Source organism: Agrococcus sp. GW821-FHT14H11 (assembly GCF_058803545.1).
On the sequence record NZ_JBXAPA010000006.1, the window covers coordinates 112,863 to 169,787 of the forward strand.

The 56,925-nt window shown below is 73.7% G+C and carries 50 protein-coding genes and 1 tRNA gene (2 of these 51 running past the window's edge); 37 read left to right on the top strand and 14 right to left on the bottom strand.

Going from position 1 to position 56,925, the window contains the following annotated elements; translation table 11 throughout:
- The 6 genes in view from AC1RNL_RS08280 to AC1RNL_RS08305 are tightly spaced (at most 40 nt apart) and all read left to right on the top strand, a layout consistent with a single transcriptional unit that may run on beyond the window.
- Window positions 1–292, top strand: the end of a protein-coding gene (locus tag AC1RNL_RS08280; protein ID WP_400529297.1) for a biotin--[acetyl-CoA-carboxylase] ligase. 434 nt of this gene lie to the left of the window's left edge; only the last 292 of its 726 coding nucleotides appear in the window; its start codon lies beyond the left edge, outside the window; the stop codon is at window positions 290–292.
- A gap of 17 nt (window positions 293–309) precedes the next feature.
- Window positions 310–792 carry a PH domain-containing protein gene (locus tag AC1RNL_RS08285; RefSeq protein WP_164877084.1) on the top strand — a complete coding sequence of 161 codons (483 nt, stop codon included), beginning with the start codon at window positions 310–312 and terminating at the stop codon, window positions 790–792.
- Between the two features lie 40 nt (window positions 793–832).
- Window positions 833–2,146, top strand: a complete 1,314-nt coding sequence (locus AC1RNL_RS08290; protein WP_364196454.1) for a UDP-glucose dehydrogenase family protein — start codon at window positions 833–835, stop codon at window positions 2,144–2,146.
- Window positions 2,143–3,264 (top strand): 5-(carboxyamino)imidazole ribonucleotide synthase, encoded by a 1,122-nt coding sequence (locus AC1RNL_RS08295; protein WP_492934960.1) that lies wholly within the window; start codon window positions 2,143–2,145, stop codon window positions 3,262–3,264. Before AC1RNL_RS08290 ends, AC1RNL_RS08295 begins: the two co-directional genes overlap by 4 nt.
- Window positions 3,265–3,304: 40 nt before the next feature.
- A complete protein-coding gene (gene purE, locus AC1RNL_RS08300; protein WP_128189119.1) occupies window positions 3,305–3,808 on the top strand; it encodes a 5-(carboxyamino)imidazole ribonucleotide mutase in 504 nt (167 codons plus the stop codon).
- Window positions 3,805–5,172, top strand: coding sequence for an LCP family protein (locus tag AC1RNL_RS08305; protein ID WP_492934961.1), 1,368 nt, complete (start codon window positions 3,805–3,807; stop codon window positions 5,170–5,172). Before purE ends, AC1RNL_RS08305 begins: the two co-directional genes overlap by 4 nt.
- Window positions 5,173–5,201: 29 nt before the next feature.
- Here AC1RNL_RS08305 and AC1RNL_RS08310 read toward each other — a convergent pair whose 3' ends face one another.
- Window positions 5,202–6,344 (bottom strand): glycosyltransferase, encoded by a 1,143-nt coding sequence (locus AC1RNL_RS08310; RefSeq protein ID WP_492934962.1) that lies wholly within the window; start codon window positions 6,342–6,344, stop codon window positions 5,202–5,204.
- Window positions 6,341–7,324: a dTDP-glucose 4,6-dehydratase gene (locus tag AC1RNL_RS08315; RefSeq protein WP_492934963.1), complete on the bottom strand. Its 984-nt coding sequence runs from the start codon at window positions 7,322–7,324 to the stop codon at window positions 6,341–6,343. The genes AC1RNL_RS08310 and AC1RNL_RS08315 overlap by 4 nt, the downstream gene beginning before the upstream one ends.
- Before the next feature lie 83 nt (window positions 7,325–7,407).
- Between AC1RNL_RS08315 and AC1RNL_RS08320 the strand changes: the two genes are divergently transcribed.
- Complete coding sequence (locus tag AC1RNL_RS08320) at window positions 7,408–8,367, top strand: hypothetical protein (RefSeq protein WP_492934964.1); 960 nt, start codon at window positions 7,408–7,410, stop codon at window positions 8,365–8,367.
- A 4-nt stretch (window positions 8,368–8,371) separates the two neighbouring features.
- Here AC1RNL_RS08320 and AC1RNL_RS08325 read toward each other — a convergent pair whose 3' ends face one another.
- Window positions 8,372–9,334 (bottom strand): glycosyltransferase, encoded by a 963-nt coding sequence (locus AC1RNL_RS08325; protein ID WP_492934965.1) that lies wholly within the window; start codon window positions 9,332–9,334, stop codon window positions 8,372–8,374.
- A 115-nt stretch (window positions 9,335–9,449) separates the two neighbouring features.
- On the opposite strand from AC1RNL_RS08325, the gene AC1RNL_RS08330 reads away from it, so the two are divergent.
- Entirely contained in the window at window positions 9,450–10,526 is a 1,077-nt protein-coding gene (locus AC1RNL_RS08330) for a glycosyltransferase family protein (protein ID WP_492934966.1), read from the top strand.
- Here the strand turns inward: AC1RNL_RS08330 and AC1RNL_RS08335 are convergent.
- From AC1RNL_RS08335 to AC1RNL_RS08345, 3 genes are read right to left on the bottom strand one after another with little or no spacing between them, the layout of a single operon-like run.
- The gene (locus AC1RNL_RS08335) at window positions 10,455–11,420 is read right to left on the bottom strand and encodes a hypothetical protein (protein WP_128189113.1); all 966 of its coding nucleotides are present in this window, start codon (window positions 11,418–11,420) and stop codon (window positions 10,455–10,457) included. The two genes, AC1RNL_RS08330 and AC1RNL_RS08335, sit on opposite strands and share 72 nt — an antisense overlap.
- Entirely contained in the window at window positions 11,417–12,412 is a 996-nt protein-coding gene (locus AC1RNL_RS08340) for a glycosyltransferase family 2 protein (RefSeq protein ID WP_364196429.1), read from the bottom strand. Before AC1RNL_RS08340 ends, AC1RNL_RS08335 begins: the two co-directional genes overlap by 4 nt.
- Before the next feature lie 34 nt (window positions 12,413–12,446).
- Complete coding sequence (locus AC1RNL_RS08345) at window positions 12,447–13,691, bottom strand: CAP domain-containing protein (RefSeq protein WP_492934967.1); 1,245 nt, start codon at window positions 13,689–13,691, stop codon at window positions 12,447–12,449.
- Between the two features lie 109 nt (window positions 13,692–13,800).
- On the opposite strand from AC1RNL_RS08345, the gene AC1RNL_RS08350 reads away from it, so the two are divergent.
- The 9 genes from AC1RNL_RS08350 (at window position 13,801) to AC1RNL_RS08390 (ending at window position 26,616) form a co-directional block, all read left to right on the top strand.
- Entirely contained in the window at window positions 13,801–15,237 is a 1,437-nt protein-coding gene (locus tag AC1RNL_RS08350; RefSeq protein WP_364197720.1) for a hypothetical protein, read from the top strand.
- A gap of 71 nt (window positions 15,238–15,308) precedes the next feature.
- On the top strand, window positions 15,309–16,181 hold the full coding sequence (gene rfbA / locus AC1RNL_RS08355) for a glucose-1-phosphate thymidylyltransferase RfbA (RefSeq protein ID WP_128189109.1): 873 nt from the start codon (window positions 15,309–15,311) through the stop codon (window positions 16,179–16,181).
- A 1-nt stretch (window position 16,182) separates the two neighbouring features.
- Entirely contained in the window at window positions 16,183–17,262 is a 1,080-nt protein-coding gene (locus tag AC1RNL_RS08360) for a glycosyltransferase family 2 protein (protein ID WP_128189108.1), read from the top strand.
- A 62-nt stretch (window positions 17,263–17,324) separates the two neighbouring features.
- Window positions 17,325–19,172, top strand: a complete 1,848-nt coding sequence (locus AC1RNL_RS08365) for a rhamnan synthesis F family protein (RefSeq protein WP_310126268.1) — start codon at window positions 17,325–17,327, stop codon at window positions 19,170–19,172.
- Complete coding sequence (locus AC1RNL_RS08370; RefSeq protein WP_492934968.1) at window positions 19,173–20,405, top strand: acyltransferase family protein; 1,233 nt, start codon at window positions 19,173–19,175, stop codon at window positions 20,403–20,405.
- Window positions 20,402–21,604 (top strand): alginate O-acetyltransferase AlgX-related protein, encoded by a 1,203-nt coding sequence (locus AC1RNL_RS08375; protein WP_310126263.1) that lies wholly within the window; start codon window positions 20,402–20,404, stop codon window positions 21,602–21,604. The genes AC1RNL_RS08370 and AC1RNL_RS08375 overlap by 4 nt, the downstream gene beginning before the upstream one ends.
- Window positions 21,605–21,674: 70 nt before the next feature.
- On the top strand, window positions 21,675–22,529 hold the full coding sequence (locus AC1RNL_RS08380; RefSeq protein ID WP_240671293.1) for an ABC transporter permease: 855 nt from the start codon (window positions 21,675–21,677) through the stop codon (window positions 22,527–22,529).
- Window positions 22,529–23,725, top strand: a complete 1,197-nt coding sequence (locus AC1RNL_RS08385) for an ABC transporter ATP-binding protein (RefSeq protein WP_492934969.1) — start codon at window positions 22,529–22,531, stop codon at window positions 23,723–23,725. The genes AC1RNL_RS08380 and AC1RNL_RS08385 overlap by 1 nt, the downstream gene beginning before the upstream one ends.
- 86 nt (window positions 23,726–23,811) lie before the next feature.
- A complete protein-coding gene (locus tag AC1RNL_RS08390; protein WP_492934970.1) occupies window positions 23,812–26,616 on the top strand; it encodes a hypothetical protein in 2,805 nt (934 codons plus the stop codon).
- A gap of 63 nt (window positions 26,617–26,679) precedes the next feature.
- On the opposite strand, the gene AC1RNL_RS08395 is transcribed toward AC1RNL_RS08390, so the two are convergent.
- Together AC1RNL_RS08395 and AC1RNL_RS08400 are read right to left on the bottom strand one after the other, a co-directional pair.
- Window positions 26,680–27,531, bottom strand: a complete 852-nt coding sequence (locus tag AC1RNL_RS08395; protein WP_492934971.1) for an NAD-dependent epimerase/dehydratase family protein — start codon at window positions 27,529–27,531, stop codon at window positions 26,680–26,682.
- Between the two features lie 64 nt (window positions 27,532–27,595).
- On the bottom strand, window positions 27,596–28,591 hold the full coding sequence (locus AC1RNL_RS08400) for an acyltransferase family protein (protein WP_492934972.1): 996 nt from the start codon (window positions 28,589–28,591) through the stop codon (window positions 27,596–27,598).
- Window positions 28,592–28,712: 121 nt separating this feature from the next.
- Between AC1RNL_RS08400 and AC1RNL_RS08405 the strand changes: the two genes are divergently transcribed.
- Complete coding sequence (locus tag AC1RNL_RS08405) at window positions 28,713–29,483, top strand: polyprenol monophosphomannose synthase (RefSeq protein ID WP_492934973.1); 771 nt, start codon at window positions 28,713–28,715, stop codon at window positions 29,481–29,483.
- Here AC1RNL_RS08405 and AC1RNL_RS08410 read toward each other — a convergent pair.
- The gene (locus AC1RNL_RS08410) at window positions 29,458–30,636 is read right to left on the bottom strand and encodes an acyl-CoA dehydrogenase family protein (RefSeq protein WP_146357779.1); all 1,179 of its coding nucleotides are present in this window, start codon (window positions 30,634–30,636) and stop codon (window positions 29,458–29,460) included. The genes AC1RNL_RS08405 and AC1RNL_RS08410 overlap by 26 nt on opposite strands.
- 115 nt (window positions 30,637–30,751) lie before the next feature.
- Here AC1RNL_RS08410 and manA point away from each other — a divergent pair, with 115 nt between their 5' ends.
- The 5 genes from manA (at window position 30,752) to AC1RNL_RS08435 (ending at window position 38,122) form a co-directional block, all read left to right on the top strand.
- Window positions 30,752–31,870 carry a mannose-6-phosphate isomerase, class I gene (gene manA / locus AC1RNL_RS08415; RefSeq protein ID WP_492934974.1) on the top strand — a complete coding sequence of 373 codons (1,119 nt, stop codon included), beginning with the start codon at window positions 30,752–30,754 and terminating at the stop codon, window positions 31,868–31,870.
- A 222-nt stretch (window positions 31,871–32,092) separates the two neighbouring features.
- Window positions 32,093–32,350: a WhiB family transcriptional regulator gene (locus AC1RNL_RS08420; protein WP_310126549.1), complete on the top strand. Its 258-nt coding sequence runs from the start codon at window positions 32,093–32,095 to the stop codon at window positions 32,348–32,350.
- Between the two features lie 59 nt (window positions 32,351–32,409).
- Window positions 32,410–33,687, top strand: coding sequence for an O-antigen ligase family protein (locus tag AC1RNL_RS08425; protein WP_492934975.1), 1,278 nt, complete (start codon window positions 32,410–32,412; stop codon window positions 33,685–33,687).
- Window positions 33,688–33,764: 77 nt separating this feature from the next.
- Complete coding sequence (locus AC1RNL_RS08430; protein ID WP_492934976.1) at window positions 33,765–36,539, top strand: glycosyltransferase; 2,775 nt, start codon at window positions 33,765–33,767, stop codon at window positions 36,537–36,539.
- The gene (locus tag AC1RNL_RS08435; RefSeq protein ID WP_492934977.1) at window positions 36,536–38,122 is read left to right on the top strand and encodes a DUF5719 family protein; all 1,587 of its coding nucleotides are present in this window, start codon (window positions 36,536–36,538) and stop codon (window positions 38,120–38,122) included. The genes AC1RNL_RS08430 and AC1RNL_RS08435 overlap by 4 nt, the downstream gene beginning before the upstream one ends.
- Window positions 38,123–38,128: 6 nt before the next feature.
- Here the strand turns inward: AC1RNL_RS08435 and AC1RNL_RS08440 are convergent, their stop codons facing one another.
- Complete coding sequence (locus AC1RNL_RS08440; RefSeq protein WP_128189270.1) at window positions 38,129–38,551, bottom strand: hypothetical protein; 423 nt, start codon at window positions 38,549–38,551, stop codon at window positions 38,129–38,131.
- Between the two features lie 56 nt (window positions 38,552–38,607).
- On the opposite strand from AC1RNL_RS08440, the gene AC1RNL_RS08445 reads away from it, so the two are divergent.
- From AC1RNL_RS08445 to AC1RNL_RS08470, 6 genes are read left to right on the top strand one after another with little or no spacing between them, the layout of a single operon-like run.
- Window positions 38,608–38,832 carry a DUF3499 family protein gene (locus AC1RNL_RS08445; protein WP_128189269.1) on the top strand — a complete coding sequence of 75 codons (225 nt, stop codon included), beginning with the start codon at window positions 38,608–38,610 and terminating at the stop codon, window positions 38,830–38,832.
- Between the two features lie 25 nt (window positions 38,833–38,857).
- Window positions 38,858–40,240: a phosphomannomutase/phosphoglucomutase gene (locus tag AC1RNL_RS08450; protein ID WP_492934978.1), complete on the top strand. Its 1,383-nt coding sequence runs from the start codon at window positions 38,858–38,860 to the stop codon at window positions 40,238–40,240.
- Window positions 40,241–40,280: 40 nt separating this feature from the next.
- A complete protein-coding gene (gene rfbB, locus AC1RNL_RS08455; RefSeq protein ID WP_146357004.1) occupies window positions 40,281–41,279 on the top strand; it encodes a dTDP-glucose 4,6-dehydratase in 999 nt (332 codons plus the stop codon).
- Between the two features lie 15 nt (window positions 41,280–41,294).
- Window positions 41,295–42,713 (top strand): sugar nucleotide-binding protein, encoded by a 1,419-nt coding sequence (locus tag AC1RNL_RS08460; protein ID WP_492934979.1) that lies wholly within the window; start codon window positions 41,295–41,297, stop codon window positions 42,711–42,713.
- 37 nt (window positions 42,714–42,750) lie between these two features.
- On the top strand, window positions 42,751–44,202 hold the full coding sequence (gene ahcY / locus AC1RNL_RS08465; RefSeq protein WP_492934980.1) for an adenosylhomocysteinase: 1,452 nt from the start codon (window positions 42,751–42,753) through the stop codon (window positions 44,200–44,202).
- 5 nt (window positions 44,203–44,207) lie between these two features.
- The gene (locus AC1RNL_RS08470) at window positions 44,208–44,744 is read left to right on the top strand and encodes a P-loop nucleotide/nucleoside kinase family protein (RefSeq protein ID WP_492934981.1); all 537 of its coding nucleotides are present in this window, start codon (window positions 44,208–44,210) and stop codon (window positions 44,742–44,744) included.
- Here the strand turns inward: AC1RNL_RS08470 and AC1RNL_RS08475 are convergent.
- Genes AC1RNL_RS08475 through AC1RNL_RS08485 form a run of 3 tightly spaced genes read right to left on the bottom strand, consistent with a single transcriptional unit; the run spans window position 44,741 to window position 47,384 of the window.
- Window positions 44,741–45,232: a MarR family winged helix-turn-helix transcriptional regulator gene (locus AC1RNL_RS08475; protein WP_492934982.1), complete on the bottom strand. Its 492-nt coding sequence runs from the start codon at window positions 45,230–45,232 to the stop codon at window positions 44,741–44,743. The genes AC1RNL_RS08470 and AC1RNL_RS08475 overlap by 4 nt on opposite strands.
- Window positions 45,233–45,251: 19 nt before the next feature.
- On the bottom strand, window positions 45,252–46,733 hold the full coding sequence (locus AC1RNL_RS08480; protein WP_492934983.1) for a glycosyltransferase family 39 protein: 1,482 nt from the start codon (window positions 46,731–46,733) through the stop codon (window positions 45,252–45,254).
- Window positions 46,734–46,781: 48 nt separating this feature from the next.
- Window positions 46,782–47,384: a hypothetical protein gene (locus AC1RNL_RS08485; protein ID WP_146357967.1), complete on the bottom strand. Its 603-nt coding sequence runs from the start codon at window positions 47,382–47,384 to the stop codon at window positions 46,782–46,784.
- A gap of 69 nt (window positions 47,385–47,453) precedes the next feature.
- Between AC1RNL_RS08485 and AC1RNL_RS08490 the strand changes: the two genes are divergently transcribed.
- From AC1RNL_RS08490 to AC1RNL_RS08520, 7 genes are all read left to right on the top strand, one after another.
- Window positions 47,454–47,524 (top strand) — tRNA-Gln (locus AC1RNL_RS08490).
- Between the two features lie 100 nt (window positions 47,525–47,624).
- Window positions 47,625–48,548: a glycosyltransferase family 2 protein gene (locus AC1RNL_RS08495; protein ID WP_492934984.1), complete on the top strand. Its 924-nt coding sequence runs from the start codon at window positions 47,625–47,627 to the stop codon at window positions 48,546–48,548.
- A gap of 36 nt (window positions 48,549–48,584) precedes the next feature.
- Window positions 48,585–50,015, top strand: coding sequence for a bifunctional UDP-N-acetylglucosamine diphosphorylase/glucosamine-1-phosphate N-acetyltransferase GlmU (glmU, locus tag AC1RNL_RS08500; protein ID WP_492934985.1), 1,431 nt, complete (start codon window positions 48,585–48,587; stop codon window positions 50,013–50,015).
- An 11-nt stretch (window positions 50,016–50,026) separates the two neighbouring features.
- The gene (locus tag AC1RNL_RS08505; RefSeq protein WP_128189261.1) at window positions 50,027–51,004 is read left to right on the top strand and encodes a ribose-phosphate diphosphokinase; all 978 of its coding nucleotides are present in this window, start codon (window positions 50,027–50,029) and stop codon (window positions 51,002–51,004) included.
- Between the two features lie 19 nt (window positions 51,005–51,023).
- The gene (locus AC1RNL_RS08510) at window positions 51,024–51,536 is read left to right on the top strand and encodes a hypothetical protein (protein WP_492934986.1); all 513 of its coding nucleotides are present in this window, start codon (window positions 51,024–51,026) and stop codon (window positions 51,534–51,536) included.
- Window positions 51,523–52,656: a methyltransferase domain-containing protein gene (locus tag AC1RNL_RS08515; RefSeq protein ID WP_492934987.1), complete on the top strand. Its 1,134-nt coding sequence runs from the start codon at window positions 51,523–51,525 to the stop codon at window positions 52,654–52,656. Before AC1RNL_RS08510 ends, AC1RNL_RS08515 begins: the two co-directional genes overlap by 14 nt.
- A 162-nt stretch (window positions 52,657–52,818) precedes the next feature.
- Window positions 52,819–54,105 carry an APC family permease gene (locus AC1RNL_RS08520; RefSeq protein ID WP_492934988.1) on the top strand — a complete coding sequence of 429 codons (1,287 nt, stop codon included), beginning with the start codon at window positions 52,819–52,821 and terminating at the stop codon, window positions 54,103–54,105.
- Window positions 54,106–54,174: 69 nt separating this feature from the next.
- Here AC1RNL_RS08520 and AC1RNL_RS08525 read toward each other — a convergent pair whose 3' ends face one another.
- A complete protein-coding gene (locus tag AC1RNL_RS08525) occupies window positions 54,175–55,587 on the bottom strand; it encodes a cation:dicarboxylate symporter family transporter (protein ID WP_364197490.1) in 1,413 nt (470 codons plus the stop codon).
- A gap of 166 nt (window positions 55,588–55,753) precedes the next feature.
- Here AC1RNL_RS08525 and AC1RNL_RS08530 point away from each other — a divergent pair, with 166 nt between their 5' ends.
- On the top strand, window positions 55,754–56,925 hold the 5' portion of the coding sequence (locus tag AC1RNL_RS08530; protein ID WP_492934989.1) for a sensor histidine kinase. It continues 433 nt past the right edge of the window; only the first 1,172 of its 1,605 coding nucleotides appear in the window; it begins with the start codon at window positions 55,754–55,756; the stop codon falls past the right edge of the window.

Sequence of the window (56,925 nt, forward strand, 5' to 3'; positions counted from 1 at the left end):
GACGTCGCTCACGCTCGAGGGCGCCGAGGGCACGGCCCCCGTGCTCGCCGACGCCATCCTCTGGCACGTGATGCGGTCGCTCGACGCGCTGCTGCCGGCGCTCGGGAGCGACGCGCTGCGCACGGCCGTCGCCGCCGGCCTGTCGACGATCGGCCGGCACGTCCGCGTGTCGCTGCCCGACGGCGAGCTCACCGGCACCGCCGTCGGCCTCGGGCCCGGCGGCGAGCTGCAGGTCGAGACCGACGACGGAATCGTCGACGTGCGGGCCGGTGACGTCGTGCACGTGCGCTGATGCGAGAGAATCGTCGGGTGCCAGCCGGCGAGGAGCGAGTCATCGCGCGCATGCGACCGCATGGGCGGGTGCTCGTCGTGCCCGTGCTCGTGCTCTGGGCGTGCGCGGGGCTCGTGGCGCTGCTGCTCGACCGGGTCGACTGGCCGCTCTGGAACGTCGCGGTGCTCACGGTCGCCGGCATCGTGGTCGCGGTGCTCACCGTCGTGCCCACGCTCGCGTGGCTCTCGCGCGGCTTCACCTTCACGACCGAGCGGGTGATCATCCGCACCGGCTTCGGCGGCACGCGGCGCGAGACGATGCTCTCTCGCGTCCACGACGTCACCGTGCGGCGCCGCGGCCTGCAGGCCCTGTTCGGCGCCGGCGACGTGCTGCTGTCGACCGGCGGCGACCGCGCCGTGATCCTCTCCGACGTGCCGAGCGCCTCCCTCGTGCAGCGCATGCTGTCCGAGCTGCTCGGCGCCCGCGGCGTCGTCGCCCCCGACGTCGTCGACGTCGCCTGACCCATCCGCGCCCCCGGCGCCCACCCCTCGAGGAGCTCCCATGAAGATCGCCGTCATCGGCTGCGGCTACCTGGGCGCGGTGCACGCCGCGGCCATGGCCTCGCTCGGCTACGAGACGATCGGCGTCGACGTCGACGAGGCGAAGGTCGAGCGCCTGCGCCGGGGCGAGCCGCCCTTCTTCGAGCCGGGGCTGCCCGAGCTGCTGCGCGCGGGCGTCGACGCGGGCACGCTGCGCTTCACGACGGATGTCGCCGAGGCGGCCGGGAGCGACGTCGTCTTCGTCGCGGTCGGCACGCCGCAGCGCGCGGGCTCCGACGCCGCCGACCTCACCTACGTCGACGCGGCGGTCGAGTCGCTGCTGCCGCACCTCGCCGCGGGCACGCTCGTGGCCGGCAAGTCGACGGTGCCCGTCGGCACTGCGCAGCGGCTCGCCGACCTGATCGCACCCACGGGCGCGACGCTCGCCTGGAACCCGGAGTTCCTGCGCGAGGGCTTCGCGGTCGAGGACACCCTCGCCCCCGACCGGCTCGTCTACGGCGTCGCCGACGGCGACGACGCCGCGGTCGCCGCGCTCGACGCCGTCTACGCCCGCATCCTCGAGCGCGGCACCGACCGGCTCGTCGTCAACTACGCCACCGCGGAGCTCGTGAAGGTGAGCGCGAACGCGTTCCTCGCCACGAAGATCTCGTTCATCAACGCGATGGCCGAGCTCTCGGAGTCGGTGGGCGCCGACGTCACGCAGCTCGCCGACGCGATCGGCCTCGACGCCCGCATCGGCCGACGCTTCCTCAACGCCGGCCTGGGCTTCGGCGGCGGCTGCCTGCCGAAGGACATCCGCGCCTTCCAGGCGCGCGCCGACGAGCTCGGCCACGGCGAGACGCTCGGCTTCCTGCGCGAGGTCGACCGCATCAACCTGCGCCGCCGAGACCGCATGGTCGCGCTCATCGAGCGCGAGCTCGAGCGGGTCGGCGGCGACCGCGTCGCGATGCTGGGCCTCGCGTTCAAGCCCAACAGCGACGACGTGCGCGACTCGCCCGCGCTCGACGTCTCGCGCCGCCTGCAGGAGGGCGGCCGCGTGGTGAGGGCCTACGACCCCGAGGCGCGCGAGACGGCGCTGCGGGTCGTGCCCGGGCTCGAGATCGTCACGTCGGTGGCGGATGCGGTGCGCGGCGCCGACGTGCTGGCGCTCGGCACCGAGTGGCAGGAGTTCCGCGACCTCGACCCGGCCGCGCTCGCCGGCATCACCGACGCGCGCGTCGTCGTCGACGGCCGCAACGCGCTCGACGCGGCGGCGTGGTCGGCCGCGGGCTTCCGGGTGATCGGCCTCGGCCGGCCCGAGGTGGCGGCAGCATGATCGTCGGCGTGGTGGGCGGCGGCCAGCTGGCCCGGATGATGATCCCCGCGGCGGTCGAGCTCGGCATCGAGCTGCGCGTGCTCGCCGAGGGCGAGGGCATGTCGGCGGCGCTCGCGGCGACCGCCGTGGGCGACTACCGCGACGCCGACACCGTGCTCGCCTTCGCCGAGGGCGTCGACGTCGTCACCTTCGACCACGAGCACGTGCCGCAGGCGGTGCTGCAGCGGCTCGTCGACGCCGGCCACGCCGTGCACCCCGGGCCGCACGCGCTGCGCTTCGCGCAGGACAAGCGCGAGATGCGCGCGCGCATGGCCGAGATCGGCGCGCCGCAGCCCGACTGGGCGCCGGTGGATGCGCCGGAGGACCTCGAGCGGTTCCTGGCCGACCACGGCGGCGTCGGCGTCGTGAAGACCGCCACCGGCGGCTACGACGGCAAGGGCGTGCGGGTCGTGCGCGATGCGGCCGAGGCCGCCGACTGGCTCGAGGGCGCCGCCGCCGGGGGCCCGCGCCTGCTCGTCGAGGAGCTCGTGCCGTTCACGCGCGAGCTCGCGCAGCTCGTCGCGCGCCGGCCCTCGGGCGAGACCGTCGTGTGGCCGCTCGTGCAGACCGTGCAGCGCGACTCGATCTGCGCCGAGGTGCTCGCGCCCGCCCCGCACGCCGCGAACATCCAGCCCCTCGTCGACGACGTGGCCCGCTCCATCGCCGAGCAGCTCGACGTGACCGGCGTGCTCGCGGTCGAGCTGTTCGAGACCGCCGACGGCCGCGTGCTCGTCAACGAGCTCGCGATGCGCCCCCACAACTCCGGCCACTGGACGATCGACGGCTCGATCACGAGCCAGTTCGAGCAGCACCTGCGCGCCGTGCTCGACCTGCCGCTCGGCTCGACCGCGATCCTCGCGCCCGCGAGCGTGATGGTGAACGTCATCGGCGGGCCCGCGTCGGGCTCGATGGCCGACCGCTACGCGGCCGCCCTCCGGTCGCACCCCGACGTGAAGGTGCACTCCTACGCGAAGTCGGCGCGCCCGGGCCGCAAGGTCGGGCACGTGACCGCGATCGGCGACGAGATCGACGAGGTCGCCTACCGGGCGCGCGCCGCGGCCGCGCACTTCGATGCCTGAGGGTCACGGCGCGGCCGCGACCCCGCGTACCCTGGACGGCATGCCTGCGCAGGTCAGCATCATCATGGGCTCCGACTCCGACTGGCGGGTCATGGAGGCGGCGAAGGCCGTGCTCGACGAGCTCGGCGTCGCCGCCGAGGTCGACGTCGTCTCGGCGCACCGCACCCCGCAGAAGATGGTCGACTTCGCGCGCGGAGCCGCCGATCGCGGCGTGCGCGTCATCATCGCGGGCGCCGGCGGCGCGGCCCACCTGCCGGGCATGGTCGCGTCGATGACCCGGCTGCCGGTGATCGGCGTGCCGGTGCCCCTCGAGCGCCTCGACGGGCTCGACAGCCTGCTCTCGATCGTGCAGATGCCCGCGGGCATCCCGGTCGCGACCGTCTCGATCGGCGGGGCCCGCAACGCCGGCATCCTCGCCGCGCGCATCCTCGGCACGACCGACGCCGACCTCGCGGCGCGCCTCGACGCCTTCGCCGCCGACCTCGAGTCGCAGGTCGACGCGAAGGCCCGGGCGCTGCGCGACCGCGTGGACGCGGGCGCATGACGCTGCTGGAGACCGGCACCCCGCTCCGCCACCCCGACAGCCGCCGTCCCGACGTGATGCAGCGGCGCGGCTGGTGGCTCGTGCTGCTCGGGCTCCTGCTGCCCGGCAGCGCCCAGGTGCTCGCGGGCGACCGCAGGCTCGGCCGCGTCGGCATCGTCGCGACCCTCGCGCTGCTCGCGCTCGCGGCCGTCGCGCTCCTGCTGTGGTTCGCGTGGCGCAGCGCGCTGCTGACGGTCGTCGGCAACTCGATCGGCCTGCTCGTGGTCGAGGTGCTGCTCATCGCCTACGCCGTGCTGTGGCTCGTGCTCGGGCTCGACACGCTGCGGCTCGCGCGGCTGCCGAAGGTGGCCGGGCGCGCGCGCGCCGGCATCGCGATCGTCTCGATCCTCGCGACCGTCGCGCCCGCGGCGCTCGCCGGCTACGGGGCGACGATCGTCGATGCGACGCGCGGCCTCGTCGGCGACGTCTTCGACTTCGCCCGGCCCGCGGTCGAGCCGATCGACGGCCGCTACACCTTCCTGCTCCTCGGCGGCGACGCGGGGGAGGACCGCCAGGGCCTGCGCGCCGACTCGATGACCGTCGTCACCGTCAACGCCGAGACGGGCGCGGCGACGATGATCGGCGTGCCGCGCAACCTGCGGAACGCGCCGTTCTCGCCAGGGTCGCCGATGTGGGGGCCGTGGCCGAACGGCTTCGACTGCGAGACGAGCGACTGCCTGCTGAACGGCACCTACACGTACGGCGAGGCCAACCCCGAGCTCTATCCCGACGCGGCCGCCAACGGCTCGAGCCCCGGCATCGAGGCGACCCGCGATGCGGTCGAGGGCGTGACGGGGCTGGAGCTGCAGTTCTTCGTGCTCGTCGACATGCACGGCTTCGAGGACCTCGTGAACGCCCTCGGCGGCCTCGAGATCGAGGTGACCGAGCGGGTGCCGATCGCGATCGAGGGCGAGGTCGTGCGCGACTGGATCGAGCCCGGCCTGCAGCGCCTCGACGGCCACGACGCGCTCTGGTACGCGCGCAGCCGCGCCGGCACGAGCGACTACGCGCGCATGGAGCGGCAGCGGCAGGTGCAGGAGGCGCTCATCCGGCAGTTCACGCCGCAGACGCTGCTCACGAAGTACACCGAGCTCGCGAACGCCGGGCAGGACATGGTGCAGTCCGACATCCCGCAGTCGATGATCGGCTCGCTGTCGGAGCTTGCGCTCGAGACCCGGCAGCTGCCGATCACGAACCTCGAGCTCGTGCCCGACTCGGGCGTCAACACCGGCGACCCCGGCTTCGAGCAGATCCACGCCATGGTGGCCGCGGCGCTCGCCGAGGCCGACGCGATCGCGCCGCCGACCGAGTCGCCGGCGCCGTAGCGCGGCAGCGTCCCGCTCCGAGGGCGCCGCTACAGCTCGGCGTGCAGCCGCCACACCTGCAGCGCGGCGGCCTCCCACGTGAACGCGCGGGCGCGGTCCTGCGCGTGCAGCCGCAGGCGCGTGCGCTCCTCCTCGTCGGCGAGCAGGCCCGCGAGCGCGGCGGCGAGCTCGTGCGGGCCGCCCTCGACCGGCACGCTCGCGTCGCCCGCGATCTCGGTGAGCGTGCGGGTCGCCGGATGCACGGTCGGGGTGCCGAGCGCCGCCGCCTCGAGCAGCGTGAGGCCGAGGGCGTCCTGCTCCGCGACGTGCAGGTGCGCGAGCGCGCGCTGGTAGGCGGTCGCGAGCTCGGCGTCGGTCAGCTCGCCCAGCATGACGAGCCGGCCGGGCGCGATGCCCGCCTCGACCGCGAGCGCCGCGAGCGTGGTCTCGCCCCACTGCACCGGCCCGGCCACCACGACCCGCGCATCCGGCATCGCGTCGCTCGCGACGGTCTCGATGAGCCGCTCGGCCTGGCCGCGCGCGCCCGGCGCCGTGATCGCGAGCACGTACTCCGACGGCAGGGCGAGCCGCGACGCCGCCGCGGCGCCGGAGTCCGCCGCGCGCAGGAGCGCGGCCGCGGGCGCAGGGTGCACGACGCGCACGCGGTCGCCCACGTCTGCCAGGAGCGAGAGGTCCTCGGCCACGGCGGTCGAGGGCACCACGATGCCGTCGGCGCGGTGCAGCGCGCGCTTGAGGGCGCGGTCGAACCAGCGCTGCTTGCGCTCCGAGCGGTCCGACATCGACTGCAGGCCGTGCACCGTCACCGTCACCTGGTCGCCCGGGTCGGGCTCGCGCGTGAGCGGCGCCATGAGGCTCGTCGCGTGCACGAGTCCGTGCACGGGGATCGTCGTGATCGAGTGCAGCCACGCCTCGCGCAGCTCGCGGGCGGGCACGGCCGTCTGGCGCAGCTCGGCGAGCCCCGGCAGCGCCTCGCGGATGCGGGCCTCGCGGGCGTCGCTCACGCGCGCCGACAGCGCGCCGACCTCGAGCCCCTCGGGGGCGGTCGCGACGAGCGCGCGGGCCATCTCGGTCGAGTAGCGGCCGACCGACGTGGTCGAGCGCTCGCCGACCTCGTCGAGCACGACCGTCAGGCGGTCGCGCTCGTGCGCCTCGGGCCCCCGCGCGTCGCTCACAGGGCCACCCGCTCCTTGAGGGGCTCCCACCACGAGCGGTGCTCGCGGTACCACTGCACGACGTCGGCGAGCCCCTGCTCGAACGGCACCTGCGGGGCGAAGCCGAGCTCGTCGCGCGCCTTCGCGCTCGCGAGCGACGCGCGGCGGTCGTGGCCCCGCTCGTCGGCGGTCGGCTCGACCATCGACCAGTCGCTGCCGGTCGCCTCGACGAGCAGCTCGGCGAGCTTGCGGTTCGACACCTCGGCCCCGCCGCCGAGGTGGAAGGTCTCGCCGGGCCTGCCGGCGGTGAGCACGAGCGCGATGCCGCGGCAGTGGTCGTCGACGTGCAGCCAGTCGCGCACGTGCCCGCCGTCGCCGGCGAGCGGCGCGGGGATGCCGTCGAGGAGGTTCGTGATGAGCATCGGGATGAGCTTCTCGGGGAAGTGGTGCGGGCCGAAGCTGCTCGAGAGCCGCGCGATGCGCACATCGAGCCCGTGGGTGCGGTGGTAGCTGCGCGCGAGCAGCTCGCCGCCCGCCTTCGACGCGGCGTAGGGCGTGCTCGGGTCGACCGGGGCGTCCTCGCTCCAGGAGCCCTCCTCGATCGAGCCCAGCACCTCGTCGGTCGAGACGTGCACGATGCGGCGCACGCCGTGCCGGAGCGCGGCGTCGAGCAGCCGCTGCGTGCCGACCACGTTCGTCTCGACGAAGACCGACGAGTCGCGCGCCGCCCGGTCGAGGTGGCTCTCGCCGGCGACGTGCACGATCGCGTCGACGCCCGGCAGCAGGCGGTCGAGCAGGCCCGTGTCCCGGATGTCGCCCTGCACGAAGGCGAAGCGCGGGTGCTCGGCGACGGCGGCGAGGTTCGAGAGGGTGCCCGAGTACGTCAGCGCGTCGAGGACGGTGACGGCAGCGCCCTCGAGGCCTGGGAGGCGGTCGGTCAGGGCCATCCGCACGAGGTTCGAGCCGATGAACCCGGCGCCGCCGGTCACGAGGATCTTCACGACGTGGCTGGCCTTCCGGTCGGGGTCGGTGGGTCGAGTCTAGCCGCGGCGGGACCGGGCTCCCGCCCGCGTAGCCTGGGCCCATGACCAGCCCTCGCAGCAGCGCGGCGCGCGAGCGCCTCCGCCACGTCGTCCGCTCGGGTCGCGAGCGGGGAGGGGATGCTGCGCGGCGCGCGCTCGGCCTCCAGTCGGGCCGCGGCTTCTACGACGACAGCCCCTCGGCGGCCACGCTCGCCCGCCTGGCGCGCCTGCGCATCCGCAACCTCGCCTCCCGGGCGCCGGTCGTGGGCGACGCGCCCGCGGTCGTGGTGATGACGACGACCGCGGCGCGCATCCGCTCCGTCTGGGCGGCGATCGAGTCGATCGGCGAGGGCGCCGAGCGGCCGAGGCGGCTCATCCTGTGGCTCGACGACCCTTCGCTCGCCGAGCTGCCCACGTCGCTCGGCCGTCTGGAGCGGCGGGGCCTCGAGGTGCGCCGGGTCGACCCGGGGCTGCGCGTGCACACGAAGTGGTGGCCGTACGTGAGCGGCACCCCGGCGCACGAGCTGCCGATGGTGACGAGCGACGACGACCAGCTCTACCCGCGCGACTGGCTGCGCCGGCTGCTCGAGGTGGCGCGCGCCCACCCGGGCGCGGTCGTCGCGCACCGCGCCCACCGCGTGGCGCTCGGCGTCGAGGGCCTCGCGCCCTACACGTCGTGGACGCCCGCGCACAGCACGGCGCCGAGCTTCGGCAGCTTCGGCACCTCGGTGTCGGGCCAGCTGTTCCCGGCCCCGCTGCTCGAGGAGCTGCGCGCGGCGGGCACCCGATTCCTCGAGGCGGCGCCGGAGGCCGACGACGTGTGGCTGTACGCGCAGGCGGTGCGGGCCGGCCGCCGGATCGTGCAGACGAGCGCGGAGCCGGCGAACTACCCGTTCGTGCCCGGCTCGCAGGTGAGCGGCCTCTACCTGCAGAACGTGCTGCACGCGGGCAACGACCGGCAGCTCGCGGCCTCGCTCGGCCCCGCCGAGCTCGAGCGCATCGCCGGCGACCTCAGGGGCTGACCCGCTACCAGAAGCCCAGCACGAGGGCGATGCGCAGCAGGCGCCGCTCCGTCGCCTCGCGCCGCAGCTCGGGGGCGAGGCGGTGCAGCGCCATGCGCGAGCCGAGGTCGGTGCCGTCGAACAGCGGCGCTATCCGCTCGAGGCGCGGGCGCTGCGCGTCGTCGGCGACCGAGGCGCTCAGCCGCGCCACGGCGCCGCACTGCTGCCGGTACTCGCCCGAGGCGAGCCGGCGGAACCGCACCGCGGCCTGCGCGAGCCCGGCGTTCGCGCCGGTCGCGTTGGCGTCGTGCTGGCGGTAGTCGAGCGTCGGCTCGGCGTCGATGTGCCAGCGCCCGCCGCTCGCGCGCACGATCGCGTAGGCGAGCCAGTCGTGCGGCACGGCGCTGTCGTCGATGCGTGCGCTGCCGTGCGGCGGCTGCCGGATGGCGTCGCGGATCGCGGCGAACGCCTCGGCGTCGATGAGGAACGTGCAGCCGGGGCCCGCCGACTCGAGCAGGAAGTCGAGCGGGGTCTGCGGCTGCGCCTTGTCGATCAGCTCGGTGCGGCGGCTGCCGTCCTCGCGCTCCCAGAAGGCGACCACGTTCGACGAGACCGCGTCGACGTCGAGCCGCTCGAGCAGGGCGAGCTGCCGCGAGAGCTTGTCGTCGTGCCAGACGTCGTCCTGGTCGGCGAGCGCGACCGCGACCGCGCCGTCGACGTCGGCCTCGCGCATGAGCCGCAGGAAGTTCGCCTGCGGGGTGCCGAAGCTGCCCGGCGGCAGCACCGTGACGCGCTCGTCGGCCGCGAGCCGCGCGAGCAGCAGCGGGGTGCCGTCGCTCGAGGCGTCGTCCGAGACGACCAGGCGCACGCGCACGTCGCGCTGCCCGAGGATCGAGCGCACCTGCTCCTCGACGTAGGCGGCGCCGTCGTGCGTGGCCATGAGCACCGCGACGAGCGGTGCGGCCGTCGCGTCCGATGGTGTGGTCACGAATCGCCCGCCTCTCTCCGCGCCAGCCTCTGAGCCTAGCGCCGATCCTCGGCTAGCCTGACCCGAGCCCGCCTGCATCCGGCAGGGCCCGGGCGACGCATCGGGAGGGGGGCGCGTGCGCCGGATCGCCGTGGTGACCTGCTACCGCCAGCCCGACTACGTGCGCGCGATCACGCTCCGCACCGCGGTCGCCGACCTCGGCGACGAGGCGATCGTCGTCAAGAACCGCTCCCGCGGCGTGCGTCGCTACGCCGAGGTCGCGGGCGAGCTGTGGCGGATGCGCCGGGACCGGCCGGACGCCTACCTCGTCACGTTCCGCGCGTTCGAGGTGGTGCCGCTCGTGCTCGCGCTCGCCGGCCGCCGCCCGGTCGTCTACGACGAGTTCATCAACCCCGTCGAGTGGTTCGTGGAGGAGCACCGGCGCCTGCGCCCGGGCTCCTTGCCCGCGCGCGCCCTCCGCGGCGCGTTCCGCGCCATGATGCGGCGCTGCGCGGTGGTGCTCGCCGACACCGCGTCGCACGCCGACCACGCCGCCGAGCTCATGGATCTGCCGCGCGAGCTGTGGAAGGTGGTGCCGGTCGGCACCGACGAGGCCACCTTCCGCCCGGCGCCGCGGAAGCCCGGCACGCCGTTCCGGGTGCTCTACTACGGCTCGATGCTGCCCCTGCACGGCCTCGACGTGCTGCTCGAGGCGGCGGTGCTGCTCGCCGGCCGCGACGACATCGCGGTCGACGTGGTCGGCGGCACCGACGACGACCGCGCCCGCGTCGACGCCGCCGTCGCGCGCGGCGCGCGGGTGCGCTACCGCAGCTGGGTGCCGTACGAGGAGCTGCCCGCCCTCTTCGCCGAGACGGGGCTCGCGATCGGCGGGCCGCTCGGCGACACCGTGCAGAGCCGGTACGTCGTCACCGGCAAGACCTACCAGTTCCTCGCCTCCGGCGTGCCGACCCTCGTGGGCGCCAATCTCGAGAGCAGTGCGTTCACCGACCGCTCCGACGCGCTCGTGGTGCCGCAGGGCGACCCGGTCGCCGTGGCCGAGGCGGCGCGCTGGGCCGCCGACCACCCGCACGAGCTGGCCGAGGTCGGCCGCCGCGGGCGCGAGCTCTACGAGCGGGCGTTCTCACGCCCTTGCATCGCCGAGGCCCTCGGCGCCGCCCTCGCGGGCATCCGCGTCGCCGCCGGCCGGCGCTGAGAACATCGCCCGCAGGTTCAGCAGGCTCGACAGCACGAACAGCGCGCCGAGGAACAGCACGTAGAACGCGCGGTCGACGATGCCCGCCGCGATGATCGCGTCGAGGCCCACGCCGTGCAGCGACTGCGCGAAGCCGAGGAACGCCTCGCGGAAGCCGATCGCGCCGGGCGTGATCGAGACGAAGAGCGACAGGTTGGCGGATGCGCTGTACACGAGCGACTGCAGCACGTCGGCGCCGGGGCCGGAGACCGCGTTGAGCTCGACGAAGTACACCGCGGCCATGAGCAGCGCCTGCACGGCCGTGACGGCGGCGATCGCGGCGGTCACGATGCGGCGCCCCGCGCCCGACCGCCACGCGACCACTGCGACGAGCACGACGGTCGCGGCGAGGCCGAGCGCGGCGAGCCAGGGGAGCGTGCGGGCGAACAGCAGCGACACGTTCACGGCGCCGAACGCGAGGTAGTACACGAGCGTCGCGAGCGTGAAGTCGCGCAGGCGCACGCCAACCTTGGCCTTCAGGTAGGCGGCGCGCACGCCCGGCCCGCTCTGCAGCGGCCCGAAGAAGTTGGCGACGGTCGAGTAGACCGTCAGCAGCAGCCCCTCGCGGATGCCGATGCGCGCCTGGCACCAGCGCACGGTCAGCAGCAGGATCGCCCAGTGCGTCGCGACGATGAGCACGTAGAGCCCCGTGAGCCAGCCGAGTGCGGCCGGACCGACCGCGAGCACCTGGCCGACGATCTCGGGCCGCACCGCGACGTAGACGGCGATGAAGACCGCGACGAGCACGAGCACCGCGATCGCGAGCGCCCGCTTGTGGCGCCGCACCCACCGCAGCGGCGCGCTCGATCCGATCGCCGCGAGCCGCTCCCTCGCCCGCGCGAGGCCCTCGTTCACGCTGCGGTCGTGTCGTGCTCGGGCTTCGCGGGGAGCGTGACCCAGTTGCGCGTGTGGCCGTAGCGATCGAGCTTGTCGAGCTCGAGGGAGTCCTCCTGCAGCGATCTCGTGATGCGCGTGAGGTCGGCGATCGCCCCCATAGCGAACGACAGCAGCGCGCCGACGAACAGCAGCACGCCGAGCAGCAGCGACTGCACGTGGCTGCCGGGCGTCTGCATCCAGACGAGCACGAGGTAGCGGATGAACGGCACCGCGCCGGCCACGGTGAAGAGCACGCCGAGGGTCGCGAAGAACACGTACGGCTTGTACATGAAGTAGGCCCGCAGGATCGCGAGGCCCGACTCGCGCATGTGCTGCCAGATGTTCTTGAACAGCCGCGACTCGCGCGTCTTCGGGTTGGTGCGCACCGGGATGGAGGTGATCGCGAGCCGCTTGTTGCCGGCCTGGATGATCGTCTCCATGCAGTAGCTGAAGCGCGTGACGATGTTGAGGCGGATGAGCGAGTACTTCGAGTACGCGCGGAAGCCGCTCGCCGCGTCGGGCAGGTCGGTGCCCGCCGCCTGGTTCACGACCCAGCTGCCGAAGCGCTGCATCGCCTTCTTGAAGGGGGAGAAGTGCTCGATCGTGTGCGTCTGCCGGTCAGCGACCACGATCTCGGCCTCGCCGCGGATGACGGGCTGCACGAGCTCGCCGATCATCTCCTGCGGGTACTGGTTGTCGCCGTCGGTGTTGACGACGATGTCGGCGCCGTGCGAGAGCGCGTACTCGATGCCGTCGTGGAACGAGCGGGCGAGCCCCATGTTGCGGCGGTGGCGCACGAAGTGGCGCACGCCGTGCTCGCGGGCGACCTCGACCGTGCGGTCGGTGGAGCCGTCGTCGATGACCAGGATGTGGATCTCGTCGATCCCCGGGATCTCCTTCGGGATCGTCTCGAGCACCATCGGGAGCGTCTGCTCCTCGTTCAGGCACGGGATCTGGATGAACAGCTTCATGGGCCCCCTTCGCAGGGAGAGCCTAGCCGCGCGACTACTTCTGGCCGAAGTCGAGCACGTAGTACCAGTGCCCGTCGCTGCTCGGGGCGACGCCGACGCCGATCAGCGTGCGGCTGCTCGTCATGAGGTTGTTGTAGTGGCCGGTGGAGGCGAGCCAGCGCTCCATGATCCGCTCCTCGTCGGGAGTCGGGACGCGGTCGCGGGCGACGTTCTCGCCCCAGCTGCGCATGCTGCACGCACGCATGTCGGCGGTGAGGTCGGGGTTGTGCGCCGAGCCGGTCGTCCGCAGCCACGCCATCGACTCCGCCCAGTGCTGGGCGACCTCGTCGAGGCACGGGTCGAGCCGCAGCGCCGGCAGGTCGCGCTCGGCGCGCTCGGCGTTGACGAGCACGAGCATGTCGGCGCGGGCCGCCTCCATCGTCTGGCACACCGCGGGGTCGACCTGGTTCGCGCCGGTCCCGGTGCAGTTCACCGGGTCGGCGGGCACGGGCGGGGGAGCGGCCACGCGGCGCACGCCGAGGGTGTCGGCGCCGTCGCCGTTCCAGTCGCCCGAGAAGGCGACGTCGTCGACGCGGCCGTAGACGACCGTGACGTCGGCCTCGCCGGGCCGGATCTGGTTGGCGATGAAGTAGGTCGCGTCGCGGCGCACGGCGAAGGAGTCGGTGCGGTTGCCGTCCCAGTCGCCGACGAGCACGTCGTCGTCCTCGCGGCCGTACTGCACGATGACGTCGGCCGGGCCGCTCGTCATCGTGTTGCGCACGTGGTACTGCGCCCCGCGGCGGACCGCGAACGTGTCGGTGCGTGTGCCGTCCCAGTCGCCGACGAGCACGGTGTCGCCCGAGCGGCCGTAGGCGACGACGGCGTCGGCGCTGCCGTCGGAGAGCGAGTTGCGGATGTGGAAGATGGTGTCCCGGCGCACGGCGAGCGTGTCGACGCCGTCGCCGTCCCAGTCGCCGACGAGCACCTGGTCGTCCGAGCGGCCGTAGGTGAAGGTCTGCTGCGGGGCGACGGATGCGTTGGCGTTCGAGAGCGAGAAGGTCGCGCCCCGGCGGTGCATGGGCGTGTCGACGCCGTCGCCGTCCCAGTCGCCGAAGTACACCTGGTCGGTCGCGAGCCCGAACGAGAACTGGATGTTCGCGGTCGTCGTGAACTGGTCGTTGAGGTAGTAGGCGTTGCCGGAGCCGCCCACCTCGAGCCCCTGCGCCTCGGCGCGCTCTGCGCCGCCCTGCGCGACGCCGAGCGTCGCCATCAGTGCGAGCGCGGCCGCGGCCGCCGTCATCCTGCGCATCGTGCACCGTCTCTGTCGTGACCAGCAAACGGGTGCGATCCTCCCAGTCGTACCCCATGCGGGTCAAGGGAACGTTGAGGGTCTGGATAGGCTGTGCATCATGACGGACGCGGCGGAGGGCACCCCCGCGCGGCCCGTCGCCGAGGCGCCGGAGGCCGTCGAGCGTCGGGCGGAGGCGGGCGTCCCCGCCCGCCGGAGCACGCCGCGATGGGTCGACGCGCTCGTGATGGTCGCCCTCGCGGCGCTCGCGATGGTGGCGGTGCTCACGGTCGTGGCGCGCGGCGCGCCGCTGTCGGCGCTCGACGAGCCGTCGCACATCGACTACGCCTGGAACGCTTCGCAGCTCGAGATCCCGGCCGCGGGCGACTCGATCGATCCCGAGGTCATCGCGCTCTGGAACTGCTACGGCAACGAGCTGCTGCGGCTGCCGGCCTGCGGCACCACCGGGCCCGCCGAGGCGTACCCGGTGTCGGCCGCGCAGTACAACTTCTCGCACCCGCCGCTCTACTACCTCGCGACGGGCTTCGCCGCGCGCGCCGTCGAGTCGGTCACCGGCTGGAACTTCGTGCTCTCGGCCCGCGCGCTCGGCGCGGTGTGGCTCGCGGCGGGCATGGTCGTCATGCACCTGGCGCTCCGCCGCCTCGGCGTCGGCCCGGCGCTCGCGGGGTCGGTCGCCGCGCTCGCGGGCATGTGGTGGGCCGGGCTCACCGCCGCCACGATCGTCACGAACGATGCGCCCTTCCTCCTCACGACCGCGCTCGGCCTCCTCGCGCTCGGCGGCGCCGTCGACCCGCGCGGCCGGCGCCGCTGGCTGCCCGCGGTGCTGCTCGTCGCGCTCGCGGCGCTCGCGGCCGGCGTCAAGGTCATGAACGCGCTGCCGTTCCTCGCGATCGCCGGCGCGTTCGTCGTGCTCGCGCTGCTGCCCGAGCGCTACCGCCCGTGGGCCGGGCGCGGCTGGCTGCTCGCGACGGGCGCGGCCATGGTCGCCGCGGTGGGGGCGGTCTACGTGCTCTGGACCCGCTTCCAGGCCGGCCGCGGCGACCCCGACTGGGAGAACCCGGTCGAGGGCGTCAACACCCAGCCGTTCACCGGCACGCCGTTCCTCGAGTGGCTGCCGACGATCCCTCGCGGCCTGTCCACCATGGGCCACACGTACGCGCAGGAGGGTGTCGCCTCGGGCGAGCTCGTCGCGTTCGTCGGCGGGATCGGCTCGATCGTCGGCCTCGCGGCGATCTTCGTCGGCCTCGCCGTCGCGCGCCGCGGCAGCGCGCTCGCGGTGATCGCGATCGCGGCGCTCATCGGCTCGTTGGGCTGGCCGCTCATCGTGCAGCTGCAGTCGTTCCTCTCGAGCGGCGGCACGCACTACTTCCCCCGGCCGAGCGCGCGCTACGGCGCGACGATGGGCTTCGTGGCCTTCGCGGCGCTCGCGCTCATCGCGCAGCGGCTGCGCTGGCAGGCGCTCGTGATCGCCGGATGCCTCGCGGTCGTCGTCACGACGCTCGTCACCGTGGTCATGGGTCCCGTCGCCGGCTCCTGAGGCCGCGTCAGGCCTCCGGCCGCATAGACTGCATCGCACCCGACAGCGACCGGAAGGACGGGCATCGACCCATGCGCGGCATCATCCTTGCAGGCGGCAGCGGCACGCGGCTGTGGCCGATCACCAAGGGCATCTCGAAGCAGCTCATGCCCATCTACGACAAGCCGATGGTCTACTACCCGCTGTCGACGCTCATGATGGCAGGCATCCGCGAGGTGCTCGTCATCACGACGCCCGAGTACAACGAGCAGTTCAAGGCGCTGCTCGGCGACGGCTCGTCGCTCGGCATGCGCATCGAGTACGCGGTGCAGCCGAGCCCCGACGGCCTCGCGCAGGCGTTCATCATCGGCGAGGAGTTCCTCGACGGCGACTCGGCGGCGCTCGTGCTCGGCGACAACATCTTCCACGGCACCGGGCTCGGCTCGAACCTGCGCTCGCACACCGACGTCGACGGCGGCGTCGTGTTCGCCTACCAGGTCGCCGACCCGAGCGCCTACGGCGTGGTGGAGTTCGACGACCAGATGAAGGCCGTCTCCATCGAGGAGAAGCCGGCGCACCCGAAGAGCAGCTACGCCGTGCCGGGCCTCTACTTCTACGACAACGGCGTCGTCGAGATCGCGAAGTCGATCGAGCCGAGCGCTCGCGGCGAGCTCGAGATCTCGAGCATCAACGAGCGCTACCTCGACGAGGGCAGGCTGCAGGTGCAGGTGCTCGACCGCGGGGTCGCGTGGCTCGACACCGGGACGTTCGAGTCGATGATGCAGGCGAGCGAGTACGTGCGGGTCATCGAGGACCGGCAGGGGTTCAAGATCGGCTGCATCGAGGAGATCGCCTGGCGCGCCGGGTGGATCGACGACGCGCAGCTCGCCGAGCTCGCGAAGCCGCTCGTGAAGAGCGGCTACGGCGCCTACCTCGAGCGGCTCCTCGAGCAGGGGCGTCGCTGACATGGCCGTCGACGTCGCCGTCGTCGTCCGCACGAAGGACCGCCCGCTGCTGCTCGAGCGCGCGCTCGGCAGCATCGACGCGCAGACGGAGCGCCCGCGGCAGCTCGTGGTCGTGAACGACGGCGGCGATGCGGCGGGGGTCGAGCGCCTGCTCGACGCGGTGCGCGGCACCGTCGCCGACGAGGTCGTGGTCGTGCACCACGAGCAGCCCGTCGGACGCCCCCGCGGCATGAACATCGGCGTGCGCGCCTCGAGTGCCGCCACCTTCGTCTTCCACGACGACGACGACAGCTGGGACCCTCGGTTCCTCGAGCGCACCGCCGCGCACCTCGCCGAGCACGCCCACGAGGCCGCCGTCGCCACCCGCACCGCGGTCGTGTGGGAGCGGGTCGAGGGCGACGAGGTCGTCGAGCTCGAGCGCGAGGTCTACCAGGCGCGCACCACCGCGGTCACGCTCACCGAGACGCTCTACCGCAACGCGACGCCGCCCATCTGCCTCGTCTACCGCCGCAGCGCCTACGACGCGGTCGACGGCTACGACGACCGCCTGACGGCGCTCGCCGACTGGGACCTGCTGCTGCGGGTGCTGCGCACGTCGGAGGTGGGCTTCATCGACGGCGAGCCGCTCGCCTTCTGGCACCACCGCCGCGACGACACCTCCGCCACCGGCAACAGCGCCTACGCCGACGCCGACGCGCACGCCGCCTTCAACCTCGGCATCCGCGACGACTACCTGCGGCGCAGCATGGCCTCGGTCGACGACCTGGGCGCAGCCCTGTTCGTCGCCGACGGCTTCCGCCGCATCGACGAGAAGGCCGACGCCGCGCGCGCCGAGGCGTCGCGGGTAGCGCACGAGCGCACCGAGGCGCAGCGCGACCACCTCGAGGCGGTGCACGCGAGCCTCGCGGCCGAGCTCGGCCGCACGCGCGAGGCCGTGGAGCGCATGGAGCGCGAGCTCGCGGCCCTGCGCGCCCAGGTCGCGCGCGGCGTGGGCGGCACGATCCGGTCGGTCGGCGGCCGCGTCGCGCGCGGCCTGCAGACCGGCGCCGGGCGCCTGCGCCCGCCCCGCTCCGGCGACTGAGTCCGCGATGGACGGTACCCTGGGGGCTGCCGTTCTGCTCGCCGACCTGTGAGGCCCACCGCATGCCCAACGTGCTCTTCTACCTCGTCTACGACAAGGCCGGGCATGTCGGCGACTTCATCCCGCACCACCTGCAGGCGGTGCGCGACCACTACGAGCACATCTTCGTCGTCTCGAACTCGCCGCTGAGCGCCGAGGGGCGCAGCACCCTCGAGGCGGTCGCCGACACGGTCTGGGAGCGCGAGAACGTCGGCTTCGACGTCATGGCCTACCGCGACGCGATGCGCGAGTTCGGCTGGGACCGGCTCGCCGGCTACGACGAGCTGACGCTCATGAACTACACGTTCTACGGCCCGATCGGCTCCTACCAGCCGATGCTCGAGCGCATGGCCGCGACCGAGTGCGACTTCTGGGGCGTCACCGACCACGGGCCCGCGGTGAGCAGCCTCGCCGCGACCGGCACGCTCAAGCGCCACCTGCAGACGCACTGGATCACCGTGCGCCGCAGCATGCACCAGAGCCCCGCGTGGCGCGAGTACTGGGACGGCATGCCGCCGATCGAGTCGTACGAGGACTCCATCGGCCAGCACGAGGGCCGCTTCACCGACCACTTCGAGTCGAAGGGCTTCCGCTCGGCGACGGCGTTCCCCGAGGCCGACTACCCGGTCGCGCACCCGATCTTCGACATGATCACCGAGATGGTCGACGACGGGCTGCCGATCATCAAGCGCCGGCTGTTCTTCCACGACCCGCTCTACCACGACGAGCGCGCGATCCGGGCGGGCCGCGTCATCGAGCGGATGCGCGACAAGGGCTTCCCGATGCGGCTGCTGTGGGAGGACCAGGCCCGCACGGCGCAGCCGCGCGCGCTCCACGCCAACCTGGCGATGCTCGACATCCACCCCGACGTCGACCTCGGCGGCGCCGACCCGTCGGCGCTGCGCGTCGGCGTGCTCGCCCACGTCTACTACGACGACCTCATCGACGAGCTGCTCGACCGCGCCGACACGATCCCGGGCGGCTACCGGCTCATCGCCACGACGAGCGACGACGCGAAGCGCGAGCGCATCCTCGAGCGGCTCGCCGCGCGCGGCCGCACGGGCGACGACGTGCGCGTGCTGCCCTCCAACCGCGGGCGCGACATCTCGGCGTTCCTGCTCGGCTGCCGCGACGTGCTGCTCGGCGACGAGTTCGACGTGATCGTGAAGCTGCACTCCAAGCGCAGCCCGCAGGACGGCTACACGAAGGGCACCTTCTTCAAGGACCACCTGCTGCTCAACCTGCTCGGCTCGCCCGGCTACACCGCCAACGTGCTGCGCGGCTTCGCCGCCGACGACACGCTCGGCATGGTGTTCCCGCCGATGATCCACATGGGCTACCCGACGATGGGCAACGCCTGGTTCACGAACCGCGCGCCCGCGCAGCGGCTCGCGAAGCGGCTCGGCATCGACGTCGAGTTCGACGACCTGAGCCCGCTCGCGCCCTACGGCTCGATGTTCATCGCCCGGCCCGCTGCGCTGCGGCCGCTCCTCGACGCCGACTTCGCGTGGGACGACTTCCCGACCGAGGGCGGCTACTCCGACGGCGGCCTCACGCACGTCGTCGAGCGCCTGTTCGGCTACGCCGCCTTCAGCCGCGGCTACCAGGTGCGCACCGTCATGGGCACACGGCAGGCGGCCGAGTCGCACACGATGCTCGAGTACAAGCTCGACGCGATCTCGGCCGGCATCCCGGGCGCCCCGGAGGAGCAGATCGCCCGCGTGCGCGCCAACAGCGGCATCGACCTCGTCGCCGCGCTCAAGCTGTCGGTGCTGGGCCGCTCGCCGCGCCTCGCGAAGGCGCTCGTGCCCGCCTACGCCGCCATGCGCGGGGGCTACCGCAACGCGCGGCGCGTCCTGAAGAGGCGCTGAGTGGGCGAGCGGCGCACCGCGCTCACGCTCGAGGAGGCCTTCGACCCGCGGTCGAACAGCATCGGCTTCCTCCGGTGGCTCATGGCGTTCCTCGTGATCTTCAGCCACGCGGGGCCGCTCGGCGGCTTCTACGGCGGCAACGACCTCGGCGTGCAGATCTCCACCGAGCAGTCGCTCGGCGGCGTCGCCGTCGCGGGCTTCTTCTTCTTCTCCGGGTTCCTCATCACGCAGTCGCGCATGGGCCGGTCGTCGATCTTCCGCTACTTCTGGCGCCGCGCGCTGCGCATCTTCCCGGCGTTCTGGCTCGCGCTGCTCACGACGGCATTCGTGCTCGCGCCCATCGCCTGGTGGCGCGAGACGGGCAGCATCGACGGCTACTTCACGGCGCCCCGCGAGTCGCCCTGGACGTACTTCCTGAGCAACATGTGGCTCGAGCTCGGGCAGCGCAACATCGCCGAGATGGGCGACTCGCTGCCGTTCGCCTCGCACGGCGGACACGACTGGAACGGCTCCGCCTGGACCCTGCTCTACGAGTTCCGCGCCTACATCCTCGTCGGGTTCATGGGGCTCCTCGGCCTGCTCGCCTACCGGTGGCTCACCACGGCCGTCGCCTCGGCGATCATCGTCCTGAACGCGATGCAGTGGATGGGCGCGGGCACGGTGGGGAACGCGTGGCGCTGGCTGAGCGACCCGTTCATGCTCATGTTCCTCGCGCCCTTCGCCTTCGGCATGCTCTTCGCCGTCTGGAAGGACCGCATCCCGATCGACGACCGCCTCGCGATCGCCGCCGCGCTCGGCGCTGGCGCGACGTACGCGTTCGGCGGCTGGAACATCTGGGGCACCTACCTCTTCAGCTACGTGCTCATGTGGTTCGCGGTGCGGGCGACGCGGCTGCGGAGCTGGGAGAGGCCGGGCGACTTCTCGTACGGCGTCTACATCTTCGCGTGGCCGATCATGCAGTTCGCTGCCTACTTCGGGCTGCAGGACGCCGGCTGGCTCGTCTACCACGTGGTGATCATCGTCGCCGTCCACATCGCGGCGTACCTCTCCTGGCACCTCATCGAGCAGCCGGCGATGAGCCTCAAGAACTGGATGCCGGGCTGGCTCGAGCGCCTCTACGCGCGCGTGATCACGCCCGCGTGGGAGCGGCTCATGGGCCGGGTCGTCGACCCGCGCTTCTCGTCCACGCCCCGTGCGGCGCGGATGCGCGCCGAGACCGGGAGCGGGGCATGACGGCCGAGGGCGGGCAGGGCCTGCGCGACCTGCCGGAGGCGAAGGCGTCGTGGCGCCACGACCACCGGTGGCGGCTCGTGCCCTTCGTGCTGCTGATCGCGCTCGTGGTCGTCGCGACGATCGCCGGCATGGTCTGGCGCGGGCAGCAGAGCCCGCTCGGCGAGGGCGTGATCCAGCCCACCGCCGAGCCGGGCGCGCCGCTGCCCGCCGCGTGCGCCCCCGACTTCGCCGAGCCCGCCGTGGATCCGTGGGCTGGCGAGGCCGCGGCCGCGTCGGAGGCGGTCTGGCAGGAGCACGTCGACGGGCTCGGCGGCTACTGGGTCGAGGGCGACGACGGCCACGTGCTGCTGGGCGAGCCCCACTGGTCGAACCTCTCGCAGGCGGTGGGCCGCACCGAGCTCTCGCCCGAGCACGTCGAGGCGTGGGACGGCTACCTGTCGAACATGCGCGCCGACCTCGCCGAGCAGGGGCGCGACCTGTACGTGGTCGTCGCGCCCGCGAAGTGGCAGATCGTGCCCGAGGCGCTGCCCGACTGGATGGAGGCGCTGCGGGGACCGGGCCACTTCGCGCAGCTGCAGGAGGAGCTGCCGGAGGTGCCGTGGGTCGACGTGCGCGCGGCGATGGCCGAGGAGGCGGCCACGACGCCGCTCTACTCGCCCCTCAACAGCCACTGGACCGACTACGGCGCATCCGTCGCCTTCGAGCAGCTGGCCGCGTGCATGCGGGAGGCGGATGCGTCGCTCGCGGCGATGCCGGAGCTCCCGATCGAGGGTGCCGACGTCGTGCTCGACCGCAACGAGTTCGCCGGCGTGGGCCTGCCGCGCGAGCCCGGCCCCGACTGGACCGTGCCGGTATGGACGGAGGAGCCCGCGCCCATGACGATCGTCGGCCCCGACGGCGTCGAGCGCGAGGCCGACGCGGCCACGTCGACCGACATGGAGGGCCTGCCCATCACCACCAGCACGTCGGCGGCGCCCATGGAGCAGCACGTGCTGCTCGTGCGCGACTCGACCGGCAGCCAGATCGGCCCGATGTTCCAGACGATGTTCCAGGAGACGACGCAGATCCGCTCGTCGCTCGAGGCGCCGTCGGGCATGCCGGACGTCGCGGCGGAGGCCGAGGCGGCGGGAGCGGATGTCGTCGTGCTCGTGCTCACGCAGCGCTACCTGCAGATCGTGCCGGGCGTCGAGGGCCCGTGATGCAGGCGCCTGCGGTGGTAGTCTCGCCTCTGCCCGAGCGACGTTCCCGTCCGCCGGGGGACGGAGGACGATGAGCCAGGTCGAGCGCGAGAGCAGGCGCGAGGAGCGCAGGGTCACCCTGAACCTGATGCGCAACCTCACGCTGCGCGAGATCCGCGCGCAGTACAAGCGCACCTTCCTCGGCCGCGTCTGGTCGCTCATCAACCCGCTCGCGCAGATCGCGGTCTACTCGATCGTCTTCGGCCTGCTCTTCCAGCTGCCGGTCGCGCCCGGCACGAACTCGGGCCTCGAGGTCTTCCCGCTCTGGATCGGCGTCGGCGTCATCGTCTGGGGCTTCATCTCGGGCTCCGTCGCGGCCGGCATGAACAGCATGCTCGACAACGCCGGGCTGCTGACGAAGGTCTACTTCCCACGTTCGGTGCTGCCGGTCTCGTCGGTGCTCTCGTCGAGCTTCAACTTCGGCATCGAGCTGCTCGTGCTGCTCGCGGTGATGGCGCTCGTGGGCGGCCCGCTCGTGCTGCTGTACGCGCCGCTCCTCGTGCCGCTGCTCGTGCTGACCTTCGCCTTCGTGCTGGGCATCTCGATGGTGCTGAGCGTCGCGAGCATCTACTTCCGCGACCTGCGGCACCTCTGGAGCATCTTCAGCCAGGTGTGGATGTACGCCTCGGGCGTGCTCTTCTCGGTCGAGCTCGTGCGCGAGCGCCAGGAGGCGTTCGCCGCCGACGGCGTCGACCTGCCGCTCGTCGCGATCTTCCAGGCCAACCCGGCCGAGCGCTTCATCGAGGCCTACCGCAACATCCTCTACGACTTCGCGGTGCCCACATGGGACATCTGGGTGACCCTGCTCATCTGGTCGGCGGCGTCGCTCATCGTGGGCAAGCTCGTCTTCGACCGCCTCGCCCGCGACATCGTCGAGGAGATCTGATGACCGCCGCCGTCGACGTCGACCACGTCTCGAAGTCCTTCCGCGTCTACCGCGACCGCAACCAGTCGATCAAGCAGACGCTGCTGAGCGGGCGCCGCGCGGTCTACGACCGCTTCGAGGCGCTCAAGGACGTCTCGTTCGAGGTGCCGGAGGGCTCGACGTTCGGGCTGCTCGGGCGCAACGGCTCCGGCAAGTCGACGCTCCTGAAGTGCATGGCGCGCATCCTGAACCCCGACTCCGGCTCGATCACGACCCGCGGCCGCGTCGCCGCGATGCTCGAGGTCGGCTCCGGCTTCCACCCCGAGCTCTCCGGTCGCGAGAACGTCTACCTCAACGGCTCGATCCTCGGCATGACGCGCCAGGAGCTCGACCGCAAGTTCGACCAGATCGTCGCCTTCTCGGGCGTCGAGCGCTTCATCGACCAGCCGGTCAAGAACTACTCCTCGGGCATGTACGTGCGCCTGGGCTTCTCCGTCGCCATCCACGTCGAGCCCGACGTCCTCCTCGTCGACGAGGTGCTCGCCGTCGGCGACATGGAGTTCCAGGAGAAGTGCATGGACAAGTTCGCGCAGTTCCGGCGCGAGGGCCGCACGGTGATCGTCGTGAGCCACGGCATCGAGCAGATGCGCACGTTCTGCGACCACGCCGCATGGCTCGACAACGGCGTCCTGCAGGATGTCGGCATCGCATCCGACATCGTCGACGAGTACGCGGACTCGGGCCACGCGGTGACCGCCGGCCCCGGCGGCGGCGTGCGCCACGGCTCGGGCGAGGTGCAGTTCACGCGGCTGAGCCTCGTCGACGAGCACGGCGACGAGGTGTCGGAGGCGCGCGCGGGCGCGCCCGCGACCTTCCGGCTGTCGTTCGAGGCCTCCGAGCGCATCGAGCGGCCGGTCTTCGGCGTGCAGCTGCACACCGTCGACGGCATGCACCTGTGGAGCCTGCACGGCCGTGACAGCGGGTTCGTGCCGGAGGCGGTCGAGCGCGGATCCGGCTCGGTCGACGTGCGCGTCGAGCACCTGCCCTTCGCCCCCGGCGCCTACACGATCTCGGCGACCGCGCAGGACGAGCACCGCACCCACATGTACGACTCGCTCCAGCACGGCGGGCACTTCACTGTGCTCGGCGGCGGCTTCCGCACCTCCGGCGGCATGCTCGCGCTCGACGGCAGCCTGCTCGACCTCCGTCGGGGCTGACCGGCGCCGATCCGCGCCCCCCCCTTGTGCGGCACGCGCCGTGGGGTACGATCGTCGCGCCCGAACTCTCAAGGATTGGTTGAAGCATGCGGCGATGGCGCACCAAGGTGTCGACGGTGGCGGTGGTGGCGCTCGTCGCCGGCCTGCTGACCGTCGCGCCGCCGAGCGAGCCCCCCGCCGCCGAGGCGGCCGTCGCCTCGAACTTCGACCCCGGCTACATCGTCAGCGACGAGCAGTTCTTCGACGGCGACGCGATGACCGCGGCGCAGGTGCAGGCCTTCCTCGACGCGCAGGTGCGCACGTGCCAGAGCGGGTACACGTGCCTCAAGGACTACGGGCAGCCGACGCCGGCCATGGCCGGCAGCCAGTACTGCGACGCGATCCCGGCCTATGCCAACCGCACGTCGGCGCAGATCATCACCGACGTCTCGCGCGCGTGCGACATCAGCCCGCGCGCGCTGCTCGTGCTCCTCCAGAAGGAGCAGAGCCTCGTGACGCTCACGGCGCCGACCGCGATCCGCTACGAGCGTGCGACGGGCTTCGCATGCCCCGACACCGCTCCGTGCGACCCGGCGTTCGGCGGCTTCTTCTACCAGCTCTACAACGCCGGGCGGCAGTTCCAGCGCTACGCGGCGCATCCTCAGAACTGGCGCTACCGCGCGGGCCAGACCAACCAGATCCAGTACCACCCCAACATCGCCTGCGGCACGAGCCCCGTGTACATCCGCAACCAGGCGACCGCGGGCCTCTACGTCTACACGCCGTACCAGCCGAACGCCGCGGCGCTCGGCAACCTCTACGGCTCCGGCGACGCCTGCTCCGCCTACGGCAACCGCAACTTCTGGCGCATGTGGACCGACTGGTTCGGCGACCCGCGCGAGGGCGTCGCCTCGACGTCGCTGCTGCGCGACCGCGGCAACGGCAAGGTCTACCTCATCAGCGGCACGGCGCGGCACCACGTGACCTCCCGCGAGATCCTCGCCGAGTACAGCCCCGCCTTCGGCGAGCCGCGCGACGTCGACGGCGCGACCCTCTCGGCCTACACCGAGGGCGCGGCGCTCGGACGCCTGGTCACCGGCACCGACGGCGCCGTGCGCCTCGTCGACGACGGGGTGTCGCACCGCTTCGCCTCGTGCTCGCAGCTGCAGCAGTGGCAGCTCGCGTGCACCGGCCACCCGAGGCTCAGCTCGGCCCTGCAGGCCCGCCTGCCCGCGGGCGAGGCGATCGCCGCGACCGTCGTCGGCAGCGACGGCCACGACTGGCTCATCCAGTCGGGCACGCGGCGCGAGCTCGCCGACGTCACGATCCCCACGCGCTACGGCTACTCCGCCGACCGCGTGCGCCTCGACGACGCCGCGATCGCGCACCTGCGCGTCGGGCCGCCCGTGCTCGACTCTGGCACGGCGGTGCGGAACGCCGCGGGCACCATCCTGCGCATCAAGAGCGGCAGCGGCGTCGTCGCGCTCTCGCAGGCGCAGATCCAGCTGCTCCCGTCGAGCGCGGGCACCGTCTTCACCGACGCGTCGCTGCAGCAGCTGCCGGCGACCGCGGCCGAGCTGCCGTCGCGCCTCCGCGGCGCCGCCGGCGCCTACCTGCTGACCGACGGCGGCATGCTGCGCGTCGACCCCGCGAAGTACGGCGGCTCGGCGCTCTTCACGGCGCGCACCGAGCTCGGCACCGTGCTGCAGGCGCTGCCCTCGGCGGGCAGCGCGCTCGGGCCGCACTTCGTGCGCGAGCGCGGCGGCGCGCTCTACCTCGCCTCCGGCGCGCGGCTCCAGCCGGTGGCCGACGAGGCCTCCTACGAGTTCATCCGCTCGCGCTTCGGCGTGCCGGCGCGCATCTGGGAGGTCGCGCCGCGCGGCCTCGACGGCGTGCCGCGCATCCTCGACGTCGAGCTCGGCGAGCTCGTGCGCGGCAGCGACGGCCGCGTGCTGCTCTGGGACGGCTCGCGCGCGCTGCACGTGCAGCACTCCGAGTTCACGAACGCGCTCGGCCTGCCCTGGCAGGTGCGGAACGTCACCGACGACGTCGTGCGGGCCCTGCCCGCTGGCCCCGCGATCGGCGGCTTCGGCTTCCGGTGCGCCTCGACCGACCTCGTCGCGACCGACGGCGTGCTGCGCCCGTACGCCTCGACGACGGCCGCGGCCGCGTGGCGCCTCACGCACGCGTCGCTCGACGCCGAGCTGTGCGCCGAGCTGACCCGCTCGAGCACGGGCGCGCTGGAGTTCATCGTCGACGAGTCGGGCCGCACCTACCTGATGGAGGGCGGCCAGGCGCGCTACGTGCCGAGCCGCGCGGTGCTGGCCGACCTCGGCGGCACGCTGAGCGGCCGCACGCCGGTGCCGGCGTCCTCCATCGCGCTGCTGCCGAAGGGCGCCGACGCGACGTCGCCGCTCGCGGCGGGCGAGTGGGTGCGGGGGCCGGATGCGCGCATCTACCTGTGGGACGGCACGCGCGCGATGTACCTCGCGCACCGCGACTACGCGACGGCGCTCGGCATGCCGCTCGAGTGGCGCAACCTCTCGTCCGCGGCGATCGCGGCGCTCCCCAAGGGGCCGGCGATCGATGACTTCGGCTACCGGTGCGGCTCGACCGACCTGGTGTCGATCGGCGGGGAGCTGCGGCCCTTCGCGTCGGCGACCGTCGCCGCCGCGTGGCGGCTCGACCACGTCGCGCTCAGCGCCGCGGTGTGCGATCAGCTCGACCGCTCGACCGCGGTCGTGCACCAGTTCGTCGTCGACCCGACGGGCCGCACGTACATGCTGGAGGGCGGCGCGGCGCGGTACGTGCCGAGCCGCACGGTGCTGGCCGAGCTCGGCGGCACGCTGAGCAGCCGCACGGCGATGTCTGCGGCGGCCATCGCGCGCCTGCCCGCGGGCCCGACCTTCTAAGGGCCAGGAGCGACGAGCGAGGGGGCCGGCATCCGCCGGCCCCCTCGCTCGCGCCTGCCGCGGTCAGCGGGCGCGCTTCGCCATCAGCTCGCGGATGACCGTCGCGTCGCCGTACGTCTCCTTGGAGTCGTAGGGGCGGTCGGGGAAGGCGCCCACGTCGAGGCGGATGTCGAGCTGGTGGTCGGCGATGAAGCGCTCGACCTGGTCGCGCAGCGACACCGGCTCGCCCGAGCACACGTTGATCACGCCGCGCACCTCGTCCTGCAGCGCGACCGCGGCGATCTGCTGCCCGAGCTCGCGCACGTGGATGAAGTCGAAGCGGTTCGTGCCCGTCGTGAACGGGAAGACCTGCTTGCCCTGCTCGGCCGCCTGCAGCAGCTTCGTGAAGATCGACTGGTTGTTCCGGTCGTCGCCGTAGATGTAGTACGCCCGCAGCCACTGCACCGCATGGGTCTCGCCGAAGGTGTGCAGCACCGCGCGGCGCAGCGCGTCCTTGGCGATGCCGTAGAGCGACATCGGGTTCGTGGGGGTCTCGGCGGTGATCGCGCCCTCGTGCCTGCCCACCTCGTGCATCGTGCCGAGCGCCGCGATCCGGCCGACGCCGGCCTCCGCGAAGTGCGACAGCACCCGGTAGTGGTCCGAGAGCCGCAGCATGTGCGCGTGCGCGTCGTGCGCGAAGCCCGCCTCCCATGCCAGGTGCACCAGCGCATCCGGGCCGTCGGCGGTGAGGCGCGCGAGGTCGGCGCCCGGCGCGAGCAGGTCGAGCTCGACGATGTCGGCGCGCTCGTCGACGCGGTAGGCGCGGTGCTGGCGCACCACGGCGGTGACCCGGGCGCCCTCGTCGAGGAGCGCCGTCACGACGTGCCTGCCGATGTAGCCGGCCGCGCCGGTGACGACCACGTGCTGCTGCGTCACGATCTCTCCTCTGCCGAGCGTCGGAGGCCGCTCGGCCCCGCTCCGATGCTATCCAGGTCGTCCCTCAGACGCGGAACAGCCAGCGCACGGGCGTGCGCAGCTGCACGAGCCACGCGAGCGCCGCGCCCGCCACCATCGCGCCGGCGACCATCGCGACCGCGACCTCGCTGAAGCCGAAGGGGATGAGCGGGCCCGCCACGAGCTGCAGCGTCCAGTAGAGCGCGATCCAGTGGGTCGTGTAGTAGACGATCGAGTGCCGGCCCGCCCAGCGCAGCCAGCGCGACACCGGGTCGCGCCAGGGCAGGAGCGACAGCAGCGCGAGCCCGACCGCGAGCGATGCGAGCAGCGGCACGGCGAAGGTCACGTCGTTCGAGACGTTCCAGCCCGGCTGCAGCGAGGCCACCACGACGCTGCCGGTGCAGACGAGGCCGACGACGATCGAGATCGGGTGGCGCAGCAGCGGCAGCGCGGTCGGCAGGTGCTGCATCAGCAGGTGGCCGGCGAAGAAGAACGCGAGCATGAGGAACGTGCGCTCGAGCTTCATCGTCGCGACGACCTCTGGCATCGGCAGCAGCGTGACGGCGGCAGCGAGCAGCAGCGCCCCGACCATGCTGATCCAGTCGGGCACGCGGCGCAGCGCGAGCGCCACGAGGTAGGCGATCAGCAGCGTGTGCAGGTACCAGAGGTAGGTGTTCGGCGCCCAGAGGCCGCGCACCAGGATGTCGGGGCCGAGGCTCGGGAACACCAGCAGCAGGATGACGAGCCACACGGCGTACGGCCAGGCGATCGCGCGCAGCTTGCCGCTCACGTAGCGGCCCGCGCCCTTCGACAGCGAGCCGCCCAGCAGCATGCCCGAGAGCGTCATGAGCAGCGGGATGCGGAACGGCGACGCGACCGTGTTGAAGATGTCGACCGCGATGTGCGGCTGCAGGCCGATCGAGCGCAGCATCTCGGTCGCGTGCAGCAGCACGATGAGCAGGATCGCGAGCCCCCGCAGGCCGTCCATCCACAGCAGCCGCTCGCGCCGGGCGGGCGCGACCACGGGCGGGGTCTCGGTCATGCTGCGGGCTCCTCGGGGCGGGCGACCGTCCACGGTATCGCAGCGCGGGACCGCGGGCCGACGTCCCGGGAGCCGTGTGCGAGGATGCACCCGATCCTGTCCACGACCGCTCGGAGCCCCATTGCGCGCCATCGTCCTCGTCCCCACCTACGACGAGCTCGAGGCGCTGCCGGTCACCATGGACCGGCTGCTGCAGGCCGCGCCCGACGTCGAGGTGATCGTGATCGACGACAGCAGCCCCGACGGCACCGGCGAGCTCGCCGACGCGATGGCCGCGGCCGACTCGCGCATCAGCGTGCTGCACCGGCCCGCGAAGCAGGGGCTCGGCGCGGCGTACCTCGACGGCATGCGGCTCGCGCTCGAGCGCGGCGCGGATGCGGTGGTCGAGTTCGACGCCGACGGCTCGCACCCGGCCGACGCGGTGCCGCGCATGCTCGCGCGGCTGCGGCACGACGGGCGGCCGGGCGCCGATCTCGTGATCGGCTCGCGCTGGGTCTCCGGCGGCGGCATCGTCGACTGGCCCTGGCACCGGGAGGCGATCTCGCGCGCCGGCAACCTGTACGCCAGGGTGGCGCTCGGCTCGCCGGTGCACGACATGACGGCCGGATGCCGCGCCTACACCGCCGAGCTGCTGCGCCGGCTGCCGCTCGACGACGTGCGCAGCCAGGGCTATTGCTTCCAGATCGACATGACGCGCCGCGCGCACGACGTGGGGGCGGTGGTCGTCGAGGAGCCGATCCTCTTCCGCGAGCGGGAGCTCGGCGTGTCGAAGATGACGCCCGGCATCGTGCGCGAGGCGCTCACGCACGTGACGGGCTGGTCGATCGGCCGCGCGATGCGCCGCGCGGCCGAGTCGCTGCGGAGCGTCAGGCGAACGCCGAGCTCCCCGTGATGGCCCGCCCGACGATGAGCGCGTTCATCTGCGCCGTGCCCTCGTACGTGTAGAGCGCCTCCGCGTCGACGAAGAAGCGGGCGACGTCGTAGTCGGTCACGATGCCGTTGCCGCCGCACACCTCGCGGCACCACGAGACGACCTCGCGCATCCGCGTCGTCGCGAAGGCCTTCGCGAGGGCCGAGTGGGCGTCCTCCTGCCGGCCCTCGTCGAGCATCCGCGAGACCTGCACGCACAGCGCGATCGACGCGGTGATGTGGCCGAGCGACTTGGCGAGCAGGTCCTGCACGAGCTGGTGGCCGGCGACGGGCTTTCCGAACTGCACGCGCTCGGTCGTGTAGCGCACGGCTGCCTCGTAGGCGCCGATCATGACGCCGACGGCGCTCCACGCGACCTCGGCGCGCGTGAGCCGCAGCACGCGCGCGGTGTCGCGGAAGCTCGACGCGCCCTGCAGCCGCATCGACTCCGGCACGCGCACGCCCTCGAGCTCGATGTCGGCGTTCTGCACCATGCGGAGCGCGATCTTGCGCTCGATCTTCGTGGCGCGGAAGCCCGCCGCGTCGGTCGGCACGATGAAGCCCTTCACCTGGCCGTCCTCGACGTCCTTCGCCCACACGACGACGATGTCGGCGTGGGTGGCGTTGCCGATCCAGCGCTTGGCGCCGTCGAGCACCCACTCGTCGCCCTCGCGGCGGGCGGTGGTGCGCAGCCCCTGCGCCGAGTCGGAGCCCGAGAGGGGCTCCGTGAGCCCGAAGGCGCCGATGACCGAGCAGTCGGCGAGGCGCGGCAGCCACTCGGCGCGCTGCTCCGGGGAGCCGGCGACGCCGATCGATCCTGCGACGAGGCCGTTCTGCACGCCGACGAACGTCGACACGGATGCGTCGACGCGGCTCATCTCGAGCGCGACCCAGCCGCGGTACACCGCCGAATTCTCGAACCTCGCGGTCTCGGGCCAGCCGGGGCCGACGACGCCGAGCGCCGCGATGCCGGGCACGAGCTCGGTCGGGAACGCGTCCCGGTGCCAGTGCTCGTCGATGACCGGTCGCACGCGCTCCTCCATGAACGCGCGGACCTCGGCCAGCGACGCCTGCTCGGCCTCGCTGAGGTCGGCGGCGAACCCGTAGAAGTCGCTCTCCAGCGGCGTGAACGTCATGGCTCCTCGTTTCTCCCGGCCGAGCTCGGCCGTCGCGGCAAGGCTAGGGCGGCGGGCGGCGACCGCCCCGCCCGTTGGTACGCTCGTGCCAATCTGCCGGAAGGAGACCGCGCGCGTGTTTGTGCCGATCGCCAACGAGCCGAGGGCATACGCGTGGGGCAGCAGGACGCTGCTCGCGGACTACCTCGGCCGCGACGCCTCCGGCGACCCCGAGGCCGAGCTGTGGCTCGGCGCGCACCCGGGCTGCCCGTCGACCGTCGCGGCGGGGGAGCACGCGGGGCGCGGGCTCGGCGAGGCGCTCGACGCGTGGGGCCGGCCGCAGCCCGCGCTGCTGCTGAAGGCGCTCGCGGCGGCCGAGCCGCTGTCGCTGCAGGCGCACCCGGATGCCTCGGAGGCGCAGGAGGGCTTCGCGCGCGAGGATCGGCTCGGCATCGCCCGCGACGCGCCCGAGCGCAACTACCGCGACCCGCATCCGAAGCCCGAGCTCATCGTCGCGGTGACGCCGTTCGAGGCGCTCAGTGGCTTCCGCCTCGCGGGCGAGGCGCTGCGCGTGCTCGACGCCCTCGCCTCGGCCGATGCGCGGCTCGCGCCCGTCGCCGCGCGCGTGCGGGCGGGCGACGCGCTCGCGTGGCTGCTCTCGGGCGGCGACGAGGTCGCCGCCGCCGTCGCCGCGGCCGAGGCGGCCGCTCCGGTGATCGCGGCGGCGCACCCCGTGGAGGCCGACACCGTCGACCGGCTCGCGCGCACCCACCCGGGCGACCCGGGCATCCTCGTGGCCCTGCTGCTCAACCGCGTCTCGCTCGCGCCGGGCGAGGCGCTGTACCTGCCCGCCGGCAACCTCCACGCCTACCTCGAGGGCCTCGCGATCGAGCTGATGGGGCCGAGCGACAACGTGCTGCGCGGCGGCCTCACCCCGAAGCACGTCGACGTGCCCGAGCTGCTGCGGGTCGTCGACACGACGCCGCTCGTCGAGCCCCGCCTGCCGTCGACGTCGCTCGAGGGCGCGGTCGCGTACCGCCCCGCGGCGCCCTTCGAGCTGCGCCGCATCGCCGGCGCCCACCGCGTCGAGGGCGGGGGTCGCGGGCTGCTGCTCGCGGCACGGCCGACCCGAGTGGCGATCGACGGCGCCGAGCACGCGCTCGCGCAGGCCGAGGGCGCCTGGATCGATGCGGCCGAGCCGTTCGAGGTGCGCTCGGACGAGGCGTGGCTCGCGCTCGAGCGCGACACGCCGTGAGCGCCGCGCTGCGCCCCGAGAGGCCGCGACACTCCTAGGATTCCCGACTTGACGCGGAGCGAACTACACCGGTGTAATTGGGTGCAACGCGGGCCCGGCCGGGGTCCCGCAGAACCGGGGGAAGCCATGCGAGAGGGAGTGCAGCGCAGCACGACGGCGCGAGGCGTCGAAGAGGGTGGCCTGCGACGCGGGGTGCCCGGCGACTGGTTCGTCGACCCGATCATGCTGGGCGTTCCCGGTGTCCGCGACGACGCGGCCGACCACGCCCTCGCCTGGCAGGCCGACGCGCTCTGCGCCGAGACCGATCCGGAGGCGTTCTTCCCCGAGAAGGGCGGCTCCACCCGCGATGCCAAGCGCATCTGCGACGGCTGCGAGGTGCGCCAGCAGTGCCTCGAGTACGCGCTCGAGAACGACGAGCGCTTCGGGATCTGGGGCGGGCTCTCCGAGCGCGAGCGCCGCAAGCTCCGCAAGCTGGCCTGAGCGCCCTGACCCGCGAGGCGGGCGCCCGCGTCCACAGCGGGACGTGGAACCATGGATCCATGCCGAACCAGCGCCGCCGCACCGCGCTGGCAGCCTGGATCGTCACCAACGCTGCCGCGGGCGACGCCGTCCGCAACGTGATCGGCTACCCCGTCTGGGGTGCGCTGGTCGGCCTGACCTTCGTCTGGGTCTTCATCGAGCTCGGCCTCCTGCGCGTGCGGCTGCACCGCATGCCCGTGCCGGTCGTCGCGTTCGCGGTGGCCGCGGTCGCGTCGGCCGTGTGGGCGATCTCGCCCGGATGGTCGCTGCTCGGGTCGTTCATCCTGCTCGGCACCATCGCGAGCGCCGTCCTCATCGCGTCGCTGCCGTACCGCGTGATCCTCGACGTCACGCACTGGTCGATGCAGGGGCTGCTCGCAGCGTCGCTGCTGTTCGAGGCCTTCGTCGCGCTCGTGCTGCGGCGGCCGCTGTTCCCGCTCTGGGCCGACTACCCGCCCGACGTGAGCGGCGAGCTCCACTGGTCGAGCGGCCTGCTCTTCGAGGGCGGGCGCGTGCAGGGCGTGATGGGCAACGCGAACCTGCTCGGCATGGTGGCGCTCATCGCGCTCGTGATCGCCGGATGCCGTGCCGTGGCCGGCGTCGACCGGTGGTGGGCCGTGTGGGTGGGCCTGCCCATCCTCGTCCACGTGCTCACCCGCAGCGCGACCGTGCTCTTCGCGACCGCCATGGTGGCGGTGCTCGCCGTGCTCGTCGTCAGCTGGGTGCGATGGCGCGGCGCGGCCTTCTACCGGATCTTCGGCCTCGCGATCGCGGTGGGCCTCGTCTGCGTCGGCCTCATCATCGCGAACTGGACGGCCGTCACCGACTTCCTGGGACGCGACGCCGACATGACGGGCCGCTTCGACATCTGGGGCCGCGTGATCGCGCTCGGCATGGAGAGCCCCGTCGTGGGCGTCGGCTACCTCGGCTACTGGCTGCCGTGGGTCGAGCCGTTCGACCGGCTCGGCGAGATGCACGGCATGGTCTACCTGCAGGCGCACAACGTGTGGCTCGACGTCTTCATGCAGCTGGGGCTCGTCGGCGTGCTGCTGTGGGCCGCCCTGCAGTACCGCGCCGCAGCCAACTGCCTCGGCGCGCTCTACCGGGCGCCGATCGGCGAGCGCGCGCTGAACGCCATCCCGCTGCTGCTGTGGGTCGCGCTGTTCGTGCAGGGGCTCGCCGAGTCGCGGCCCTGGATCGAGTTCGGCATGATCCTGCTCGTCATCTTCGTCATCGGGCCGCTCCGCAAGCAGATCGCGCCGCGCGCGCCCCGCACGCAGGCGATCCTCACGCACTGACGCGCGCCGGGCGGCGATTCGGCGGCGCACCGGGCCCAACCCCGGCCCGCCGAGGCCCGCGCGCCTAGCCTTGCCGGGTGCATCCGAGGGTCTTCGCCGTGCTCGCGGCCAGCAATGGCGCCGCGTACCTGCCCGCGACCCTCGCCGCGATCGAGGCGCAGTCGGTCGCGCCCGATCGCCTGATCGCCGTCGACGGCGGATCGAAGGACGACACGCGCGCCGTGCTCGAGGCGTCGCGCGCCGCGAGCGTCGTCGCTGCGGCGCGGCTGCCGTACGGGCAGCTCGTGAACCGGGGCGCGGGCGCGCTGCCATCGGCCGAGCCGGGCGACTGGCTGTGGGTGCTCGCGCACGACGCGGCGCCGCACCCGCGCGCGCTGCAGGCGCTGCTAGGCCACGTGGAGTCGCACCCGAGCGTCGCGATCGTCGGCCCGAAGGTGATGCGCGCCGACCTGCCCGACCGCTTCGCCGAGCTCGGGCAGACGATGACCCCGTTCGGTCGCAGCATGCTGCTGCACGAGGGCGAGCTCGACCAGGGCCAGCACGACGACGACTCCGACGTGCTCGGCGTCGCCGAGACCGGCATGCTCGTGCGGCGCGACGTGTTCGAGGCGCTCGGCGGCTTCGACCCGGCGCTGCGCTCGATCGACGCCGGCCTCGACCTCGGCGTGCGCGCGCGACTCGCGGGCCACCGCGTCGCGGTCGAGCCGCGCGCGCGGGTGCGCCGCGCAGGGGGGCCCGAGCACTTCGACGCCCGCACCGTCAGCGACGCGCAGCGCGTGGCGGTCGCCCGCCGGGCGCAGCTGCACCGCCGGCTCGCCTACGCGAACCTGCTCGCGCTCATCGCGCACTGGCTCCTGCTGCTGCCGCTCGCGGTCGTGCGCACCGTCGCGCACCTGCTCGCCAAGCGGCCCGCCGCCGTGCTCGCCGAGTGGCGGGCGACGCTCGCGACGCTCGTCGCGCTGCCCGCGACCGCTCGCGCGCGGCGTCGGATCGCCCGCACCAAGGCGACCGGCTGGTCGTCGATGCGGGGCCTGCGCGCCAGCTGGCGCACGGTGCGCTCGCGGCGGCGGTCGCTCGGCGACCCCGAGCAGCTGCAGCGCGTCGCCGACGAGCGGGTCGGGTTCGTCGAGGGCGCGGGCCTGTGGGTCACCGCGCTCGCGGTCGTCGTGGGCGTCGTGCTGTCGCCGCAGCTCATCGCGGCGAGCGCCGCGACCGGCGGCGCCCTGCTGCCGCTGTCGGGGTCGCTCGCCGAGGTGTGGGCGAACGCGCTCGCCGGCCCGCGCGACGCGCTCGGCGAGGTGGTCGGGCCGGCCGACCCGTTCACGATCCTGCTCGCGCTGCTCGGCTCGCTCACGCCGTGGCAGCCCTCCACCGCGATCGTGCTCGTGCTGTTCCTCGCGCCGGCGATCGCCTCCGTCACGGCGTTCTTCGCCGTGCGCGCCATGACCGACTCCCGGTGGGCGCCCGCCGTGGCCGCCGCCGTCTGGGCGCTCTCGCCGATCCTCCTCGTCGCGATCGTCGACGGGCGGCTCGGCGCCGTGCTCGCGCACGTCGCGCTGCCGCTCGCCGTCGCGGGGCTGCTGCGCGCCCACCGCTCGTGGCGCGCCGCGGGCGCCACCGCGATCCCGCTCGCGGTGGCGGTCGCCGGCGCGCCGGTGCTGCTGCCGGCGATGCTCCTGCTCGCGCTCATCGCGATGGGCACCGGGTGGCGGGCGCCGCTGCGGCCGCTCGCCGCGCTCCTCCCCGCCGCGGCGCTGCTCGCGCCGATCGTCGTCACCCGGTGGATCGACGGCCGCCCGCTCGCCGCGCTCGCCGACCCGGGTGTGCCGAAGCCCTCGACCCCGCCCACCCCGGTCGAGGCGGCCCTGCTCGGCCCCGACGGCACGCTCGCGAGCCTCGAGGGCGCCGTCGCCGCCACCGCGCCCGAGCTCGACGCCCAGTGGATCGCCCTCGCGCTGCTCGCGCCGCTCGCGCTCGCGGCGCTCGCGGGCATCGTCCTGCGGCCCACCCGCGCGTGGCCGTGGCTCGCGCTGCTGCTCGCCGGGTACGCCACCGCGGTCGCCGCGTCGCGGCTCTCCGTCACCTCCCTCGACGGCGAGCCTGTCGCCGTCTGGGCCGGCACCGGCGCATCCGTCATGCTCGCCGCGCTCATCGCGCTCGCCGTCGTCGCCGTCGACCTCGACGACCGCCGCGGCGCCGTGCCCGGCGGCATCGTCGCCCTCGCCGCCCTCGCGGCGGCGGTGCCCGTGATCGCCACCTCGTTCCTGCTGCCCGCGACGGTGATCGCCGCGCCCGAGCGCCGCATGCCGGCGTTCGTCGACGCGGCGGCCGAGGAGGATCCGCGGGTCGGCACGATGGTGCTGCGGCCGCTCGCCGAGGGACTCATCGGCGTCGACGTCGAGCGCGGCCACGGCCTGACGCTCGACGCCGTCTCGACCGAGGAGCTCGTGCGCGAGGAGCCCGGCCCCGCCGAGGCCGAGCTCGCCCAGGCCGCGGTGGACATGGCCTCCGGCGGCGACGCCGACGTCGCCGCGCTGCTCGACGAGCACGGCGTCCGCTTCGTGCTGCTCGAGCAGGAGCGGGAGGGCGCCGCGGCCGTGCACGACCGCGCGCAGCGCTCGCTCGACGCGCGCGGCGACCTGCAGGCGATCGGGCAGACCGAAGCGGGCCTGCTCTACCAGCGACTGGAGGCGGCGGGCGGCCCGCCCGTCGAGCGCCCCGTCTGGGCCGGCTGGCTGCTCGCCGGGCAGCTCGCGGCGCTCGCGGGCGCGGTGGTGGCGGCGCTGCCGTCGCTGCGGCGCGGCGCGCGCGTGCGCACCAGGCGGCTCGAGACGACGGGGGAGTGGCAGTGACCGATCGCGACGAGACGCCGGACCCGCTCGACGAGTCCCAGCAGTTCGACGACCCCTCGCCGATCCGCGACGACGAGGAGCCGCCCCGCGAGCACGAGCCCACCGAGGCGGAGCTCGCCGTCGAGGCGGAGGCCGAGCCGTCGGGCGACATCGCGAGCGACGTCGCGCTCACCGACCGGGAGGCGGCCGCGAACGACGCGGCCGAGTCGCGGCGGCGCTTCGAGCGTCGCGATGCGGTGCGCTGGAGCGCCCGCGGGCTCGCGGGCCTCGCCGCCGCGGCGCTCGGCGTCGGCGCGGTGCTCGGCGCGACCGCGCTGCCGGAGGACCTCCGGGCCCAGGCGCAGGCGCCGTCCACGCACGTGCTGCCCGCATCGCCCATGCAGTCGCGCGTCTGCGCCGGCCCGGTGCTGCGCGTCGGCACCGCCGACGGTCAGGACGCGCTCGCGCTCGCGGCGATCGAGGAGCCGAGCGTGACCGTCGGCAGCCTCGGCGGCGACGTGGCGCAGGTGCCGCTCACCATGCGCCAGGCCGAGCTGCCCGGCGCGGCGTCGATCGTGCAGCGCGGCGAGAGCTCGACGCTCTCCGCCGCGCAGTCCGTCTCGGTCGACGTCGACGCCGTGCGCGGCCTCGCCGCGAGCGAGTGCGCCGAGACGCGCCTCGAGCAGTGGCTCGTCGGCGGCTCCACGCGCACGGGCAGGCAGACGACCCTCACGATCGCCAACGGCTCCGAGGTCGCTGCGAGCGTCGATGTGACGGTCTACGGGCCCGACGGGCCGGTCGAGACCGTGGGGTCGACGGGCGTCGCCGTCGGTGCCGGGCAGGTCGAGGTGCTCGACCTCGCCGCGATCGCCCCGGGCGTCGCCGACGCGGTCGTGCACGTCGCATCCACCGGCGCCCCCGTGACGGCGCACCTGCAGCAGACCATCACGCGCGGGCTCGAGCGCGGCGGCTTCGACGTCGTCGACCCGGTGTCGGCGCTCACGGGCGCGGTGCTGCCGGGCGTCGTCGTCGCCGAGCCGTCGGGCCTCGAGACGCAGCCCGACTACGACGACACGACGCCCGTGCTGCGGCTGCTCTCGCCGACGGGCGGCGCGGTGCGCGTCGTGTTCCAGTCGGGCGACGGCTCGACCATCGAGTCGGAGGGGTCGCTCGAGGCGGGCAGGGTCACCGACTTCCCGCTCGACGAGCTGCCGGTCGGCACGCTCGCGGTGCGGATCGAGTCGGATGCGCCGGTCGTCGCAGGCGCGCGGAGCGTCGCGATCGCGGGCGAGGGGCTCGACTTCGACTGGGTCGCGGGCGGCCAGCCGCGCTCGGGCGCCTCGTCGATCGCCGTGCCGGCCGGGCCCGGCGCCCGCCTGCACGTCGTCAGCACCTCCGACGCCGAGCAGGAGATCACGATCGACGGCGAGGCCGTGCGGCTGCCGGCGATGGGCGTGCTCGAGCGGGACGTCGACGGCGGCGCGGTCGAGGTGGTCGGCGACGACCTCGTGATCGGGGTCGGCTACCGCAGCGACAGCGAGATCGCGGGCTTCACGGCGAGCCCGCAGGGGCCGGCGGCGGAGGGCGTCACCGTCCTGCACTGATGACGGCTAGTGATGCCGCCAGCGGTCGGGGGCGACCTCCCAGGGGTCGCGGCCGATGAGCTCGGCCGCGGCGCGGAAGACCGCCCCCTCGATGGCGACCTGCCGGTGCCAGGCGTCGTCGATGTGCACGCGCGGCAGCCGCTGCAGCGGCAGCCGGTAGATCGTGATCGTGCGGCGCCGCGCGTCGACGGCCCACTCCGGCACCTCGTCGACGCGATCGGCGAGCGAGCGCGGCGGCATGTCGGCCCACTGGAAGACCACGTCGCCGAGCTCTGCCGGCCACAGCGCCTGCACGTAGTCGGCGGCGTCGGCCGCGATGTCCTCGAAGCGCGTCTCGCGCGACGACAGGAACGGCAGCACGGGGCCGGCGATCGACGACCGCATGTCGCGGCCGTGGCGCGAACCGCGGGAGTGCTGGCGCGCGGGCATGGCCTCATCCTACGTGTCGGCCGGCCGCGGACCGCGGCGGCACTACCCTTGACCGGATGGACGTCAGGACGTGCTCTCGGCCCGGGTGCCGCAGGTACGCCGACCGCACCGTCACGGTCGACTACGGCGAGCAGCTGCTCGTCGTCGGACCGCTGCAGCCCGCCAGCCGGCGGGGTGCGATCGAGGGCAGCTACGACCTGTGCGACCCGCACGCGGAGCGCGCCGCCGGCCCCGCCGGGTGGCGCGTCGTGCGGCACGAGCCCGGCAGAGCGCCCCGGTAGGGGCCACCAGAGCGAAGAGGGAACCATGGCGCTGAGCGACATCGTGAAGGCGTACGACGTGCGGGGCCTGGTCGACGGCCAGCTGACCGAGGAGGTCGTGCGCGCCCTCGGCGCGGCGTTCGCCGACGAGGTCGACGCCGGCCGGCCCGGGGCCGCCCCGATCGTGATCGGCCACGACATGCGGCCCTCGTCGCCCGCGCTCGCCGCGGCCGCCGCCGACGGCGCGCGGGCGCGCGGCGCCGACGTCGTCATGATCGGGCTCTGCTCCACCGACGCGACCTACTTCGCCTCCGGCTCGCTCGACGCGCCCGCGATGATGTTCACCGCATCCCACAACCCCGCCGCCTACAACGGCATCAAGTTCTCGCGCGCCGGCGCGCGCGGCGTGAGCCTCGACACCGGGCTCGCCGCCATCCGCGACGGCGCGCAGCGGTACCTCGACGAGGGCCTCGCCGAGGCGCCCGAGCGTGGTGGCCTCACCGAGCGCGACGTGCTGCCCGACTACGCGGCGCACCTGCGCTCGCTCGTCGACCTCACGCGCATCCGGCCCCTCAAGGTCGTCGTGGATGCGGCGAACGGCATGGGCGGGATGACGGTGCCGGCGGTGCTCGGCCCGCTGCCGATCGAGGTCGTGCCGCTGTACTTCGAGCTCGACGGCACGTTCCCGAACCACGAGGCGAACCCGCTCGATCCGGCCAACCTCGTCGACCTGCAGGCCGCCGTCGTCGAGCACGGCGCCGACCTGGGCCTCGCGTTCGACGGCGACGCCGACCGCTGCTTCGTGATCGACGAGCGCGGCGGAGCGGTGTCGCCGTCGGCGGTCGCCGCGATCGTCGCCGAGCGCGAGATCCGCCGCGTGCAGGCGGCGGGGGAGCAGGACGTCGTGGTGATCCACAACCTCATCACGAGCCGCGCCGTGCCCGAGACGATCACCGCCGCGGGCGCGACGCCCGTGCGCACGCGCGTCGGCCACTCGCTCATCAAGGACCGCATGGCCGAGACGGGCGCCGTCTTCGGCGGCGAGCACTCGGCGCACTACTACTTCCGCGACTTCTGGGGCGCCGACAACGGCATGCTCGCGGCGATGCACGTGCTCGCGACGCTCGGCGGCGACGACGAGCCGATGTCGCAGCTCGCGGCCCGCTACACGCCCTACGCGTCGTCGGGCGAGATCAACTCGACGGTCGCCGACGTGCCCGCCGCGTACACGCGCATCGTCGAGGCCTTCGCGGGCCGCGGCCACTTCGACGAGCTCGACGGACTGACGGTGATGGCCGCCGACGGCGCGTGGTGGTTCTCGGTGCGCCCCTCGAACACCGAGCCGCTGGTGCGGCTCAACGTCGAGGGCGAGCAGGCGGCGACGATGGCCGCGATCCGCGACGAGGTGCTCGCGCTCATCCGCGCCTGACGGCCCGGCGCAGCGCCGCCCGGACACTACGCTGGGGGGCATGAGCAAGCTCCTCGTCACCGGCGGCGCCGGCTTCATCGGCTCGAACTTCGTCCACTACGCGGTCGCGAACACCGACCACGACGTGGTGGTGCTCGACAAGCTGACCTACGCGGGCGACCGCGAGACGCTCGCGGGGCTGCCGGAGGACCGGGTGCGGCTCGTCGTGGGCGACATCGCCGACCCGGAGGTCGTCGACGCGCTCGTCGCCGACGCCGACGCCGTCGTGCACTACGCGGCCGAGTCGCACAACGACAACTCGCTGTCGGACCCGTCGCCGTTCGTGCACACGAACCTGATCGGCACGTTCACGCTGCTCGAGGCGGCGCGCAAGCACGGCACGCGCTTCCACCACATCTCGACCGACGAGGTCTACGGCGACCTCGAGCTCGACGACCCGGCGAAGTTCACGCCCGAGACGCCCTACAACCCGTCGAGCCCGTACTCGTCGACGAAGGCGGGCTCCGACCTGCTGGTGCGCGCGTGGGTGCGCTCGTTCGGGCTCGAGGCGACGATCTCGAACTGCTCGAACAACTACGGTCCGCGCCAGCACGTGGAGAAGTTCATCCCGCGGCAGATCACCAACGTGATCGACGGCGTGCGGCCGCGCCTGTACGGCGCGGGCGAGAACGTGCGCGACTGGATCCACGCCGACGACCACTCCTCGGCGGTGCTGCGGATCCTCGAGTCGGGCCGGATCGGCGAGACGTACCTGATCGGCGCCGACGGCGAGCGCTCGAACCTCGAGGTCGTGCAGGCGATCCTGCGGCTGATGGGGCAGGAGCCGGATGCGTTCGACCACGTGAAGGACCGCCCGGGCCACGACATGCGGTACGCGATCGACGCGACGAAGCTGCGCGAGGAGCTCGGCTGGGCGCCGGCGTTCACCGACTTCGAGGCGGGGCTCGCGTCGACGATCGACTGGTACCGCGCGAACGAGCCGTGGTGGCGCAAGCAGAAGGCCGAGGCCGAGGCGAAGTACGCCCAGGCCGGGCACTGAGACCGAGGGCGACTGATGCAGACGGGCAAGCAGCTCGCGGTGCGCGAGACCCCGATCCCGGGGTTCCTCGTGATCGACCTGCCGGTGCACGGCGACAACCGCGGCTGGTTCAAGGAGAACTGGCAGCGCGAGAAGCAGCTGGCGCTCGGGCTGCCGGACTTCGGCCCGGTGCAGAACAACATCTCCTTCAACGCCACCGCGGGCGTGACCCGCGGCATCCACGCCGAGCCGTGGGACAAGTACATCTCGGTCGCCGCCGGCCGCGTGTTCGGCGCGTGGGTCGACCTGCGTGAGGGCCCGTCGTTCGGCGCGACGTTCACGATCGAGATCGACCCGTCGATCGCGGTGTTCGTGCCGCGCGGCGTCGGCAACTCGTTCCAGGCGCTCGAGGAGGACACCGCCTACTCGTACCTCGTGAACGACCACTGGTCGGCCGAGGCGCAGAGCGAGTACACGTTCCTCAACCTCGCCGACCCGACCGCCGCGATCGCCTGGCCGATCCCGCTCGAGCAGGCCGAGCTGAGCGACAAGGACCGCGCGCACCCGATGCTCGCCGACGTCACGCCCATGCCGCCGCGGAAGACGCTCGTGCTGGGCGCGAACGGGCAGCTGGGCCGGGCGCTGCGGCACCGCTGGGCCGACCGCGCCGACGTCGAGTTCGCCGGCCGCGACCGCATCGACCTCGCCGACCCGGCCGCGCTCGAGGGCATCCGCTGGTCGGGCTACGACACGATCGTGAACGCCGCCGGCTACACGGCGGTGGATGCGGCCGAGACCGACGAGGGACGCCGCGACGCGTGGGCGGTCAACGCCGTCGCCCCCGCGCGGCTCGCCGCGATCGCCGCCGAGCACGGGCTCACGCTCGTGCACGTCTCGAGCGACTACGTCTACGCCGACCGCGAGGGCGAGCGCCGCGAGGACGACCCGCTCGGCCCGCTCGGCGTGTACGCGCAGACGAAGGCCGCCGGCGACCTCGCCGTCGCCGCCGCCCCCCGCCACTACATCGTCCGCACCTCGTGGGTCGTCGGCGAGGGCAGGAACTTCGTCGCCACCATGGCCTCCCTCGCCCGCCGCGGCGTCGCCCCCGAGGTCGTCGACGACCAGGTCGGCCGGCTCACCTTCGCCGACGAGCTCGCCCGCGCGATCGACCACCTGCTCGCGACCCGCCCTGCCTCCGGCGTCTACAACGCCTCCAACGGCGGCGAGCCCACCAGCTGGGCGGCGATCGCCCGGCGCGTCTTCGCGCTCGTCGGCGCCGACGAGGGCGCGGTGCGCCCGGTGACGACCGACGCCTACTTCGCCTCGAAGACGGGCATCGCGCCCAGGCCGCGCCACAGCGCGCTCAGCCTCGCCAAGCTCGAGGCCACCGGCTTCGAGCCCCGCGACCAGCTCGCGATGCTCGAGGAGTTCGTGGCGGCGCTGCCCTCGGCGTGAGGGCGGTCGCCGGGAGAAGGGTGGGAGGATGGTCGGCATGACCGACACCGCCTCCCGCACCCACGAGCACGGCACCCTCGAGCACCACGTGCGCGACCTCGGCCTCGCCGAGGCCGGCCGCCACCAGATCCGGCTCGCCGAGCACGAGATGCCCGGCCTCATGGAGCTGCGGCGCCGCTACGCCGACGCGCAGCCGCTCGCCGGTCAGCGCATCGCGGGCAGCCTGCACATGACCGTGCAGACGGCGGTGCTCATCGAGACGCTCGTCGCCCTCGGCGCCGACGTGCGGTGGGCGAGCTGCAACATCTTCTCGACGCAGGACGAGGCGGCCGCCGCCGTGGTCGTCGGCGCCGGCTCGGCCGAGTCGCCCGCCGGCGTGCCGGTGTTCGCCTGGAAGGGCGAGACGCTCGAGGAGTACTGGGCGTGCACCAACCGCGTCTTCGACTTCCCCGAGGGCCCCACGCTCATCCTCGACGACGGCGGCGACGCCACGATGCTCGTGCACCGCGGGCGGGACGCCGAGCTCGCGGGCGCCGCGCCCGTCACGCCCGAGGGCGCGCCGGACGAGCTGCGGGTGATCGACGCGCTCATCGCGACGACGCTCGCCGACGACGCGCAGCGCTGGACGCGCATCGCCGAGCAGCTGCGCGGCGTCACCGAGGAGACCACGACCGGCGTGCACCGCCTCGAGCAGCTGTTCGCCGAGGGGCGCCTGCTCTTCCCGGCGATCAACGTCAACGACTCGGTGACGAAGTCGAAGTTCGACAACCGCTACGGCATCCGCCACTCCCTGCCCGACGGGCTGAACCGCGCGACGGACGTGCTCATCGGCGGCAAGACCGCGTTCGTCGTCGGCTACGGCGACGTCGGCAAGGGCGCGGCCGAGGCGCTGCGCGGCCAGGGCGCTCGCGTGATCGTGAGCGAGGTCGACCCGATCTGCGCGCTGCAGGCGGCGATGGACGGCTTCCGCGTCGCGCGCGTCGAGGACTGCCTCGACGAGGCCGACATCTGGGTCACGACGACCGGCAACGAGCACGTCATCACGCTCGAGCACCTGCGCTCGATGAAGCACCTCGCGATCGTCGCGAACGTCGGCCACTTCGACAACGAGATCGACATCGCCGGCCTCGAGCGGTCGGGCGCCGAGCGCACCGAGATCAAGCCGCAGGTGCACGAGTGGCGCTTCGAGGGCGGCCGCTCGATCCTCGTGCTCTCCGAGGGGCGCCTGATGAACCTCGGCAACGCGACCGGCCACCCGTCGTTCGTGATGTCGAACTCGTTCTCCAACCAGGTGCTCGCGCAGATCGAGCTCGCGACGGGCGACTACGAGCTCGGCGTCTTCCGGCTGCCGAAGGTGCTCGACGAGGAGGTCGCCCGCCTGCACCTCGACGCGCTCGGCGCGCGCCTGACGACCCTCACCCCCCAGCAGGCCGCCTACATCGGCGTGCCGGTCGAGGGCCCGTTCAAGCCCGAGCACTACCGCTACTGACCGCCGTGCCCGCTGCGAGCGGCTGCGCGACGCTGATCGTGCTCGCCGGGCTGCCCGGCGTCGGGAAGAGCGCCGTCGCGGCGTCCACCGCGGCGGCGCTGCGGTGCACGCTCGTCTCCGTCGACCCGCTCGAGGCGGCCATGTGGCGCGCCGGCGTGCCGCGCGACGCGCCCACGGGCCTCGCGGCCTACGTCGTGGCGGAGGCGGTGGCCGAGGCCCAGCTGCGCCTCGGTGGCGTCGTGGTCGTCGACGCGGTCAACGACCACCCGGCGGCGCGCGAGCAGTGGCGCGACCTGGCCGCGCACACCGGGGCGCGGCTGCTGTTCGCCGAGGTGCTGCTCGAGGATCGCGCCGAGCACCGGCGGCGGCTCGAGGAGCGGGTCCGCGACCTCGACGGCTTCCCGGAGCCGACCTGGGCGGAGGTCGAGTCGCGACGGGCCGCGTTCGACCAGTGGGCCGACGACCGGCTCCGCCTCGACGCGTCGCTGCCCGTGGGGCGGCTGACGAGCAGGATCGCCCAGGCGCTGGCGCCCGCCCCCTAGAGCATCGCGTCGGCGAGCACGCGCAGCAGCTCGGCGAGGCGCGACTGGTCGTCGGCGGGGATCGACCGCAGCAGCCGCCGCTCCGACTCGAGCAGGGCGTCGAGCGCCACGTCGACGCGGTCGACGCCCTCGTCGGTCAGCTGCACGAGCCGCACGCGGCGGTCGGTCGAGCCCTCCACGCGCTCGACGAGGCCGGATGCGACGAGGTTGTCGATGCGGTTCGTCATCGTGCCGCTCGTCACCATCGTCTGGGCGATGAGGTCCTTGGGGCTGAGCGGCCCGCCCGAGCGCCGGAGCGCCGCGAGCACATCCCACTCCCACGGCTCCAGCCCCGCCTGCGTGAAGGCCTCCGCGCGCACGCGTCCGAGCTGGCGCGAGATGCGGGTCATGCGGCTGAGCACCGCGAGCGGCGTGACGTCGGCGTCGGGCCGCACGCGCATCCACTGCTCCATGATGCGGTCGACGTCGTCGCCGCGGGGTGCTGTCATCCTGCCCGCCTTCCCGCGCTCACGGCGCATCCGCCCCCGGGCTCACGAGCAGTTCGTCGAGCTCCTCGTCGAGCAGGTAGAGCACGAGCTCGTCGAGCACGACGGGCTCCTCCACCGATGCGAGCGCCTCGAGGAGTTCCGGCGGCGCGGGATACCGCTCGTCCTGGCCGATCGCCACTGCCGTGATGCCGTCGCCTGCCGGGTCGCGCGAGAGCGGCGCGTCGATGTTCGGCTCGGCGACGAGCGCGGAGAGCTGCAGCGTGAGGACCGTGCCATCGGGTGATGGATCCGCGAGCATCGCGGCGTCGACGCGCGCAACACCGGTGGGCGCGATCGTGAGCACGTGCAGCATGCCGGTCGCCGGTCCGACGAGCAGCAGGGCCGTGCCGGCGGCGGCGCCGAGGCGCGCCATGGCGGTGCGCGACCGGCGCCAGACCTCCGCCAGCCCGACGCCGCTGAGCAGCAGCAGCGCCCACAGCCAGCCCCACGTGTAGTGCGGCAGCGCGACCGGCGACGCGGACATCACGGCGAGCGAGCCGCCTCCTGCGACCGCGAGCACGCGGGTCGCACGCTCGCGCCACCGCAGCACGATCGCGGCGGCGCCGAACGCGACGACGGCGAGGAAGGCCGGCCAGCCGACGACCTCGCCGGCGAACCACAGCAGCGCGTACCAGGGCGCGTGCAGATGGGTGACGCCGGCGACCGTGATCCGGTGCCCCTTCTCGGCATGCTCGCTCTGGAAGGCGATCATCGCCTCCACGGCGTCCAGGCCGCCGAGCGGGGCGTAGGCCAGCAGGCACGCGGTGGTGCCCGTGACTGCGACGGCGAGCATCGCTCCCCACACCTCGCGCTTGCCGACCTCCCGCCACGGCACGCAGGCCAGCGCAGCGAGCAGCAGCAGCACGGCCGACGCCTTCGACAGGATGGCGAGGGCGAGCAGCGCGCCCGCGAGGACGGCTGTCGCGACGCGTCGGTGCCGCTGCCAGTGCCAGAGCAGTGCGAGCCCGCTCAGCCCGAAGAGCACGCTGAACGGATCGAGCAGCACCTGGCGGTCGATGAAGTCGGCGGACGACACGCGGTGCGTCGTCGAGAGCATGATCGCGGCGAGCACGCCAGCGATCGGGCCGAACGCCGCCCTGATCCACACGAAGCCGACGAGCGCGGTCGCGACGAGCACGACCCCCATGAGCGCGCGGGCGCTCACGATGCCAGGTCCCAGCCAGAGCTGCCAGGCGCCCAGGATGGCCTTGGCGAGCGGCGGATGCTCGGGGTTGGCGGTGAGGTCGCCCTCCGCAAAGCGCACTCCCGAGCCCTGGTAGACGAGCTCGTCCGGCCCGATGTTCGCCTGGTCGATGCGCCAGAACGCGATCGTGGCGGCCACGAGCAGCACGACCGCCGCCTGCAGCAGGAAGGCGCGCCCGTGCCGCTGCGCCGCAGCGTGCCGTGCGGGGAGCGGCGCCCGGCTCGGAGCCGGGGCGTCGCGCATGGTCGGCTGGGGCACGGATCGAGTCTTCCACGCGACGGCGCTGCGCAGCGACGCGGTCGCGCGTCAGGCCCAGTAGGTGGGCAGCAGCAGCACGACGGCCATCACCGCGATGGAGACGACGATCGCGACGACCACGGCGAGGCCCGGTCGGAGCGCGTACCAGGGGAGCCCGTGCGGCAGCGCGCCCGCGCGCCGAGCCTCGGCGAAGGTCACGAACGGCACCCCGAGCGCAGCGCCGAAGCGCTCCGGAGCCATCGGGTCGAGCCCCTGGGACGAGGCGTCGCCGAGCAGCGCGCCGTCGTGGCCGACGAGCCACCAGTGCTCGTGCGGCCGGGTGATGGGGATGCCGCGCGACTGCGCGCCCGCGTGGAGCATGACGACGACGCCGCCCAGGTCGGCGACGCGCACGCTGCGCGAGGCGTCGCGACCGAAGCGGAAGCGCCCCTCTGGGCTCGGCGCGTCGAGCTCCCACCGCATGCGGCGGATGCGCCGCTCGCCGAGGATCGTCATGGCGAAGGTCGCGATCGCGAGCGCCGTCCAGCCGGGCCCGACGAACGCGAGCGCGACGAAGATCAGCATCCCGAACCACGACAGGCCGCGCGAGAACCCCGACACGAACCGCCGCGCCGGATCGGCCTCGGCGACGAGCATGGGCGGCATGGTCATGGTGCGCCCAGCGTGCCATGCCGCCGCCGCGCGTCCGCCCGGGGCGCGCCAGTACCCTGGACGGTGCCGTCCGCCATGGTGTAACGGCAGCACAGCGGCCTTTGGAGCCGTTTGTCCAGGTTCGAATCCTGGTGGCGGAGCGAACGACACCGATGTGTCGTTCGCGACGCCGCCAGTCGCGACCGGAGGGAGCGAGGGCGGAGCGAGCGACACTGCAGGCGGTGCGCCAGGATGGACCGCATGCCATCGACCCCCGCCGACGTCGTCGCCGTCGCCGTCACGTACCGGCCCGACGAGGCCGCGATCGGCGAGGTGCTGGCGCGAGCCGCAGCGCAGGTCGGGGCGCTCGTCGTGCTCGACAACGCGACGCCCGACGCCGACGGCGCGCACTGGACCGAGCGCATCCGCCTGCCCGACGGCGTCGACGTCGAGCGCAGCCCGACGAACGGCGGGCTCGGCGCCGCCTACAACCGCGCCGCCGCGATCGCCGGCGAGCGCCGCGCCCGCTTCGTGCTGCTGCTCGACCAGGACTCGCTCCTCGAGCCCGGCTGCGTCGACGCGCTGCTGCGCCATGCCGACCTGCGCGCCGCCCGCGCGCCGCTCGGCGCCGTCGGCCCGACCTTCGTCGATGCCCGCTCGGGCGAGAGGGCGCCGTTCGTGCGCTTCGGGTTCCCCCTCAACCGCAAGTTCGACGCGCCCGCGGGTGGCGACGTCGACGTGGACTTCCTCATCTCCTCCGGCTCCCTCATCCCGCTCGAGGCGCTCGACGCCGCCGGTCCGTTCGACGAGGGCCTCTTCATCGACAGCGTCGACATGGAGTGGTGCTTCCGCGCCAAGCGCGCCGGGCTGCAGCTCGTCGGGGTGGCGGATGCGCGCATGCTGCACACGATCGGCGACGAGCTGGTCGAGCTGCCGGGCGGCGCGACGATGTTCGTGCACTCGCCGCTGCGGCTCTACATGATGACCCGCAACCGCGTCGCGCTCTGGCGCAGGCGCGGCACCCCCGGCATCTGGACGGCGCAGGACGTGCCCAGGATGCTCTTCAAGCTCGCCCGCATGACCGCCTTCGCCGCCCCGCGCATCCCCAACGCCCGCGCGATGCTGCGCGGCGCCCGCGACGGGTGGCGCGGTCGCCAGGGGCCGCCGCCCGCCGCGCGCCGATAGCCTGGGGCCGAACCGCAAGTCCCGATCGGAGAGACCGTGCCCCAGGTAGCCGTGATCGTCCTCGCCGCAGGCGCAGGCACCCGCATGAAGAGCCGCACGCCGAAGCCGCTCCACCCGCTCGCGGGCAAGCCGCTCATCGCGCACGTGCTGCGCACCGCGGGCGAGCTGCACCCCGAGAGCATCGTCGCCGTCGTGCGCCACGAGCGCGACAGGATGGCCGAGGCGGTGCTCGAGTTCGCTCCGCACGTGCGGATCGCCGACCAGGACGACGTGCCCGGCACGGGCCGCGCCGTCGAGCTCGGGCTCGAGGCGATCGCGGGCTTCGAGGGCCACGTCGTGGTGCTCTCGGGCGACGTGCCGCTCGTCGACGCCGACACGCTCCGCGGGCTCGTCGAGCGCCACGAGCGCGAGGGCAACCAGCTCACGCTGCTGTCGGCGCACCTCGGCGACCCGACCGGCCTCGGCCGCATCGTGCGCGACGAGGCGGGCGCCTTCGTGCGCATCGTCGAGCAGAAGGACGCGAGCGACGCCGAGCGCGCCATCGACGAGGTCAACGGCGGCATCTACGTCTTCGACGCGGCGGCGCTGCGCTCGGCGCTCGCGACCATCGACCGCGCCAACGCCCAGGGCGAGATGTACCTGACGGATGCGGCGGTGCGGATCCAGGCCGCCGGCGGCCGGATCCAGGCCGTGCCGGCCGCCGACCACTGGGCGATCTGGGGCATCAACGACCGCATCCAGCTCGCCGCGGCGGCGCACGAGCTGAACGACCGCATCATCCGCCGCTGGCAGGCCGAGGGCGTGACGGTCGTCGACCCGGCCTCCACCTGGATCGACATCGACGTGACGCTCGCCGAGGACGTCACGATCCTGCCCGGCTCGCAGCTGCACGGCGCGACCGCCGTCGCCGCCGGCGCGATCATCGGCCCGGACACCACGCTCGTCGACACCGAAGTGGGGGAGGACGCGGTCGTGAAGCGCACCGACGCGACCCTGTCGGTGATCGGCGCCCGCGCATCCGTCGGGCCCTGGGCGTACCTGCGCCCCAACTCCGTCATCGGCGAGGGCGGCAAGGTCGGCACGTTCGTCGAGACGAAGAACTCGCAGATCGGCGCCGGCAGCAAGGTGCCGCACCTGTCGTACATCGGCGACGCGACGATCGGCGACGGGGTCAACGTCGGCGGCGGCGCGATCACCGCCAACTACGACGGCGAGCGCAAGCACCGCACGACGATCGACGACCAGGTGCAGACGGGCGTCCACAACAGCTTCGTGGCGCCGGTTAGGATTGGCGCTGGTGCGAAGACCGGCGCAGGTGCCGTGATCCGCAAGGACGTCGAGCCCGGCGCGCTCGCGATCTCGGTCGCACCGCAGCGCAACATGGCGGGCTGGGTCCAGGCGAACCGTCCCGGATCGAAGGCAGCTGACGCGGCAGCGGCGGCGAGCACGGAAGCACCTGAGGCCTAGGAGGCACCCGAGTGGGATCGATCGTCGCGAAGAACCGCAAGCACCTCGTGCTCGCGACCGGCAGGTCGCACCCCGAGCTGGCGAGGGCGGTGGCCCGCGAGATCGGCACCGAGCTCATGGACGTCGACAGCCGCACCTTCGCGAACGGCGAGATCTACGCCCGCTTCGAGGGCTCGGTGCGAGGCTCGGACGCGTTCATCCTGCAGTCGTACGGCCGGCCCGTGAACGAGTGGCTCATGGAGCAGCTCATCATGGTCGATGCGCTCAAGCGCGCCTCGGCGAAGCGCATCACGGTCGTCATGCCGTACTACCCGTACTCGCGCCAGGACAAGAAGGGCCGCGGCCGCGAGCCCATCTCCGCGCGCCTCATCGCCGACCTCTTCAAGACCGCCGGCGCCGACCGCATCATGTCGATCGACATCCACGCGTCGCAGATCCAGGGCTTCTTCGACGGCCCCTTCGACCACCTGTTCGCGATGCCGGTGCTGCTCGAGCACTTCCAGCACACGATCGACCCCGAGACGCTCACAGTCGTCTCGCCCGACATGGGCCGCGTGCGCGTCGCCGACGTCTGGAGCGACAAGCTGGGCGTGCCGCTCGCGATCATCCACAAGCGCCGCGACCCGCTCGTGCCCAACCAAGTGTCGGTGCACGAGATCGTCGGCACGGTCGAGGGGCGCGTGTGCCTCCTCGTCGACGACATGATCGACACCGGCCGCACCATCGTGAAGGCCGCCGAGGCGCTGAAGAAGAACGGCGCGACGGGGGTCGTGGTGGCGGCGACGCACGCGATCTTCTCCGACCCCGCGCCCGAGATCCTCAACTCCGACTTCATCGACAAGGTGGTCGTCACCGACACCCTGCCGCTGCGCGACGAGCAGCGCTTCGAGAAGCTGCAGGTGCTCTCGATCGCGCCGCTGCTCGCGCGCGCCATCACCGAGGTCTTCGAGGACGGCTCGGTCACGAGCCTGTTCGACGGCGCCGCTTAGCCCATCTCCGGAGGCTCGCATGCCCATCCCGCCATGGCTGGCTCTCGTGCTGCGGGAGGCCCCGCACCTCGCCAAGCAGTACGGCCCCGCCGCGCTCGCATGGGCCCGCCAGCACCCGGAGCTCGTGCGCGACCTCGTCGCCCAGGCGCGCACCCGGCCGCGTCAGGACGATGAGCGCACGGGCGCGACCGCGTCCGCGTCCGCACCCGCTGAGGCGTCGAGCGGCACTGCCCGGGTCGACGATGGGGGAGCCGCCGACGTCGGTGCCACCATCGCGACCCTCCGCGAGCACGTCGCCTACCTGCACGCGAGCGCCGACGACGCCGCCGAGCGCCGGCGCGCGGAGGCGTGGGACGCGAAGCTCGATCGCCTCGAGCGCGTGCATGCGCTCGTTGGGGCCGGCGGGTCGGCCACGGAGCGCCGCCAGCTCGAGTCGCACGTCGAGCGGCTGCGCGCCGAGGTCGTCGCCGCGTTCCTCGTCGAGCGCATCGAGGACGCGGGAGGGCCGTCGCCGAGCGATGCCGACCACTGAGCCCGTCTCGGTCGCGCTCGACTGCGCCTACTTCGACGCCGGGCGCTGCCGCTCCTGCACCCTGCTGCCGACGCCGTACGAGCGCCAGCTGGCCGACCAGCAGGCGCGCATCGAGGCGATGCTGCCGCCGATGGCGTGGGATGCGCCGCACGCCAGTGCCGTCGGCGGGTTCCGGAACAAGGCGAAGATGGCGGTCGCCGGCACCGTCGACGCCCCGACGATCGGCATCCTCGCCGCCGACGGCACCGGCATCGACCTGCAGGCGTGCCCGCTCCACGAGCCGCCCATCGTGGCCGCGATGCCGCTCCTCGAGCAGCTCGTGCGCGAGGCGCGGCTGACGCCCTACGACGTGCCGAGCCGGCGCGGCGAGCTCAAGCACCTCATCCTCACCGCCTCGCCCGACGGCGAGCTCGCGCTGCGGCTCGTGCTGCGCTCGAGCGAGGCGGTGCCGCGCATCCGCAAGCACCTGCCGCTGCTCGCGGCCCTGCCGCTCGCGAGCGTCTCCGTCAACCTGCAGCCCGAGCACAAGGCGGTGCTCGAGGGCGACGACGAGCTGCTGCTCGCCGGCGACGGCGTGCTGCGCATGCGCGTCAACGACGTGCCGCTGCGGCTGCGTCCGCGCAGCTTCTTCCAGACCAACACGGCGGTGGCCGCGGCGCTCTACCGGCAGGCGACGGCCTGGATCGACGAGGCCGACCCCGCGAGCGTGCTCGACCTCTACTGCGGGGTGGGCGGATTCGCGCTGCACGCGGCGCGGCCCGGCCGGCGGGTCGCGGGCGTCGAGGTGACGGCCGAGGCGATCGACGCCGCTCGCGAGAGCGCGGCCGAGCTCGGCGCGGATGCGACGTTCACGGTCGGCGACGCGGGCTCGGTCGACCTCGAGGGCGCGGGGGCGCCGGAGCTCGTGGTCGTGAACCCGCCGCGGCGCGGCATCGGCGAGCTCGTCGAGCGGCTCGAGGCGAGCGCGGTGCGCCGCGTCGTCTACTCGAGCTGCAATCCCGTGACGCTCGCGCGCGACCTGCAGGCGATGCCGAGCCTCGTGCCGCTCCGCGGCCGCGTGTTCGACATGTTCCCGCACACCGGCCACGCCGAGGTGCTGATCGAGCTCGTCCGCGGCTGACCGCCCCGCCCGCCACGCGCACAACGCAAGCCCGTGCCGCGCGTTCCGCGCCCGATCGGCGACGCATCCGGGTTCCGCCGCGGTCCCGTCGGCGCGGGCTTGCGTTGTGCTGGAGCCCGGCGGCGGCACCGGCCGTTCACCCGCGCCGCATAGGTTGGGCGGGTGACGGCTCTGCAGCGCCGCGTCGGCACCCCCGGCGCGATCATGATCGGTCTCGGCTCGATGATCGGCGCCGGGCTCTTCTTCGTCTGGGTGCCCGCGTCGCAGCTCGCCGGGCCGTGGCTGTGGGCGGCGCTGCTGCTCGCGGCGACGGTTGCGACGCTCAACGCCATGTCGACGGCGCAGCTGGCGATGCGGCACCCGGTCTCCGGCGGCGCGCACGCCTACGGGCGTGCAGAGGTCTCACCGGCGGTCGGCTTCGCCGCCGGCTGGATGTTCCTCACCGGCAAGACCGCCTCCGCGGGCGCGATCGCCCTCATCGCCGCCCGGCACGTGTGGCCCGAGGGCGCGCCGTGGCTCGCCGCCGCGCTCATCGTCGGACTGGCGCTCGTCAACATGGCGGGCATCCGCTCCACCGTGCGCGTCACGAGCGCGATCGTGAGCGTCGTGCTGCTGCTCGTGACGGCGGCGCTCGTGTGGTCGGCGCTCGGCCTGCCCACCGCAGCCGACGCGGGCATCGGCACGGTCGCGCCGGTGGAGGCCAATCGCGTCGACGGGGCGCTGAGCGGCCCGCTCGGCATCCTGCCGGCGGCCGGGCTGCTGTTCTTCGCGTTCGCCGGCTACGCGCGCATGGCGACGCTCGGCGAGGAGGTGCGCGACCCGGTGCGCACGCTGCCGCGCGCGATCGGCACGGGGCTCGCGATCGTGCTCGTGCTCTACGGCCTCGTCGCATGGGCGACGACGGCGCGGCTGGGGGATGCGCTCGCGTCGTCGGCGACGCCGGTGGCCGATCTCGTCGGCGCGGGATGGCTGCACGTGGCGCTGCTCGCCGCGGCGGCGCTCGCGAGCGTCGGGAGCCTCACCGGCATCCTCGCGGGCCTGTCACGCACGGGGCTCGCGATGGCCCGCAACCGCGACCTGCCGGGCCCGCTGTCGACGATCTGGGCGGTGACGAAGGCGCCGGCGGTCGCCGAGGCGACGACGGCCGCGGTGGCGGCCGCGGCGGTGCTGCTGCTGCCGGTCGGGCAGCTGGTCGCCTTCTCCTCGACGTGCGTCCTCACCTACTACGCGGTCGCCCACCTGAGCGCGATGCGCGGCGCCGGGCGGCCGGCGGCGGCGTCGGCCGACCCGGACGCGAGGCCGGTGCCGTGGTGGCTGCCCCGCTGGGTGCCGGTCGTCGGCATCGCGCTGTGCGCCGTGCTCGTGCTGACGCTGCCGTGGCAGGGCGTCGTCGCCGCGGCCGCGTGGCTGGGGCTCGGACTGGCCGTGCGGGCGCTCGCGCGCCGCTGAGCGCGGCAGGGCCCGCACACGCGGACGGGCCCGCACGCCGCAGCGCGGCGCACGGGCCCGTCGTGGGGGTCAGCGGCTGCTCGGCTCGAGCTCGCGCTCGTCGTCCGGGGCCGCCTGCGCGCGCCGCTCCAGGGGCTCGGCGTCGGCGTCGGGCTCGGCGTCCGCGCCGTGGTCGTCGGCGAGCATCGTGCGCTCGTCGAAGGGCCGCTCGCCCGCGAGCACGCCGCGCACCTGCTCCATGTCGATCTGCTTCGTCCACGTGCCGATCAGCAGCGTCGCCACGGCGTTGCCGGTGAAGTTCGTCAGGGCGCGCGCCTCCGACATGAAACGGTCGATGCCGACGATGACGCCCACGCCGTCGACGAGGTCGGGGCGGTAGGTCTGCAGGCCGCCCGCGAGCGTCGCGAGCCCGGCGCCCGTGACGCCGGCGGCGCCCTTCGAGGCGATGATCATGAAGACCAGCAGGCCGATCTGCTCGGGGATCGACATCGGCATGCCCATCGCGGTTGAGATGAACAGCGACGCCATCGTCAGGTAGATCGCGGTGCCGTCGAGGTTGAACGAGTAGCCCGTCGGCACGGTGATGCCGACGACCGGCTTCGAGACGCCCGCGTGCTCCATCTTGGCGATGAGGCGGGGCAGCGCCGACTCGGAGGAGGACGTGCCGACGATCAGCAGGTACTCGCGGCCGAGGTACTTCATGAGCGTGAAGATGTTGACGCCGGTGACGAGCTTCAGCAGCGTGCCGAGCACGACGACGATGAAGACGATGCAGGTGAGGTAGAAGCCGAGCATGAGCGTCGCGAGGGCGACGACCGCGCCCCAGCCGGTGGAGCCGACCACGCCGGCGATCGCGCCGAAGGCGCCGATGGGGGCGACCCACAGGATCATCGTCAGCACGCGGAACACGAGCGCCTGCAGGTGCTTCACCACGGTGAGGATCGGCTTGCCGCGCTCGCCCATCGCCTGCACCGCGAAGCCCACCAGCAGCGCGACGAACAGCGTCTGCAGGACCGACTCGCCCGTCAGCGGGGAGAACAGCGTCGTGGGGATGATGCCGAGCAGGAAGTCGGTCGTGGTCTCGGCCTCGCCGGAGGCCTCGTAGGTGGCGCCGGCGATGTTGAGGCCCTCGCCCGGGTGCACGAAGTTGCCGACGACCAGGCCGATGGCGAGCGCGAAGGTCGACATCGCCAGGAAGTAGATCAGCGCGAGCCCGCCGACCTTGCCGACCGTCGCGGCCTTCGCGATCGAGCCGATGCCGACGACGATCGTGCAGAAGATGACGGGCGCGATCATCATCTTGATGAGCGCGACGAAGCCCTTGCCGATGGGGGCGAGCGCCTCGCCGGTGGTGGGGGAGACGAGCCCGACGATCACGCCGAGCACGACGGCGACGATCACCGAGATGTACAGCCAGTGGGTCTTGTCGATCCGCCGCAGCCTCGAGAGCCTCGGTCGGTCGGTGCTGGGCGTCGTTGCCATGCTGTGCTCCTCGCATCGGGCACCGCCACTGCGCGGTGCTCTCGAGTGGCCAGCCTGCGGGCGCGGCTCGGCGCGAGGCCCGTTTCGTGCATAGTGTTCTCAGCGCGAACGCGGAGGGGGCCCGGCGATGCGGCGATGGTGGCGGTCCGCGAGCATCGCCACGCGCGTGTTCGTGCAGACCGCGGCGCTGCTCGTGGCGGCGGCGCTCGCGGCGTTCGGGTTGCTCGCGCTCGACGCGCAGCAGGCGCACGAGCGCGAGGCGGCGCTCGCGAGCCAGGAGCTCGCGCTCGCGATGGCGGCGACGCCCACGGTGCGCGCGGCGGTGGCCGAGGCGCACGAGCGCTACGACGCCGACCCGGCGGGCGCGGTCGCAGGCGCGACGGATGCGCTGCAGTCGTACGTCGAGGACGTCCGGCAGGCGACGCGGCTCGACTTCGTCACCGTCATGCATCCGGACGGCACGCGCTACACGCATCCGGACCCCGACGAGATCGGCCGCACCTTCCTCGGCTCGACGGCGCCCGCGCTCGCGGGAGGGACCTTCACCGAGGTGTTCGCGGGCACGCTCGGGCCCTCGGTGCGCGCGGTCACGCCGGTGCTGGACGGCGACCGCGTCGTCGGCCTCGTCGCGGCCGGCGTCACGATCGAGCGCGTCGGCTCGCTCGTCGTCGAGCGGCTGGTCGCGGTCGGCCTGCTGCTCGTCGGCGCGCTCGCGGTGGCGGCGCTCGGCGCATGGCTGCTCGCCCGCCGCCTCGACCGCGCCACGGGCGGCCGGCGCCCCGAGGAGCTCGCGCGGCTCTTCGCCGCGCACGAGGCGGCGCTGCACTCGGTGGAGGACGGCCTCGTGCTCGTCGAGCACGGCACCGTCGTGCTCGCGAACGACCGCGCGCGGGCGCTGCTCGGGCTCGGGGAGCGGGCGCTGCCGATCGGGGCGGATGCGCCGCTGCCGGCGGGCGTGCGCGACGCGCTGGCCGCGCACGGGCAGGTGCGGGTCGGCGACCGGTGGCTGCTCGTGGAGCGGCAGGCGACCGATCGCGCGGGCACGACCACGCTCACCATCCGCGACCGCACCGAGCTGCGGCGCATGACGGGCGAGCTCGACGCGGTGCGCACGCTCGCGAGCGCCCTGCGGGCGCAGACGCACGAGTTCGGCAATCGCATGCACACCGTCGCGACCCTCATCGAGCTCGACGAGCCGCAGCGGGCGCTCGAGGTCGCGACCGCCGGCCGCGACCTCGGGCAGCGGCTCGCCGACCGGGTCGTCGGCGACGACGAGGAGCCGGTGATCGCCGCGCTGCTGCTCGGCAAGGCGGCGCAGGCGCACGAGCGCGGCGTCGA

Bases quoted from the DNA above. Each gene is read 5' to 3' on its own strand.
- AC1RNL_RS08290 (WP_364196454.1), top strand. From the start codon at position 833: ATGAAGATCGCCGTCATCGGCTGCGGCTACCTGGGCGCGGTGCACGCC.
- AC1RNL_RS08295 (WP_492934960.1), top strand. From the start codon at position 2,143: ATGATCGTCGGCGTGGTGGGCGGCGGCCAGCTGGCCCGGATGATGATC.
- purE (WP_128189119.1), top strand. From the start codon at position 3,305: ATGCCTGCGCAGGTCAGCATCATCATGGGCTCCGACTCCGACTGGCGG.
- AC1RNL_RS08305 (WP_492934961.1), top strand. From the start codon at position 3,805: ATGACGCTGCTGGAGACCGGCACCCCGCTCCGCCACCCCGACAGCCGC.
- AC1RNL_RS08320 (WP_492934964.1), top strand. From the start codon at position 7,408: ATGACCAGCCCTCGCAGCAGCGCGGCGCGCGAGCGCCTCCGCCACGTC.
- AC1RNL_RS08340 (WP_364196429.1), bottom strand. From the start codon at position 12,412: ATGAAGCTGTTCATCCAGATCCCGTGCCTGAACGAGGAGCAGACGCTC.
- AC1RNL_RS08345 (WP_492934967.1), bottom strand. From the start codon at position 13,691: ATGACGGCGGCCGCGGCCGCGCTCGCACTGATGGCGACGCTCGGCGTC.
- AC1RNL_RS08350 (WP_364197720.1), top strand. From the start codon at position 13,801: ATGACGGACGCGGCGGAGGGCACCCCCGCGCGGCCCGTCGCCGAGGCG.
- rfbA (WP_128189109.1), top strand. From the start codon at position 15,309: ATGCGCGGCATCATCCTTGCAGGCGGCAGCGGCACGCGGCTGTGGCCG.
- AC1RNL_RS08360 (WP_128189108.1), top strand. From the start codon at position 16,183: ATGGCCGTCGACGTCGCCGTCGTCGTCCGCACGAAGGACCGCCCGCTG.
- AC1RNL_RS08365 (WP_310126268.1), top strand. From the start codon at position 17,325: ATGCCCAACGTGCTCTTCTACCTCGTCTACGACAAGGCCGGGCATGTC.
- AC1RNL_RS08375 (WP_310126263.1), top strand. From the start codon at position 20,402: ATGACGGCCGAGGGCGGGCAGGGCCTGCGCGACCTGCCGGAGGCGAAG.
- AC1RNL_RS08380 (WP_240671293.1), top strand. From the start codon at position 21,675: ATGAGCCAGGTCGAGCGCGAGAGCAGGCGCGAGGAGCGCAGGGTCACC.
- AC1RNL_RS08385 (WP_492934969.1), top strand. From the start codon at position 22,529: ATGACCGCCGCCGTCGACGTCGACCACGTCTCGAAGTCCTTCCGCGTC.
- AC1RNL_RS08390 (WP_492934970.1), top strand. From the start codon at position 23,812: ATGCGGCGATGGCGCACCAAGGTGTCGACGGTGGCGGTGGTGGCGCTC.
- AC1RNL_RS08400 (WP_492934972.1), bottom strand. From the start codon at position 28,591: ATGACCGAGACCCCGCCCGTGGTCGCGCCCGCCCGGCGCGAGCGGCTG.
- AC1RNL_RS08410 (WP_146357779.1), bottom strand. From the start codon at position 30,636: ATGACGTTCACGCCGCTGGAGAGCGACTTCTACGGGTTCGCCGCCGAC.
- AC1RNL_RS08420 (WP_310126549.1), top strand. From the start codon at position 32,093: ATGCTGGGCGTTCCCGGTGTCCGCGACGACGCGGCCGACCACGCCCTC.
- AC1RNL_RS08425 (WP_492934975.1), top strand. From the start codon at position 32,410: ATGCCGAACCAGCGCCGCCGCACCGCGCTGGCAGCCTGGATCGTCACC.
- AC1RNL_RS08440 (WP_128189270.1), bottom strand. From the start codon at position 38,551: ATGCCCGCGCGCCAGCACTCCCGCGGTTCGCGCCACGGCCGCGACATG.
- AC1RNL_RS08445 (WP_128189269.1), top strand. From the start codon at position 38,608: ATGGACGTCAGGACGTGCTCTCGGCCCGGGTGCCGCAGGTACGCCGAC.
- AC1RNL_RS08450 (WP_492934978.1), top strand. From the start codon at position 38,858: ATGGCGCTGAGCGACATCGTGAAGGCGTACGACGTGCGGGGCCTGGTC.
- rfbB (WP_146357004.1), top strand. From the start codon at position 40,281: ATGAGCAAGCTCCTCGTCACCGGCGGCGCCGGCTTCATCGGCTCGAAC.
- AC1RNL_RS08460 (WP_492934979.1), top strand. From the start codon at position 41,295: ATGCAGACGGGCAAGCAGCTCGCGGTGCGCGAGACCCCGATCCCGGGG.
- ahcY (WP_492934980.1), top strand. From the start codon at position 42,751: ATGACCGACACCGCCTCCCGCACCCACGAGCACGGCACCCTCGAGCAC.
- AC1RNL_RS08475 (WP_492934982.1), bottom strand. From the start codon at position 45,232: ATGACAGCACCCCGCGGCGACGACGTCGACCGCATCATGGAGCAGTGG.
- AC1RNL_RS08485 (WP_146357967.1), bottom strand. From the start codon at position 47,384: ATGACCATGCCGCCCATGCTCGTCGCCGAGGCCGATCCGGCGCGGCGG.
- AC1RNL_RS08495 (WP_492934984.1), top strand. From the start codon at position 47,625: ATGCCATCGACCCCCGCCGACGTCGTCGCCGTCGCCGTCACGTACCGG.
- AC1RNL_RS08510 (WP_492934986.1), top strand. From the start codon at position 51,024: ATGCCCATCCCGCCATGGCTGGCTCTCGTGCTGCGGGAGGCCCCGCAC.
- AC1RNL_RS08515 (WP_492934987.1), top strand. From the start codon at position 51,523: ATGCCGACCACTGAGCCCGTCTCGGTCGCGCTCGACTGCGCCTACTTC.
- AC1RNL_RS08525 (WP_364197490.1), bottom strand. From the start codon at position 55,587: ATGGCAACGACGCCCAGCACCGACCGACCGAGGCTCTCGAGGCTGCGG.